57 protein-coding genes, 1 pseudogene and 1 riboswitch (1 of these 59 running past the window's edge) are annotated in these 56375 nt (G+C 59.8%); of the genes and pseudogenes, 31 read left to right on the top strand and 27 right to left on the bottom strand.

What is annotated here, in order from left to right:
• Positions 1-90: 90 nt before the first annotated feature.
• Positions 91-1461 carry an aspartate aminotransferase family protein gene (locus tag AC07O1_RS13015; protein WP_495089028.1) on the bottom strand — a complete coding sequence of 457 codons (1371 nt, stop codon included), beginning with the start codon at positions 1459-1461 and terminating at the stop codon, positions 91-93.
• Positions 1462-1483: 22 nt separating this feature from the next.
• Positions 1484-2974 carry an aldehyde dehydrogenase gene (locus AC07O1_RS13010; protein WP_495089027.1) on the bottom strand — a complete coding sequence of 497 codons (1491 nt, stop codon included), beginning with the start codon at positions 2972-2974 and terminating at the stop codon, positions 1484-1486.
• Positions 2975-3251: 277 nt separating this feature from the next.
• On the opposite strand from AC07O1_RS13010, the gene AC07O1_RS13005 reads away from it, so the two are divergent.
• Positions 3252-4172 (top strand): LysR substrate-binding domain-containing protein, encoded by a 921-nt coding sequence (locus AC07O1_RS13005; protein WP_494991835.1) that lies wholly within the window; start codon positions 3252-3254, stop codon positions 4170-4172.
• A gap of 143 nt (positions 4173-4315) precedes the next feature.
• Here the strand turns inward: AC07O1_RS13005 and argE are convergent, their stop codons facing one another.
• The 4 genes from argE to AC07O1_RS12985 form a co-directional block, all read right to left on the bottom strand.
• Entirely contained in the window at positions 4316-5479 is a 1164-nt protein-coding gene (gene argE / locus AC07O1_RS13000; RefSeq protein ID WP_495089026.1) for an acetylornithine deacetylase, read from the bottom strand.
• The gene (locus AC07O1_RS12995) at positions 5476-6153 is read right to left on the bottom strand and encodes a DUF1028 domain-containing protein (protein ID WP_494991833.1); all 678 of its coding nucleotides are present in this window, start codon (positions 6151-6153) and stop codon (positions 5476-5478) included. Before AC07O1_RS12995 ends, argE begins: the two co-directional genes overlap by 4 nt.
• Positions 6150-6581, bottom strand: a complete 432-nt coding sequence (locus tag AC07O1_RS12990) for a RidA family protein (RefSeq protein WP_489072351.1) — start codon at positions 6579-6581, stop codon at positions 6150-6152. Before AC07O1_RS12990 ends, AC07O1_RS12995 begins: the two co-directional genes overlap by 4 nt.
• A gap of 69 nt (positions 6582-6650) precedes the next feature.
• Positions 6651-7979: a flavin-containing monooxygenase gene (locus AC07O1_RS12985; protein WP_495089025.1), complete on the bottom strand. Its 1329-nt coding sequence runs from the start codon at positions 7977-7979 to the stop codon at positions 6651-6653.
• Positions 7980-8179: 200 nt separating this feature from the next.
• On the opposite strand from AC07O1_RS12985, the gene AC07O1_RS12980 reads away from it, so the two are divergent.
• Positions 8180-8401, top strand: coding sequence for a flavin reductase family protein (locus AC07O1_RS12980; protein ID WP_495089024.1), 222 nt, complete (start codon positions 8180-8182; stop codon positions 8399-8401).
• Between the two features lie 67 nt (positions 8402-8468).
• Here AC07O1_RS12980 and AC07O1_RS12975 read toward each other — a convergent pair whose 3' ends face one another.
• From AC07O1_RS12975 to AC07O1_RS12955, 5 genes are all read right to left on the bottom strand, one after another.
• On the bottom strand, positions 8469-11213 hold the full coding sequence (locus AC07O1_RS12975) for a winged helix-turn-helix domain-containing protein (RefSeq protein WP_495089023.1): 2745 nt from the start codon (positions 11211-11213) through the stop codon (positions 8469-8471).
• A 343-nt stretch (positions 11214-11556) separates the two neighbouring features.
• Complete coding sequence (locus AC07O1_RS12970) at positions 11557-12921, bottom strand: DUF1329 domain-containing protein (protein WP_495089022.1); 1365 nt, start codon at positions 12919-12921, stop codon at positions 11557-11559.
• A 28-nt stretch (positions 12922-12949) separates the two neighbouring features.
• The gene (locus tag AC07O1_RS12965) at positions 12950-14839 is read right to left on the bottom strand and encodes a DUF1302 domain-containing protein (RefSeq protein ID WP_495089021.1); all 1890 of its coding nucleotides are present in this window, start codon (positions 14837-14839) and stop codon (positions 12950-12952) included.
• Between the two features lie 335 nt (positions 14840-15174).
• Positions 15175-16857, bottom strand: coding sequence for a fatty acid--CoA ligase (locus tag AC07O1_RS12960; RefSeq protein ID WP_494991826.1), 1683 nt, complete (start codon positions 16855-16857; stop codon positions 15175-15177).
• A gap of 145 nt (positions 16858-17002) precedes the next feature.
• Positions 17003-17632: a LysE family translocator gene (locus AC07O1_RS12955; protein ID WP_495089020.1), complete on the bottom strand. Its 630-nt coding sequence runs from the start codon at positions 17630-17632 to the stop codon at positions 17003-17005.
• A 92-nt stretch (positions 17633-17724) separates the two neighbouring features.
• Here AC07O1_RS12955 and AC07O1_RS12950 point away from each other — a divergent pair, with 92 nt between their 5' ends.
• The 3 genes from AC07O1_RS12950 to AC07O1_RS12940 all read left to right on the top strand — a co-directional run bounded on the left by AC07O1_RS12950 (position 17725) and on the right by AC07O1_RS12940 (position 20566).
• Positions 17725-18690 carry a 2-hydroxyacid dehydrogenase gene (locus AC07O1_RS12950; RefSeq protein ID WP_495089019.1) on the top strand — a complete coding sequence of 322 codons (966 nt, stop codon included), beginning with the start codon at positions 17725-17727 and terminating at the stop codon, positions 18688-18690.
• A gap of 30 nt (positions 18691-18720) precedes the next feature.
• Positions 18721-19719, top strand: coding sequence for a methyltransferase (locus tag AC07O1_RS12945; RefSeq protein ID WP_494991823.1), 999 nt, complete (start codon positions 18721-18723; stop codon positions 19717-19719).
• Positions 19720-19771: 52 nt separating this feature from the next.
• A riboswitch (yybP-ykoY riboswitch) is annotated at positions 19772-19893 on the top strand.
• 88 nt (positions 19894-19981) lie between these two features.
• On the top strand, positions 19982-20566 hold the full coding sequence (locus AC07O1_RS12940) for a TMEM165/GDT1 family protein (protein ID WP_495011184.1): 585 nt from the start codon (positions 19982-19984) through the stop codon (positions 20564-20566).
• A 49-nt stretch (positions 20567-20615) separates the two neighbouring features.
• Here AC07O1_RS12940 and AC07O1_RS12935 read toward each other — a convergent pair whose 3' ends face one another.
• The 4 genes from AC07O1_RS12935 to AC07O1_RS12920 form a co-directional block, all read right to left on the bottom strand.
• A complete protein-coding gene (locus AC07O1_RS12935; RefSeq protein WP_495089018.1) occupies positions 20616-21434 on the bottom strand; it encodes a M48 family metallopeptidase in 819 nt (272 codons plus the stop codon).
• Between the two features lie 254 nt (positions 21435-21688).
• Complete coding sequence (locus AC07O1_RS12930; RefSeq protein ID WP_495011186.1) at positions 21689-22309, bottom strand: SOS response-associated peptidase; 621 nt, start codon at positions 22307-22309, stop codon at positions 21689-21691.
• A gap of 36 nt (positions 22310-22345) precedes the next feature.
• Positions 22346-22606: a putative signal transducing protein gene (locus tag AC07O1_RS12925; RefSeq protein ID WP_494991819.1), complete on the bottom strand. Its 261-nt coding sequence runs from the start codon at positions 22604-22606 to the stop codon at positions 22346-22348.
• 13 nt (positions 22607-22619) lie between these two features.
• On the bottom strand, positions 22620-22802 hold the full coding sequence (locus AC07O1_RS12920) for a CPXCG motif-containing cysteine-rich protein (RefSeq protein WP_489072338.1): 183 nt from the start codon (positions 22800-22802) through the stop codon (positions 22620-22622).
• 141 nt (positions 22803-22943) lie between these two features.
• Between AC07O1_RS12920 and AC07O1_RS12915 the strand changes: the two genes are divergently transcribed.
• Complete coding sequence (locus AC07O1_RS12915) at positions 22944-24107, top strand: 1-acyl-sn-glycerol-3-phosphate acyltransferase (RefSeq protein ID WP_495089017.1); 1164 nt, start codon at positions 22944-22946, stop codon at positions 24105-24107.
• A gap of 88 nt (positions 24108-24195) precedes the next feature.
• Here the strand turns inward: AC07O1_RS12915 and AC07O1_RS12910 are convergent, their stop codons facing one another.
• Positions 24196-24483 carry a hypothetical protein gene (locus AC07O1_RS12910; RefSeq protein WP_494991817.1) on the bottom strand — a complete coding sequence of 96 codons (288 nt, stop codon included), beginning with the start codon at positions 24481-24483 and terminating at the stop codon, positions 24196-24198.
• Positions 24484-24677: 194 nt separating this feature from the next.
• Between AC07O1_RS12910 and AC07O1_RS12905 the strand changes: the two genes are divergently transcribed.
• On the top strand, positions 24678-24884 hold the full coding sequence (locus AC07O1_RS12905) for a hypothetical protein (RefSeq protein WP_494991816.1): 207 nt from the start codon (positions 24678-24680) through the stop codon (positions 24882-24884).
• Between the two features lie 79 nt (positions 24885-24963).
• Here AC07O1_RS12905 and AC07O1_RS12900 read toward each other — a convergent pair whose 3' ends face one another.
• Positions 24964-25548 carry a YajG family lipoprotein gene (locus tag AC07O1_RS12900; RefSeq protein WP_495024458.1) on the bottom strand — a complete coding sequence of 195 codons (585 nt, stop codon included), beginning with the start codon at positions 25546-25548 and terminating at the stop codon, positions 24964-24966.
• A 200-nt stretch (positions 25549-25748) separates the two neighbouring features.
• On the opposite strand from AC07O1_RS12900, the gene AC07O1_RS12895 reads away from it, so the two are divergent.
• Both AC07O1_RS12895 and mqo read left to right on the top strand, forming a co-directional pair.
• Positions 25749-25964 carry a hypothetical protein gene (locus AC07O1_RS12895; protein WP_495089050.1) on the top strand — a complete coding sequence of 72 codons (216 nt, stop codon included), beginning with the start codon at positions 25749-25751 and terminating at the stop codon, positions 25962-25964.
• 743 nt (positions 25965-26707) lie between these two features.
• On the top strand, positions 26708-28216 hold the full coding sequence (gene mqo, locus AC07O1_RS12890; RefSeq protein ID WP_495089016.1) for a malate dehydrogenase (quinone): 1509 nt from the start codon (positions 26708-26710) through the stop codon (positions 28214-28216).
• Between the two features lie 108 nt (positions 28217-28324).
• Here mqo and AC07O1_RS12885 read toward each other — a convergent pair whose 3' ends face one another.
• Both AC07O1_RS12885 and AC07O1_RS12880 read right to left on the bottom strand, forming a co-directional pair.
• Positions 28325-28612, bottom strand: coding sequence for a PA4642 family protein (locus tag AC07O1_RS12885; protein ID WP_494991813.1), 288 nt, complete (start codon positions 28610-28612; stop codon positions 28325-28327).
• Between the two features lie 63 nt (positions 28613-28675).
• Positions 28676-29170: a hypothetical protein gene (locus tag AC07O1_RS12880; RefSeq protein WP_494991812.1), complete on the bottom strand. Its 495-nt coding sequence runs from the start codon at positions 29168-29170 to the stop codon at positions 28676-28678.
• A gap of 145 nt (positions 29171-29315) precedes the next feature.
• Here AC07O1_RS12880 and dauA point away from each other — a divergent pair, with 145 nt between their 5' ends.
• From dauA to AC07O1_RS12810, 14 genes are all read left to right on the top strand, one after another.
• Positions 29316-31046, top strand: coding sequence for a C4-dicarboxylic acid transporter DauA (dauA, locus tag AC07O1_RS12875; RefSeq protein ID WP_495089015.1), 1731 nt, complete (start codon positions 29316-29318; stop codon positions 31044-31046).
• 58 nt (positions 31047-31104) lie between these two features.
• Positions 31105-31785, top strand: a complete 681-nt coding sequence (locus AC07O1_RS12870) for a GntR family transcriptional regulator (RefSeq protein ID WP_494992136.1) — start codon at positions 31105-31107, stop codon at positions 31783-31785.
• A gap of 106 nt (positions 31786-31891) precedes the next feature.
• Entirely contained in the window at positions 31892-32827 is a 936-nt protein-coding gene (locus AC07O1_RS12865) for a 4-hydroxyproline epimerase (RefSeq protein ID WP_495089014.1), read from the top strand.
• Positions 32824-33939: an NAD(P)/FAD-dependent oxidoreductase gene (locus AC07O1_RS12860; RefSeq protein WP_495089013.1), complete on the top strand. Its 1116-nt coding sequence runs from the start codon at positions 32824-32826 to the stop codon at positions 33937-33939. Before AC07O1_RS12865 ends, AC07O1_RS12860 begins: the two co-directional genes overlap by 4 nt.
• A gap of 26 nt (positions 33940-33965) precedes the next feature.
• The gene (locus AC07O1_RS12855; protein ID WP_495011229.1) at positions 33966-34202 is read left to right on the top strand and encodes a (2Fe-2S)-binding protein; all 237 of its coding nucleotides are present in this window, start codon (positions 33966-33968) and stop codon (positions 34200-34202) included.
• Entirely contained in the window at positions 34199-35476 is a 1278-nt protein-coding gene (locus tag AC07O1_RS12850; protein ID WP_495089012.1) for an FAD-dependent oxidoreductase, read from the top strand. Before AC07O1_RS12855 ends, AC07O1_RS12850 begins: the two co-directional genes overlap by 4 nt.
• A 28-nt stretch (positions 35477-35504) precedes the next feature.
• Positions 35505-36251: a helix-turn-helix domain-containing protein gene (locus AC07O1_RS12845; RefSeq protein ID WP_495024456.1), complete on the top strand. Its 747-nt coding sequence runs from the start codon at positions 35505-35507 to the stop codon at positions 36249-36251.
• Positions 36252-36533: 282 nt separating this feature from the next.
• Entirely contained in the window at positions 36534-37352 is an 819-nt protein-coding gene (locus AC07O1_RS12840; protein WP_495011193.1) for an ABC transporter substrate-binding protein, read from the top strand.
• Positions 37353-37548: 196 nt separating this feature from the next.
• Positions 37549-38214, top strand: coding sequence for an amino acid ABC transporter permease (locus tag AC07O1_RS12835; RefSeq protein WP_494991805.1), 666 nt, complete (start codon positions 37549-37551; stop codon positions 38212-38214).
• Between the two features lie 10 nt (positions 38215-38224).
• Complete coding sequence (locus AC07O1_RS12830) at positions 38225-38875, top strand: amino acid ABC transporter permease (RefSeq protein ID WP_494991804.1); 651 nt, start codon at positions 38225-38227, stop codon at positions 38873-38875.
• A complete protein-coding gene (locus AC07O1_RS12825) occupies positions 38868-39590 on the top strand; it encodes an amino acid ABC transporter ATP-binding protein (RefSeq protein ID WP_494991803.1) in 723 nt (240 codons plus the stop codon). Before AC07O1_RS12830 ends, AC07O1_RS12825 begins: the two co-directional genes overlap by 8 nt.
• 27 nt (positions 39591-39617) lie before the next feature.
• Positions 39618-40655 carry a trans-3-hydroxy-L-proline dehydratase gene (locus AC07O1_RS12820; RefSeq protein WP_494991802.1) on the top strand — a complete coding sequence of 346 codons (1038 nt, stop codon included), beginning with the start codon at positions 39618-39620 and terminating at the stop codon, positions 40653-40655.
• Positions 40656-40752: 97 nt separating this feature from the next.
• Complete coding sequence (locus tag AC07O1_RS12815; protein WP_494991801.1) at positions 40753-41670, top strand: dihydrodipicolinate synthase family protein; 918 nt, start codon at positions 40753-40755, stop codon at positions 41668-41670.
• A gap of 119 nt (positions 41671-41789) precedes the next feature.
• Positions 41790-43376 carry an aldehyde dehydrogenase (NADP(+)) gene (locus tag AC07O1_RS12810; RefSeq protein ID WP_495089011.1) on the top strand — a complete coding sequence of 529 codons (1587 nt, stop codon included), beginning with the start codon at positions 41790-41792 and terminating at the stop codon, positions 43374-43376.
• A 119-nt stretch (positions 43377-43495) separates the two neighbouring features.
• Here AC07O1_RS12810 and AC07O1_RS12805 read toward each other — a convergent pair whose 3' ends face one another.
• Together AC07O1_RS12805 and AC07O1_RS12800 are read right to left on the bottom strand one after the other, a co-directional pair.
• A complete protein-coding gene (locus AC07O1_RS12805; protein WP_494991799.1) occupies positions 43496-43969 on the bottom strand; it encodes a WbuC family cupin fold metalloprotein in 474 nt (157 codons plus the stop codon).
• A 3-nt stretch (positions 43970-43972) separates the two neighbouring features.
• Complete coding sequence (locus AC07O1_RS12800) at positions 43973-44530, bottom strand: hypoxanthine-guanine phosphoribosyltransferase (protein ID WP_494991798.1); 558 nt, start codon at positions 44528-44530, stop codon at positions 43973-43975.
• Positions 44531-44695: 165 nt separating this feature from the next.
• Here AC07O1_RS12800 and upp point away from each other — a divergent pair, with 165 nt between their 5' ends.
• Both upp and AC07O1_RS12790 read left to right on the top strand, forming a co-directional pair.
• A complete protein-coding gene (gene upp / locus AC07O1_RS12795; protein WP_494991797.1) occupies positions 44696-45334 on the top strand; it encodes a uracil phosphoribosyltransferase in 639 nt (212 codons plus the stop codon).
• A gap of 2 nt (positions 45335-45336) precedes the next feature.
• Positions 45337-46611 (top strand): uracil-xanthine permease family protein, encoded by a 1275-nt coding sequence (locus AC07O1_RS12790; protein WP_494991796.1) that lies wholly within the window; start codon positions 45337-45339, stop codon positions 46609-46611.
• A gap of 123 nt (positions 46612-46734) precedes the next feature.
• Here the strand turns inward: AC07O1_RS12790 and hemH are convergent, their stop codons facing one another.
• Positions 46735-47757 (bottom strand): ferrochelatase, encoded by a 1023-nt coding sequence (gene hemH / locus AC07O1_RS12785; RefSeq protein ID WP_495089010.1) that lies wholly within the window; start codon positions 47755-47757, stop codon positions 46735-46737.
• 13 nt (positions 47758-47770) lie between these two features.
• On the bottom strand, positions 47771-48673 hold the full coding sequence (locus AC07O1_RS12780; RefSeq protein ID WP_494991794.1) for a TIGR01777 family oxidoreductase: 903 nt from the start codon (positions 48671-48673) through the stop codon (positions 47771-47773).
• A 210-nt stretch (positions 48674-48883) separates the two neighbouring features.
• Here AC07O1_RS12780 and AC07O1_RS12775 point away from each other — a divergent pair, with 210 nt between their 5' ends.
• From AC07O1_RS12775 to AC07O1_RS12750, 6 genes and pseudogenes are all read left to right on the top strand, one after another.
• Positions 48884-49870 (top strand): NAD(P)/FAD-dependent oxidoreductase, encoded by a 987-nt coding sequence (locus AC07O1_RS12775; protein ID WP_495089009.1) that lies wholly within the window; start codon positions 48884-48886, stop codon positions 49868-49870.
• 210 nt (positions 49871-50080) lie between these two features.
• Positions 50081-50275 (top strand): annotated as a pseudogene (locus AC07O1_RS12770) (DUF1722 domain-containing protein); the annotation flags it as partial.
• 3 nt (positions 50276-50278) lie between these two features.
• The gene (locus AC07O1_RS12765) at positions 50279-51217 is read left to right on the top strand and encodes a MerR family transcriptional regulator (RefSeq protein ID WP_495089008.1); all 939 of its coding nucleotides are present in this window, start codon (positions 50279-50281) and stop codon (positions 51215-51217) included.
• Positions 51218-51226: 9 nt separating this feature from the next.
• Positions 51227-52672, top strand: a complete 1446-nt coding sequence (phrB, locus tag AC07O1_RS12760; RefSeq protein ID WP_495089007.1) for a deoxyribodipyrimidine photo-lyase — start codon at positions 51227-51229, stop codon at positions 52670-52672.
• A gap of 159 nt (positions 52673-52831) precedes the next feature.
• Positions 52832-53608, top strand: coding sequence for an SDR family NAD(P)-dependent oxidoreductase (locus tag AC07O1_RS12755; RefSeq protein WP_495089006.1), 777 nt, complete (start codon positions 52832-52834; stop codon positions 53606-53608).
• Between the two features lie 118 nt (positions 53609-53726).
• Positions 53727-54032 (top strand): YkgJ family cysteine cluster protein, encoded by a 306-nt coding sequence (locus AC07O1_RS12750; RefSeq protein ID WP_494991788.1) that lies wholly within the window; start codon positions 53727-53729, stop codon positions 54030-54032.
• A 71-nt stretch (positions 54033-54103) separates the two neighbouring features.
• On the opposite strand, the gene AC07O1_RS12745 is transcribed toward AC07O1_RS12750, so the two are convergent.
• The 4 genes from AC07O1_RS12745 to prmC form a co-directional block, all read right to left on the bottom strand.
• Entirely contained in the window at positions 54104-54622 is a 519-nt protein-coding gene (locus AC07O1_RS12745) for an acyloxyacyl hydrolase (protein WP_495089005.1), read from the bottom strand.
• Positions 54623-54751: 129 nt separating this feature from the next.
• A complete protein-coding gene (gene murI / locus AC07O1_RS12740) occupies positions 54752-55543 on the bottom strand; it encodes a glutamate racemase (protein ID WP_494991786.1) in 792 nt (263 codons plus the stop codon).
• The gene (locus AC07O1_RS12735; RefSeq protein WP_494991785.1) at positions 55536-56291 is read right to left on the bottom strand and encodes a molybdopterin-synthase adenylyltransferase MoeB; all 756 of its coding nucleotides are present in this window, start codon (positions 56289-56291) and stop codon (positions 55536-55538) included. The genes murI and AC07O1_RS12735 overlap by 8 nt, the downstream gene beginning before the upstream one ends.
• Positions 56285-56375, bottom strand: the 3' portion of a protein-coding gene (prmC, locus tag AC07O1_RS12730; protein WP_495089004.1) for a peptide chain release factor N(5)-glutamine methyltransferase. Its footprint extends 740 nt past the window's final position; the window shows 91 of its 831 coding nt (coding positions 741-831); its start codon lies beyond the right edge, outside the window; it ends in the stop codon at positions 56285-56287. Before prmC ends, AC07O1_RS12735 begins: the two co-directional genes overlap by 7 nt.

The raw sequence follows: 56375 nt of genomic DNA, 5'->3' as shown, positions 1-56375 counted from the left end.
TTTGAGATGTGACGCAGAGCGTCACGGAATGCATTCCCACGCGGAGCGTGGGAACGATCAATCATAAGGTCCGCAGGACCTTCGGCAATATCAGAGTCGGCCAAACTCCTGCGCCGTGCGGTCCACTGCGCGCAAGGTTTTACCGACCAGTTCGTCCACTTCTTCGCGGCTGGCGATCAGCGCCGGGGCCATGATCATCCGGCCCAGGGTCGAACGGATGATCACACCTTCTTCGAAACCCAGAGTCCGGCAGCGCCAGGCGATGTCGCTCTCGTTGGCAAAGCGCTTGCGAGTGGTTTTGTCTTCGGCGAACTGCAAGGCGGCGACCATGCCGACACCTTGAATGTCACCCACCAACGGGTGCTTGCCGAACACCTCGCGCAAGCACTGCTGCAGGTACGGGCCGATATCATCTTTCACCCGTGTGACCACCCCCTCGTCGCGCAACGCCTTGAGGTTGGCGATGGCCACCGCCGCTGCCACCGGGTGACCGGAATAGGTCAGGCCGTGGGCGAACACCCCGCCCTGCTCCACCAGCACTTCGGCCATGCGCCTGGACAACACCAGCCCGCCCATGGGGATGTAACCCGAGGTCAGGCCCTTGGCGATGGCCAGCGTGTCCGGCTCGAAACCGAAGTGCTCGTGGGCGAACCATTCGCCGGTGCGACCGAAGCCGCCAATCACTTCGTCGGCGCACAGCAGCACGTCGTATTTATGGCAGATCCGCTGAATCTCCGGCCAGTAGCTTTCTGGCGGGAAAATCATTCCGCCGGCGCCCTGGAAGGGTTCGGCAACGAACGCCGCGACCTTGTCCGCGCCAAGTTCGAGGATCTTGTCTTCCAGTTGCCGCGCCGCCCGCAGACCGAACTCAGCCGGCGTCAGGTTGCCTTCATGGGCGAACCAATAGGGTTCGTCGATGTGCGCGATATCCGGAATCATCCCGCCCATTTCATGCATGAACTTCATGCCGCCCAGCGCCGTGGCCGCAAGCGTCGAGCCGTGGTAACCGTTCCAGCGGCCGATCATGATTTTCTTCTCGGGTTTGCCGAGGATGGTCCAGTAGCGGCGCACCGTGCGGATCAGTACTTCGTTGGCTTCGGAGCCTGAGTTGGTGTAGATCGCGTGGCTGTAGTGACCCGGCAGCAGACTGAACAGCAGTTCCGAGAGTTCGATCACCTGTGGGTGAGTGGTGTGGAAAAACATGTTGTAGTACGGCAACTGCTCCAGTTGCTGGCTCGCCGCAGCGGCCAGATCCTTGCGCCCGTAACCGAGGTTGGTGCACCAAAGACCCGACATGCCGTCCAGGTAACGCTGGCCATCGTTGTCCCACAAATGCAGGCGCTCGCCACGAACCATGACCCTCGGCCCTTCGTCATTGAGCGCTTTCTGATCAACAAATGCATGGATGTGGTGCGCGGCATCGGCGGCCTGGTAGTCGCGGGTTTCACGTAGGGTGGTCATCGCCAGTTCTCCGTTTTTATTGTCAGCGCAGTTGAAACCAGGTGGTCTTCAACTGGGTGTATTTATCGAATGAGTGCAGCGACAGGTCGCGGCCGAAGCCGGACTGCTTACCGCCACCGAACGGCACCGTCACGTCCAGCGCATCGACGCTATTGACCGAAACCGTGCCGGCACGCAATTGCCGCGCCACGCGGTGGGCGCGATTGAGATCGTCGGTCCACAGCGACGCGGCCAGACCGTAGACGCTGTCGTTAGCCAGTTGCAGGGCATGTGCTTCATCATCGAAGGCCGTGACTGCCAGCACCGGACCGAATACTTCATCGCGAAACAGCGGCATGTCCGGGCTCACGCCGGTAAAGATCGTCGGCTGGATAAAGTTATGGGACCCATTGAAGGTCAGTTGCTGACCACCGCAAACGCATTGCGCGCCTTGCCGTTCGGCGGCCTGGATAAACGTCATGATCCTCCCGGTCTGACGGCTGTCGACAATAGCACCGGCGGTGCTTGAAGGATCCAGTGGATCGCCCGGCTGCCAGCGTTCGACCTGAGCCTCGAGGCGCTCGACAAACTCATCATGAATCGAGCGCTCCACCAGCAACCGCGAGTTGGCCGAACAGACTTCGCCCTGATTGAAGAAGATCCCGAACGCGGCTTTCTGCGCCGCCAGCTCCAGGTCCTGGCAATCGGCGAACACCAGGTTGGCACTCTTGCCGCCGCATTCGAGCCAGACTTGCTTGAGGTTCGATTGCGCCGAGTACTGCATGAAATACTTGCCGACTTCGGTGGAGCCGGTGAACACCAGGCAATCGATGTCCGGGTGCAGACCCAGCGCCTTGCCCGCCTGTTCGCCAAGACCCGGCAGCACGTTCAGCACACCTTCCGGCAAACCGGCTTCCAGCGCCAGTTCACCCAGACGCAATGCAGAGAATGGTGATTGCTCGGCGGGTTTGAGAATCACCGAGTTGCCCGCGGCCAGGGCCGGCGCGAGTTTCCAGGCAGCCATGTCCAGCGGGAAATTCCACGGCACCACCGCCGCGACCACACCCAGGGCTTCACGGGTGATGGTCGCCAACACGTTCTGCGCACTTGGCGCGACCTGGTCATAGAGCTTGTCGAGGCTTTCGGCGTACCAGCGAAACACGCCGACGGCACCCGGCACGTCGATGTTGTAGGCGTCCATCACCGGTTTGCCCATGTTTAGCGAGTCGAGCAGCGCCAGTTCTTCGCGGTGGGTCATGATCAAGTCCGCCAGGCGCAGCAGCACCTGCTTGCGCTCACTGGGTGAACGCGCCGACCAACTGCCGGACTCGAACGCCTGACGCGCGCAGAGCACCGCCGCATCAACGTCTTCGCTGCCACAAGCGACGACCCGGGCCAGGCACTCGCCGGTGGCCGGGTTGATCGCGGCAAAGGTTTGCCCGGATTGCGCAGGCGCGCTTTTACCGCCGATCAGTGCCTGATCACGAAAGCGCAGCGTGGCTGCCCGGCGTTGCCAATATTCAAGCTCGAACACGTTCAGACTCCCCTGATGCTGACTATTGGAGTGGATGGTGGCGCAGGCCCTGGTCGAGGAAAAATAGTAAATATGTGTTCGCAGGCCATGAAAAAACTGGGCAGCTAAATACCCCAAGCGCACGCCTTGTGGTTATTGTTCTGGTACAAGAAAAGCGCTCGCCAAGCGGACGTGGCGGTGCGCAATTTGCTTAGGCTCTAAGCAACAGAAGTCGAGCCAGAAGATGTCTGGCTTCGAATTCACCCACCCCGCGACGGGGCATAGAACGAGGTTCGCTGTGGCTGCCTACAATCTGCGTCAACTGAAGTACTTCATCACCACCGTCGAATGCGGCAGCGTCGCCGAGGCTTCGCGCAAGCTGTACATCGCACAGCCATCGATCTCCACGGCGATCAAGGGACTGGAAGACAGCTTTGGCGTGCAACTGCTGATCCGCCATCATGCCCAGGGGGTTTCACTGACGCCCAGCGGCGCACGCTTTTATCGCAAGGCTCAGGAGCTGTTGCGCATGGCCAAGGAGTTCGAACAGAACGCCCTGGCCGACAACGATGTAGTGGCCGGGCAGATCGATATCGGTTGCTTCGAAACCGTGGCGCCGCTGTATTTGCCGCAGTTGATCGCAGGCTTTTCCGCGCTCTATCCGGGAGTGGAAATCCGTATCCGCGACGGCGAACAACAGGAGCTGGTGCAAGGCCTGACGTCAGGCACCTTTGACCTGGCGATCCTCTATGAACACGACCTGGACGGCACCATCCAGACCGAACCGCTGATGCCTGCGCAGCGACCTTATGCATTGCTGCCGGCCGACCATCGCTTTGCCCGGCAAGCGCAGGTTTCCCTGCGTGACTTGTGCCTGGAGCCGATGATTCTGCTGGACGTGCAGCCGAGCAGGACCTACTTCGTCAGTCTGTTTGAAGAGTTTGATTTGACACCCAGAATTGCCTTCAGCTCACCGTCGATCGAGATGGTTCGGGGGATGGTGGGCCAGGGTTTCGGCTTTTCGATTCTGGTGACCCGGCCGCATTCGGAATGCACCTATGACGGGCAGAAAGTGGTGTGCGTGGATATCGTCGAAGACGTCACCGGTTCAGGTCTGGTGGCAGCCTGGCTCAAGCGCGGGCAACTGACCAAACCGGCGCAGCTGTTTGCTGATTATTGTCGGGAGCAGCTCACAGCGAAGGCCGAAAGATCTCTGTGATCTCTAGGCCCTCATCGCGAGCAATCGAGCGTCGACCGGCTGCTCCTACAGGGTTGATGATCGTTCCCACGCTCTGCGGCCGCTCCTGGATGTGACGCAGAGCGTCACGGGCTGCATTCCCACGCGGAGCGTGGGAACGAGACTCAGGTGGGTTGACGCAACCACTGCACCAACCGCTCCAGCATCCGTTCACAGCCCTGCATCTGCTCGACGCTGACGAATTCATCCGGCTTGTGCCCTTGGTCCATGCTGCCCGGCCCGCACACCACGGTGGGAATCCCGGCCTGATTGAACAGCCCACCTTCAGTGCCAAAGGCCACGGTGCCGAATTCGCTGGAGCCACTGAGCCGGGCGATGAGCTCTGCCGCGAAACCTTCGGGGTCGGTCGCCAGTCCCGGATAACCGCTCAAGGGCTGAAAGCGAATTGCCGTTTCAGGCCGTACGACCTGCATCTTCGGCAGCAATTCCTGCTCGGCATAGGCTTGCAACGCGTCCGCGACCTGCGCCGGATCGAAGCTGGGCAAGGCCCGCACTTCAAAGTCGAACTCACACTGCGCCGGCACGATGTTCAGCGCCGTCCCGCCGCGAATCACCCCGGTCTGCACGGTTGAATAGGGCGGATCGAATCGCAGATCAAGGCCTTCGCTCTCCGCCAGCGCGTCGCCGATCTGCCCCAGCTTGCCGATAAGCCGTGCCGCATATTCGATGGCATTGACCCCTTGCGGTGCATAGGCCGAATGGCAGGCCGCGCCTTGCACGCAGCAGCGCATTGCCAGTTTGCCTTTGTGCCCGAGTACCGGGCGCAGCTCGGTGGGTTCGCCAATGATGCAGGCCAGCGGCTTGGGGTCGCGTTGCGCAAGCTCGGCCAGCAATGAGCGCACGCCGAGACAGCCGACTTCTTCATCGTAGGAAAACGCCAGATGTACCGGTACCTGCAACGCTGCAGCGACAAAATCCGGAACTGCCGCCAGCACGCAAGCCAGATAGCCTTTCATGTCTGCCGTGCCGCGACCGTACAGGCGCCCTTCCCGCTCGCTCAAGGTAAAGGGTTCGACGGTCCACGGCTGACCGTCCACTGGCACCACATCGGTATGCCCGGACAGCACGATGCCACGTCGATCCGTGGGGCCGATGCTGGCGTAGAGGTTGGCCTTGGTTCGTTCGGCATTGAAGAACATTTCGCTGACCACGCCAAAATCCGCGAGGTAGTCGCGGATAAATTCGATCATGGCCAGGTTGGACTCACGGCTGACGGTATTGAAGCCGATCAGCCGCTCCAGCAACGCACGACTTCTAAAGGCACTCATTCATCACCCGGCACACCGTAGCTGGGCGCGACCGTCGGGTTCAGCGCACGGATGACGTAGTCGTCCATTTGCGGGCGATAAGCCTGCCAGAGTTGATCAAGCTGACCGATCGGGTTTTGTTCAGCCCAGTCCACCCGCAGATCGACAATAGGCCAAAGCAGATCACTGACCACCGACAACGCCGCCGAATGCACCGGTCCAGCCTCACCGCCAGCCGCCATGGCCGCATGCATGGCCGCGAGCAAACGATCGGCCAATAACTCGCCGGCGGTGACTTCGAATGCGTCAACCATCGCCTGAATCACCCCTGGGTTCGCCAGCAGGTTACCGGCGGCCACGCATTGTTCACCCGCGACGGCGTTGTTCACGCCCAGCGCCTGGCTGCCGGTAAACAGCGCCGTGGCGCCGTGATGATCGATCACCGCGACCTGGCGGTATTGGCTGAAGCCGTGGCGGGTCAAGGCTTTGTCCAGCGCCGCGCTGGCGCTTTCCCCGGCGTCGAGCAGGTCAAGAATTTCCGGGCCGAGGGCCGGCAAGGTGATGTTCTGGGTCGCTACCGCGCCGACGCCCGCGCGCAACCAGGGGCAACGCGCACCAACGGCGATGCTCGACGAGCTGATGGCAATTCCCAGTTGCCCGGTTTCAGCGCAACGACCGACGATGGAAAAAGTCATCTGCTCGCCTCCTGGTCCGGGATCACTGCAATCACGTCGATTTCCATCAGCCACTCAGGCTGCCCGAGGCCGGCAACCACCAGCCCGGTGGAGATCGGAAACACGCCCTTGAGCCATTTGCCGATTTCCCGATAGACCGGCTCGCGAAAGCGCGGGTCGGTGATGTAGGTGGTGGTCTTGACGATATGGCTCAGGTCGCTGCCAGCCTCTTCCAGCAACTGCTTGAGGTTCTTCATCGCCTGCTCGGCCTGGGCCCGTGGATCACCCAGGCCGACAAGCTTGCCTTCGAAGTCGGTGCCAACCTGACCGCGTACGTACACCGTATTGCCGGCGACGACAGCCTGGCAAAGGTCATTGTCCAGGGTCTGGTTGGGGTAGGTCTCTTTGGTGTTGAACATGCGAATGCGGGTATGGGTTGGCTTGGACATCTGAAGCTCCTGGGGGAAGAAAGGCAAAATATGGCCCGGCGGTTCAACCGCCGGTGCGGATCTTGAGCATCAAGCGCTTACGGTTGTTTTATTGACGACCGGGGCGGCAGGGGCGGTTTCGCAGTCTTCTGCCTGACGTTGCGCGGCATCCCGGTAGGCGAGGTATTTACGCTGCGTGGCGATATGGTCAGCCACATGCTTGGCGTCGTGCCAAACGCCCCAGATGAACGAGGAGCCACGACGCGACTGCCACGGCAGGCCCAGGAAATACACGCCAGGCTCGCTCGAAACGCCCCGCTGATGCTGCGGCTTACCGTTGGCGTCGAAGGCGTCGACCTTCAGCCAGCTGTAATCAACGGCAAAACCGGTTGCCCAGATGATCGATGTCACGCCGGCCTCGGCCAGGTCGAGCTCAAGAATGGGCGTGGTCACACACTCCGGATCCGCGAAGGTATGACGTGCTTCAGGTTCTTCCGGCAGGTCCAGGCCATTGCGCTCAATGTAGGCGTCAGCCGCATTGAGCAGCGCCAGGTAGTTCTCATCGCCGCGAGCCAGGTTGTCGGCAAGATTCGCCTGGAAGGTCGCCACGGCGCCATTGAACGATTGCGTCAGGCCAACCAGCGTCATCCCGCGATGGGCGAGATCGCGGAAGTCCACCGTACGGCCGCCATGGGCACCGCTGACGGCAATGGTGACGTGTTCCCTGCCCGGCTTCATGGCCGCCGCATCCCATTCACCGAGAACGCCCAGCCACCAGCAGAAGTCACGGTTGCGATAGGCGCGGGGCGGGCGATCGTGTGCGCCAACCGAGAGGTAAACCTTCTTGCCGGCACGCTGCAACTCATCGGCAATTTGCACTCCCGACGACCCGGCACCCACGACCAATACAGCCCCTTCGGGAAGCTGCGCTGGATTGCGGTATTCGGCCGAATGGATCTGTGTGAACTGCTCATCTTTCGGAGCGATCGGCGGGATAACCGGACGCTGGAAAGGTCCGGTGGCGGCCACCACGCGGTTGGCCTCGATCACGCCCTCGGAGGTTTCAATGGTGAAGCCTGGCCGGCCAACATTGCGTTCCACCTTCTTCACTTCCACGCCGGTGCGGATGGGCGCATTGAACTTCCTGGCATAGGCTTCGAAGTAATCCGCAACCCGCTCTTTCGGGGCAAAGCCGTCGGGACTGAGATCGTCGAACTCAAGACCCGGAAAACGATCGTGCCAGGCCGGACCGTTGGCAACCAGCGAATCCCAGCGTCCGGTGCGCCAGCGTTCGGCGATACGATTGCGCTCCAGCACGAGGTGGGACACACCGAGTTTGCTCAGGTGTTCACTCATGGCCACCCCAGCCTGACCGGCGCCAACAACCAGCGTATCTATTTTTATTTTATCAATGGTCATCTCTACACCCTTCTAACAAGCAGTTGGATTCAGGTCGGACATGGCTTGTCATCTCTTGGCGCAAGACTAGGGATCACCCCTCTATTGGTAAAATATTATTAAGCTGGTAATTGAAGATAAATAACTGATGCAGAGCCTTTTGACCCGTTTAAATCGCGGGTCTGGATGAGGTGTAAAGATGCGTTTTACCCAGATATCGTTTGCCCGGCGAACACCTGGGCCACCGGCCCCCGCACACCACGGGCGCGCCACTACTGGACAATGCCCTGGCAAGTTTTGATTGCCACATCGAGCACCAAATGGACCTGGGCACCCACACGGTGTTTATTGGCAAGGTGGTGGCAGTGAAAAGCCGTGAAAGCGCGCCGCTGGCGTATTCGCAGAGGACATTTTGCGGGTTACAGGCGTTGGAGGCGGTTTAGCAATGCCGGTCTGGCGAGCACTTGTGGTGAGGGAGCTTGCCACAGGGTTCATGCCCGACATTCTGGATCACCCCAACACCCCCAATTCCTTCGCCCGGGCCACGGCCTGGGTCCGGCGCTCGACGCCGAGTTTGCTGTTGATGTGGCTGGCGTGGGTTTTTACGGTGTGCAGGGAGATGAACAGCCGATCGCTGATTTCCTGGTTCGAGCAGCCTTGGGCGATCAATTGCAGGACCGCCATTTCGCGGGCACTCAGACTTTCGGTGTGATGCTGCGGCTCGACCGGCTCCCGGGCCACGGTTACGGCCGCAGGCAAGCGCTCAAGCAAGCTTTGGCGCAGCGCAGGTTGCGAACTGAGCTGAAGTTGCTCCCTCAGCCAGTCGGGATGGCCACCCAGCAACCACTCGAAAGGTTGCAATACGCCCCCCGCCGCCGCTTCAAACGCCTGGGCCAAGGCTTGCCGTGCTTCAGGTTCGCACCCGCTACCGAGCAGCAACGTGACCTTCTGATTCAACGCCATCGCGCTGAGCATCTGCCGACCGGTTCGCTGCCCATGCTCGACCAGTGTATTCAACCGCTGCTCGGCCACTGCGGGCCGCCCCTGGATCACGTCCAGCAAGGCCTGTTGCAGTTCGATGTGCATCGGCAGTTGTGGATGGAATTCCGGAGGCGCTGCTGCCTTTTCACCGTTATAGGTCTGCCCTAGCCGCGCCAGCCACGCTTCGGCCAGATCGGTACGGCCCTGAGCCAGCCACAGCTCGCATTTGACCAGGGTGATCATCGCCAGGTAGTAGATCGGCGGCACGTCCCAGATGTGCATCAACCGCTCGGCTTCGGCCAGTTCGGCAAAGGCTTTGGCGAACTGGCCGTTACACCCTTCGAGCTTGGCGATCACACAATGACCGATCAGCACACTGATATCCCGACAGGCTCGAGCTTCGCCCAATCCGGCCTGTAATCGAGCGAGCCCGGCTTCGGGCTGCATGCGCAGGGTCAGCAAAAATCCTTCATACAGAGTCAGGCGAGCGCGAACTGCGTACAGCCGCTGCGGGGACAACTTCTGCAGGCGTTGCAAACCCTGGCGCACCTCATCGAGCGCGCGGAGGATTTCCCCCCGGGCTTGCAGCACCCGGGCCCGATCGTAATGGGCCAGGGCTTCGAAAAGCGGGTTGCCAACGCGTTGCGCCAACTCCAGCGAATCACGGTTCAAACCACGGGCGCGCCACAGGTCGGCGTCGGCAATTGCCAGATTGGAGAGCGTCGAAAGACACATCAAGCGCTGCCCGTAACGCTTGTGCGGCAGGCTCTCCAGCGCTTGCGTGCAATAAAGCAGGGTCAGCTCGCGGTTACCGCGACCACGGGCGATGATCCCGCTCAGCGCCAGCCATTGAGCCAGCATGGATTTCTGCGCGGTCGCCGAAGGTGCCGGCAGGAATCGACTCAAATGGCTCGCCAGCTCCTCGGCCGCGTCCAGCTGACAGGCGAGTCCAAGCGCCCAGCTATAGAGCACGATCAACCGCGGCGTGCTGATCAGCAGGCTGTCGGGAAGGTCCATTTTCCAGCGCAGCAGCATGCCAACGTTTTGCTCGGCCAGCAGCTGTTCTTCGGAAAGGTTCTGCACCAGATTCGCCGCCACATCCAGGTGTCCGGCACGCAACGCCTGTTCCACCGCTTCATCGAGCAAGCCCTGGGCATTGAACCAGCGGCAAGCCCGCAGGTGCAGACTGGCGGCCGGCAATACCGCATTGGTCGTGGGGCGGGTACGCAGCAGGTCGGAAAACAAATGGTGATAACGATACCAATGGCCTTGATCATCCAGTGGCACGAGAAAAACCTGATGGGCCTGCAAATACCGAAGAATTTCAGCGCTGTCGTGGGCTTCGCGAACAGCGTCGCACAACTCGCTGCAAAAACGCTCCTGCGGCGCGGTGTCATACAGGAATGACTGCACCTCGACGGGCAGACAATCGATGACTTCTTCGAGCAGGTAGTCGCGAATCAACCCTTCCCCGCCGTGTAACGCCTGAGGCAGAGCACCGCCATTGCCGGCTTCGGAGGCCGCCAGCAGCCAGAAGCGCAGCCCGGCAACCCAGCCCTCACTGCGCTGGATCAGGCTTTCCAGGGCTTCACCGCGCAGCGAACTGCTGTGCCTGTCGAGCAATGTCAGAGATTCGTCGTGAGTCAGGCGCAGGTCCTGCTCATGCAACTCAAGCAATTGCCGGGACAGCCGCAAACGCGCCAGGTGCCAGTCCGGACGCTGACGGCTGGTGACCAGCACCAACAAGCCATCGGGCAAATGATTGAGGAAAAATTGCAGGCAGCGATCGAGCACCGGTCCCTGGGCCAGATGGTAGTCATCCAGCACCAGCAATAACGGATTGCTCGCACTGAGGTGCTCGGCCAGTTCATCCAGCAGACCATCCAGCCATTCTTCGAAGGCAAACGGCTGGTGCCGCTGGCGCATTTTCAACAGACCAAGAGCCTGACTGCCCAGTTGCGGGAAATATTGTTGAAGACCGTCGAGCAGGCGCTCGAGGAAGCGGCCAGGGTCGTTGTCACGAGGACTCAGTCCCAACCAGAGGCTTTGCCAGTGAGCAGGCAGGCTCTGACAGAACTCCACCGCCAGGGAGCTTTTACCAAAACCGGCCGGCGCGCTGACCAACAGCAAACGCCCGCTCAAGCCCGCACTCAGGCGCTCGCACAAGCGAGGCCGCAGTACATAGCCGTCGGGCAAGGGTGGTCGGTAAAAACGCCCTTCCAGTGCTGGAATCGCCACACTGGAAGGCCCTTGTAAGCGGGACAGGTCAGTCATAGCCAACTCTTGTTGAAGTGCTGTTGTCGGCATTGCAGATGTCCGCAGACTAGCGGTAAAAGGCCTCGTTTTGTAGATTTCCGCTACAAATTGATAGAAAAAGAATACAACCAAAATTGTCAGCGCCGGTTTGCCGTTACCACCGGCCAGCCAGAGAAAACCGCATAGCTCTTCGTAGGAGCCGGGCTTGCCCGCGAATGGGACGACGCGGTTTACCTGAAACCCCTCGGCGCCTGTGCCGATGCCTCGCGGGCAAGCCTCGCTCCTACCTTGATGAGCCCAATAGAAAACGCCCCGATCCAGTCGGGGCGTTCAGAGGATGCGGCCTCTGTTTTACAACGTATTAGCGAACACCATCCTGACGCAGTGCAGCAGGGGTGAAATCGCTGGTGGTCGCGGTGAAGCCGAAGTCATACGCCTGTTTCTCTTCGTTCTTCATGCCCAGTGCCAGGTAGCGACCCGATTGCAGGTCGTAGAGGGTTTCCAGGGCGTACCACGGCACTTGCTTGTCGTAATAGTTTTCAGCATGGGCTTCGGCCACACGCCAGAGTTGATTGCGACCATCGTAGTGATCGATCACCGCCGCTTGCCAGGTGTCTTCGTCAATGTAGAAGTCACGCTTGGCGTAGATGTGACGCTGGCCTTCCTTGAGGGTAGCAACCACATGCCAGACCCGACGCAGCTCGTAACGCGCCAGGTCCTGGTTGATGTGACCGGCCTTGATGATGTCGGTGTACTTGAGCTGCGGTGAATCGAGCTTGTAGCTGTCGGAGGCGATGTACATCTCCTTCTTGCCTTCAAGTTTCCAGTCATAACGATCTGGCGCGCCGTTGTACATGTCCAGGTTGTCAGAGGTGCGCAGGCCGTCAGCCGCGGTACCCGGACCGTCATAGGACACTTGTGGAGCCCGACGCACGCGACGCTGACCGGCGTTGTAGACCCACGCCGAACGCGGTTCCTTCACCTGGTCGAGGGTTTCGTGCACCAGCAGCACACCACCGGCCAGTCGTGCCGGAGCGGTCACTTTCTGCTTGAAGTAGAACAGGATGTTGCCCGGGCTTTTCGGGTCGTAGTCCTTCATCTTGTCGCGGAACACGAACTGGTCCTGGAAGTACACCATGCTGTACGAGCCGTTTGCCTGTGGCGTGGCCTGGGTCACCAGACGGGTCACGCTGCCGCCACGATAGCGGGTGATGTGGTTCCAGATAACCTCAACGCCACTTTTTGGAATCGGGAAAGGCACTGCGGTCTCGAAGTTCTCCAGACCGTTGCCGCCGGAGACCAGATTGGTGTTGGTGGCATTCCTTTTGATGGCGGCGAGTACGTCATCCGGCACAGTGGCGCCGCGATGGGACGGGTAAACCGGCATCTTGAAGGTTTCCGGGTAGCGCTTGAACATCGCGTACTGCCCTGGAGCCAGCTTCTCTTTGTACTTATCGACGTTCTGCGCGGTGATGGTGAACAGCGGCTTTTCACTGCCATAAGGGTCGGACAGGAAGCCTTTGCTGTCGATGCTACCGGCGTTCCTGGCCATCGGTTTCCAGGCCGGGATCGAGCCATCGGCATTACCGGCCATCTCGGCGCCCATTGGTGTCAGGCTTTTGCCCAGTTTGTCCGCTTCAGCCGCGGGAACCGCTGCCATGACGCTGCTCGCCAGCAGCGAAAGCCCAAGGACACCGACGTGCAACAGACTCTTGGTTATTTTCATATTTTTGTTCGTCCTGAAGATGCAGTGCTTAGAAGTTCACGCCGACGCTGAGCGCAACGAAGTCGCGGTCATCCACGGTGCTGTACTTACCGCCAAAGAAGTTGGTGTATGCCAGGCTTGCGGTGTAGGTGTTCTGGTATTCAGCATCGACCCCAAGGCTCACGGCCTTGCGACCTTCTTCGAAGTTACCGCCAGGGCCAGGGGAATAGCCGCTGACGTCATGGGACCAGGCCACATTCGGCTTGAGGTTCACACCGGCGAACACGTCGGGGTACTCCCAGATGGCGCGGCCGCGATAACCCCACGAGTTGGCCGTGGTGAAACCATTGTTGTTGCAGTTGCTGCTACGGTTATTGGCCGAAGCACCCGGACCGGCACCGTTGATGGTGGAGGTGTTGAGGATCTGCGAGCAGGTGTCCAGACCACCCGTGGCTGGCAGTTCGCCTGGGCCGAAGACCGGATCGCGGCCGTAACGGACGTCGGACGTGCTTTCCAGGCCACCGACGTGAGTCAGGCCGACTTCACCCACCAGGGTCAGACGCTGGGCACCCATGACCTGATCGAAGAAGTGCGTCAGGGTGGTCTGGATCTGGGTGATTTCCTTGCGGCGATAGCCGTGCAGGTCTTCACCCGGAACGCCAGTGAGCAAGGAGGCGTTGGTCAGCGCACCGCCCAGTGGGCGAACCCCAGCGAACAGAATGTCAGTGGAGTTCAACTGCACCGGGGCATTCGGACGGTAGCTGATCTCACCGCTCCACGCGGTACCGGTAGGCAGGGTGGTGGAGAAGCTCAGACCATAGAGGCGGATGTCTTCAGGGTACTCGACGAAATACTGCGAGTTACCCGCGACCACCAGCGGCCCCAAGGCCTGGAATGGACCCGGCAAGGCCTTGACGCCGTTGAAAACCGACTGCGGAGCCCCGGTGGCACTGAAGATCGGCGCCCGGCTGTGGTAGTTCATGAAGTACGCACCGAACTCGGTGTCCAGCGGGTCGAACATGTACTTGAAGGACGCGCCCCACTGGCCGCTGTTACGGGCTTCGCGATCATCACCACGACGAACCAGCACCCCTTCTTCGTTGACATCAACGCCGGCGGCGGCCAATGGCCCCAATGCGACTGCCGGGATGGTGGAGCGCTTGTTCAGTACACGCAGGTTGTCGGTGCAACCGTTGGCAATGATGTCTGGCTGGGAGAAAAAGGTGCCGCAGTTATCGACAACGGTCTGGTCCCATCCGATCTGGTAGAACGCCTCGGCCGACAGGCTCTCGGTCAGGCTTTGCGAGATGTAGAACATGTTGACCGGGATCAGGCCTTCCTTGATCTCGGCACCAGGACGACGGAACGCGGAAACATCGATCGGGTTGATCGAGTTGATACCGCCGCCAATGAAGGTACTTTCGCCCCAGCTTACGACCTGTTTGCCCAGACGCACGGAACCCGGCTCGTCGCCAATGGAGTAGTTGTGATAGACAAAGGCGTCGAGGATTTCCCCACCCGACGACTTGGCGCCTTCCTTACGTCCGTCGTTGCTGACGTTCTTGAATTCCAGATCCTGGTTTTGCAGCGCGAAGTCGTACCAGTATTTACCGCGTACGAAGACGCCGGTATCGCCGTATTTCAGTTCAAGGTCATGGATGCCCTTGAAGATCTTCGAAAAGGCTTGCCCGCTCTTGAAGTTCAAGTGACCGTCATCGGAGGTCTGGGACAGGCCTTTCCCACCGTTGTTGACGCCGATCAGGTTCTTGTTCGGCTGCTGGGTTGACACACTCATACCCAGGGAGAGAGACGAGTCGAACTGACCTTCGATTTCACCGATGTTGAAACTGACGCCGAATGCGGGCCCGGCAAGCGTAGAGGCGAGACTGACCGCCAGGGGCAGTTTCGCCCGGCGCCAGAACTGGTTTACTGATGTCATCGACGCTACTCCATGTGCTTTATTTTTATGGCTGTGAGCACTTCTAAAAACGCTCTGAGTGACAGGAAACCAGGTTGTCCCAAAGTCAGTCAGAGTTGCATCGCCCCGTTTTGTGCGTTTGCCCCGTTCTTAAAAATCCTTGAGCGGACTATAGCCAGCAGGTAGTACTGCTTGATCCCTCTAAAGTGTGATTTGCAGCGCAGCCCACTCTGCAACACTCCTTTCGCCAAACCGGCAGATGCCGGCACGACAAGGATGACTGAAAATAACGTTTTGACAAGCCAAGCGCTTGCTTGGTGGGCTTGCCGTGCCCTTTCGGGCACTGCAAAGGACGCTTAAAGCGTCGAGAGGAAGGTGCTGTTGTTGGTCTGCCACTCAGTGATGTCGAGGCGGATGCGCTTCTTGTCGAGTTTGCCGACACTGGTCTTGGGAATTTCAGTAACAAGGGCGATCTGGCTAGGAATTGCCCATTTGCTGAGATGGCCCAACTCAACGAACGGCTTGAGATGTTCCTTGAGCTCCCTGGCTTCAATCGCGTGCCCTTCGCGCACTACCAGCAGTGCAAACGGCCGCTCGCCCCATTGCGGATCCGGAATGCCGACCACTGCTACTTCGCGTACCGCCGGATGGCGGCTGATCAGGTCTTCCAACGCCAGGGACGACACCCATTCGCCACCTGTCTTGATCACATCCTTGATCCGGTCACGAATATCGATCACGCCCATACTGTCCAGGGTGGCCACGTCGCCGGTGTGCAACCAACCGCCGGCCCATAGTTCAGCCCCCTTCTGCGGTTCGCGGAAATAACCCTCGGTCAGCCATGGCGCACGTAACACCAATTCGCCCTGGGACTCGCCATCAGCCGGCAGGAAGTTGCCATCGTCATCGACAATCGCCGCTTCCACCAGTGGCCCTGGCACACCGGCCTTGATTCGATAGGTGGTGCGTTCGTCTTCAGTACCGGCCATCAGTTCGTCATTGAGATGAGCGCAAGACACCAGCGGGCCGGTCTCCGACATGCCGTAAGCGGCGGTCAGTTGAATACCCTTGGCCTTGGACGCTTCGTACAGCGCACGGTTGAGGGCGCTGCCACCGATAACGATTTTCCAGCCGCCGAAGTCTGTGTCCCTGGCCGCCTTGGCATTGAGCAGCATCTGCAGGATGGTCGGGACGCAATGGGAGAAGGTGACCTTTTCCTTGCGCCACAACTGCACCAGATACTCCGGATCGTAACGACCGGGATAAACCTGCTTGAGCCCGAGCATGGTCGCCACATACGGTAGGCCCCAGGCATGTACGTGGAACATCGGCGTGATGGGCATGTACACATCGTTTGTGCCCAACAGTCGCACACTGTCGATGCTGCCCATGATCGTCGACACGCCCATGGTGTGCAGTACCAATTGCCGATGGGTGAAATACACCCCTTTTGGATTACCCGTGGTGCCGGTGGTGTAGAAAGTGGTCGCGACCGAGTTCTCGTCGAAGTCTTCGAAGTTGTACTGCGGGCTGGCCGCGGCCAGCAGTTGCTCATACTCGCCAACCAGATTCGGCAAATCAGCGGTTTTTTCCGCCCCGTCGGTCAGCAGCAGGGTTTTCTCGACTGTGGTCAGCTGCCCGGCAATTGCCTGGTAGAGCCCCGTGAACTCACTGTAGACCAGCACGAAGCGGTCCTGGGCGTGGTTCATGGTGTAGAGAATCTGCTCAGGCGACAGACGCACGTTGATGGTGTGGATCACCGCGCCAATCATCGGAATGGCGAACATGCACTCCAGATAGCGATGGCTGTCCCAGTCCATCACCGCCACGGTATCACCGGCCTTGACCCCGGCTGCCGTCAGTACGTTGGCCAACCGCGCGACACGCTCAATGAGGGTCGGGTAGCTATAGCGCAGTTGATCACGGTAGACGATCTCGCGGGTTTTCTCGTAACGGCTGCCGGACATCAGCAGCCGCTTGATCAACAGCGGGTATTGATAAGCGCCTTCGGCTGGCGGGATAACGCGAGTCTGCAACATAAGAATCCCTTTTGTGACTGCACGGTCTTGGCTGTAAAGATCTGCACTTTAGAACCCCTTTATGACAGCCAAATCAGCCAAAGGAATGATTTGCAGAGCCGTACAAATGCCGGCCTTGAGCCAGCATTCATTTCCGGTCGTACAATCAATGCATCTCGGTGAATGCCAGCTTCACGCCAATGGCGATCAGCACCGCGCCCATGGTCCGGTCGAACCAGTGGCCCATGCGGGCGAAACCGGCGCGTACCCGCTGCTGGCTGAACAGCATGGCCACCAGGCAGAACCAGAAACCGGTTGCCACGGCCAGGTAAACCCCATAACCCGCCTGAATCGCCAGCGGTGTTTGCGGGTTGATGACTACGGTGAACAACGACAGGAAGAACAATGTCGCCTTGGGGTTCAGGCCATTGGTCACGAAACCTGCGGTAAAAGCGCCGCGAGCCGTGCGTTCTCCGGCTTCCTTGCGCAGGTCTTCAGTCGCCGGCCTGGCCGGCTGGGCGCGCAGGGCCTTGAAACCGATGTACAGCAGATAGGCGGCCGCCAGCCATTTCAGGGCATTGAACAGGACGATCGACTGCGACACGATCAGGCCGATACCCAGTAATGAATAGCCCACATGCAGGAAGATCGCCATACCGACGCCCAAGGCCGTCCAGGTACCCGCACGGCGACCGTGAGTCACGCTTTCGCGCACCACCACGGCAAAGTCCGGGCCGGGGCTTGCAACAGCGAGCAGGTGAATAAGGGCGACGGTCAAGAACTCTGTCCAGTACATGGGGGCTCCTTTTTGGCAGGGAGTATCAAATTGTTTCATCTGTTAGGCTCGCCACATTACGCCTTCAGTTAACCGCACAAAAGGTACAGTTGATGAGTAACAATCGCCGCGCCGTGTTCCTTGACCACACTTCCCTGGACCTGGGCGACCTTGACCTCAGTGCGCTGCGAAACAGTTTCAGCGATCTGCAGCTGTGCGCACAAACCACGCAGGATCAAGTGATCGAACGCCTGCAAGGTGCCAACGTCGCCATCAGCAACAAAATCATGCTCAACGCCGAAACGTTAGCCGCCTGCCCCGAACTGAAGCTGATCCTGATTGCCGCCACCGGCACCAATAACGTCGACCTCGCCGCCGCTCGCGCCCACGGCATCACCGTCAGCAATTGCCAGGGTTACGGCACACCGTCAGTTGCCCAGCACACGATCATGCTGCTACTGGCCCTGGCCACGCGCCTGAGTGACTATCAGAAAGCGGTCGGCGAAGGCCGCTGGCAACAGGCCAGGCAGTTTTGCCTGCTGGACTTCCCCATTGTCGAGCTGGAAGGCAAGACCCTCGGCCTGTTGGGCCATGGCGAACTGGGCGGCGCCGTCGCGCGGCTGGCCGAAGCCTTCGGCATGCGCGTACTGCTCGGCCAACTACCCGGACGCCCTGCCCGCGCCGATCGTTTACCGCTGGAGGAGCTGTTGCCGCAAGTCGACGCGCTGACCCTGCACTGCCCGCTCAATGAACACACGCGCAACTTCATCAGCTCCCGCGAGCTGGCGTTGCTTAAACCCGGCGCCTTCATCGTCAACACCGCTCGCGGCGGCTTGATCGACGAACAAGCTCTGGCCGACGCCTTGCGCAGCGGTCACCTCGGCGGCGCGGCCACCGACGTGCTGAGCGTCGAGCCGCCGACTGCCGGCAATCCCTTGCTGACCAACGACATTCCACGCCTGATAGTTACCCCGCACAACGCCTGGGGCAGTCGCGAGGCTCGGCAGCGGATCGTCGGTCAGTTGACGGAAAACGCCCAGGCGTTTTTCAACGGTACAGCGCTGCGGGTCGTCAATTGATAAACTGCGCCACTTTTTCAGGAGCAGACCATGGATCCGCGCAGTGAAGTACTGCTTCGTCAGGCTGAGTTATTCCAGGGCTCGCTGCTGCTGGCCGGTTTACCCGCCGATGATTTGCTGGGCAAATTGCCCAACGCCCATGGCTGGTGCTGGCATGCCGGTGATCAGGCGGCGCTGGGCGCACGCTTTGCCGAGCGCAGCCATTTTGGTGTGAACGCGCCGCAGCAACCGTTCGAGACAGCGGTGGTGTTCCTGCCCAAATCCAAAGACCTGACCGACTACGTGCTCAATGCCCTGGCCTCGCGCCTGGCCGGCCGCGAGTTGTACCTGGTCGGTGAAAAGCGCAGCGGTATCGAAGGCGCAGCCAAGCAACTGAACCCCTTCGGCAAACCTCGCAAACTCGACAGCGCACGGCATTGCCAGCTCTGGCAGGTCACCGTGGCCAATGCGCCGCAAGCCGTGACGCTGGAAAGCCTTGCGCAAGAGTACGAACTGCCGCTGGCCGAGGGACCGCTAAAAGTCATCAGCCTGCCCGGTGTATTCAGCCACGGTCGCCTGGATCGCGGCAGCGCCTTGCTGCTTGAGCATCTGGACAAACTGCCCAGCGGCCATTTGCTGGACTTCGGCTGCGGCGCGGGCGTGTTGGGCGCCGCGGTCAAACGTCGGTATCCGCACAACACCGTCACGCTTTTGGACGTCGATGCATTTGCAGCCGCCAGCAGTCGCCTGACTCTGGCCGCCAATGGCCTGGAAGCCGAGGTTCTGACCGGCGATGGAATCGACGCAGCACCCATGGGTCTAAGTGCGATCTTGAGCAATCCGCCGTTCCATGTCGGGGTTCATACCGATTATCACGCAACGGAAAACCTGCTACGAAAAGCGGTAAAACATCTGAAAACAGGTGGCGAACTGCGCCTTGTTGCCAACAGCTTCCTGCGTTATCAACCACTGATAGAAGAGCATCTGGGGCAGTGTTCGATCAAGGCCGAAGGACAAGGCTTTCGCATCTATCGGGCCAAGCGCGGCTGAAACCTCTTTTAGAAAAGAAGGCTTGCCGAATGGATTTTGCCTAGGCAGAATTCGCTCCGTCCTAGGGGAGTAGTCTCCCACGAGCACCATGCTCGTCCGGCATACGTCAACATACTTGGTCCTCAGACCATGGCGTATGCGACCCAGAGTCCGCACAGACGGACCGCAGGGTTTGACAAGACCTATGACACGAACACCTTACCCGGGGCGGGAAGGCTGTACGTGTCATAGCCGTGTCGACCCGCCCCTTAGGAAATACCTGATGCTGGATTCTCTACTCGTTCCTACCGCAATCGTTGCCTTGGCCGAAATCGGCGACAAGACGCAGCTGCTTGCCCTGATTCTCGCCGCTCGCTTCCGCAAACCCTGGCCAATCATCGCCGGTATCGTTGCCGCGACCCTGGCCAACCATGCCGCAGCCGGTGCGGTCGGCGCCTGGTTCGGGAGCTTCTTCTCGGACGCCACCCTGCACTGGATCCTCGCCGCGAGCTTTACCGCAACGGCGCTGTGGACCCTGGTGCCAGACAAAATGGATGACGACGAAGCCAGCACTGCCCGCAAATTCGGGCCATTCCTGACGACGCTGATTGCGTTCTTCCTCGCAGAAATCGGCGACAAAACCCAAATCGCCACGGTGATGCTCGCCGCTCAATACCCTGAACTGTGGCTGGTGATCATCGGCACCACCCTCGGCATGTTGATTGCCAACGTACCGGTGGTGCTGGCGGGTAACTTCGCGGCAGACAAACTGCCCCTGACCCTGATCCGTCGCCTGGCGGCCACCGCGTTCTTCATCCTTGCCATTGTCGCGGTGTACAAGGCGATGCAAATGAGCGGGTGGGTCTGATTACATACACCGATCGTTCCCACGCGGGAGCGTGGGAACGATCATTGACTCAGGGCTTCCTGGCCTTCAGGTAAAGCGGCATGACCTTCGGAATCGCCGCCTGCAACGAAGCCATCCGGCTGCTTGAAGACGGGTGGGTACTCATGAATTCAGGCGGCGAACCTTCCGACGCCTTGCTCATTTTATTCCACAGAGTGATCGCTGCATTCGGGTCAAAACCGGCGCGGGCGGCCAGTTCCAGGCCAATCAGATCCGCTTCGTTTTCATTGTTGCGGCTGTTGGGCAAGGTCATGCCGTAATTGGCCACGGTGTCCGCCAGGGCCAGGCTGTCCTGCCCCAGACCGAGTAGCGCCCCGGCCCCCTGCTTCGCCATTTCAATGCCATAGGCCTTGGACATCGCTTCACGACCATGCTCGCGCAGAGCGTGGGCAATTTCATGACCCATGACCGCCGCGATTTCATCGTCGGTGAGTTTCAGGCTATCGATCAGCCCACTGTAGAAAATGATCTTGCCGCCAGGACCGCAATTGGCGTTGAGTTCGTCACTCCTGATCAGGTTGACATCCCACTGCCACTGGGCCGAATCCGGACGAAAAACCGGCGCCTGGGCGATCAGTCGATCGGCAATAGCCCGGACTCGTCTGGCCTCGGTACTGGTCTTGTCCAGCACTCCCTTCGTGGTCGCCTCCCCCACCGTCTTCTGGTAGGACTGCGCATACATCTGGTTGACCTCGTCGGTCGACAGCATGCTGAACATGTACTGCTTGCGCTCAACGCCCACCGCGCCGCCGTTGGTGGTGTTGACAGACTCGCAACCGCTGAGCAGCAGAGCCGCGCTCAGCGCACACAAAACCAATGACTTATTCATCAATACGCTCCCTGAAAACATGGCGCGTATCCTAGGCGGTGAAAGGTATCGGCGCCAGATACAACGGACGTGTAACACGTACATTTCAGATACATCTCTGCTCCCACTCGTGCTTCTGATCGTTCCCACGCTCTGCGTGGGAATGCATCCCGTGACGCTCTGCGTCACAGCGTCAGAAGCGGACGCAGAGCGTCCATGGCGGCATTCCCACGCGGAGCGTGGGAACGATCAATGCACCACGGTCTGAAGCTGAATCAACCCGGTGTCAAACACTCCGGTGCATTGAGCTTCGGATCATTCACCAGGTTGGCCAGCACCCGCTCGCGCAAAGGCGCCGGCTCGCTGGCTAATAAAGCCTGCAAGGTGTGCAGTGGCGTTTCGGGGTTCAGCCAGGCTTCCTGGCCCGCGGCATCGAGAATCAGCGGGCGGCGCTGACTCGAAGCGGCCTGAGTGACCACCGCAGTGCTCAACCAGACCTGCTCCTGCACCGGATAAGCCTCCCAGATAGCCGCGAAGTACAGTGCCGAGCCCTCCCCCGGTGTCAGCCAGTACGGGCGCTTGCGGCTGGTCCCTCGCCACTCGTAGAAACCATTGGCCGGCAACAGGCAGCGGCGTAAACGAAACGCTTCGCGAAACATCGGCTGCTCGGCCAGGGTTTCGGCTCGAGCATGGGCCGGAGTACGCGACATATCGGTTAACCACGGCGGTGTCAGGCCCCAACGGGCGCGGGCCAGATCACGCTGACCGTCGGTCGCGCGCAGGATCAGCACCGAATCGTTGGGCGAAATATTCCATTGCGCCTGCTGATCCGCAGGGAATCCTGGCAAGGCCGCGAAAGCGGGGTTCCAGCGAAACAGGGCATAACGTCCACACATGGGGCAACACGACTCCAGGACAAAACAAACGTCAGCCTAACAGACCAGAACGCCAGGGAAGCTTTCCGGCTCATCGCCCGACAGCGGCTGTGCGGCATTGTACGCGGCGATCAGTTCTCGTGCGTATTGCGCCTGATCGTTATCCACCGACAACCCCAGCAGACCGAACACCGGCAGCTCACCGGCACCGCCCAGCAGATCCCGCCCCACCAGATGGGATTCCACGCCTTCGCTGGCCAGCATGCCCTGAAGCAACTCGCCCTCCATCAGGTTTTCCGGTTCATAGACTCGCTGCATACAGGCTCACCCTTCACTCGTTCTCAGTGTGAACGTCGAGCATCCATTCCTGACCGTCGGTTTGCAGCGTGAAAACAATCGGCCGGCAGCACACCGGACAATCCTCAATGTACTGCTGATCGCCCCCGGAAAGATCGAGAACCGCCTCAACCGTTTCACCGCAATAAGGGCAGTCGTAGTGCGCAGTTTCCAGCATCGCGGTCTCCAAGTGACTTGTGCGTATAATCGCCGGTCTATTTGCAGGGCCATTTTTGTTAGAGCTTGATTTTCAAACCGTGCCCCGCCAGTTTCGATCAATTCCTTTACTTACCCTAGCCGTTTCCAACAAGAGAGCATGATGGGCGAATTCGATACCATCCGACCTTACGACGACAGCGAAGTCCCAGCGGTGCTGGCACGACTGCTCGGTGACAAGGCGCTTCTAGATATCCTCACCCACTTCCGCTTCCCGCGCTTTGCCGGCTTGCTCGGCTGGTTGCTCAAACCACTTATAGCTCATCAGCTGCGCCGTGAGTTCGCCGGGATCACTTCGGTGGCCACCTTGCAGGACAAGGTCGAGTTTTATGTCGACCACACGATCGAGCGTGCGACCGACGGTGTGACCTACACCGGCGTCGAGCAGTTCAAGTCCGGCAGTGCTTACCTGTTCCTGGCCAACCACCGGGACATCGTCATGGACCCGGCTTTCGTCAACTACGCGATCTACCACGCCGGCCTGCCGACACCGCGCATCGCCATTGGCGATAACCTGCTGCAAAAGCCCTTTGTCAGCGACCTGATGCGCCTGAACAAGAGCTTTATCGTGCACCGTTCGATCAACGGCCGACGCGAGAAGATGGCCGCCTACCAGCTACTTTCGGCCTACATCAACCATTCGATCCTCAACGATTGCCAATCGATCTGGATCGCCCAGGCCGAAGGCCGCGCCAAGGACGGGGATGACCGCACCGAGTCGGCGATCCTCAAAATGTTCCACATGAGCCGCAAGGACGAGCCGTTCGCCGAGGTCATCCGTTCGCTGAACCTGACCCCTGTGTCGATCAGCTACGAATACGACCCGTGCGACCAGGCCAAGGCCCGCGAACTGTACATCCGCACCACCACTGGTTCTTACAGCAAGGTGCCGGGCGAGGACGATGCCAGCATCGCCAAAGGTATCACCGGCTACAAAGGTCGCGTGCATGTGAATTTTGCCGCACCGATCACCGAGCTCTTCGAGGACACCAAGCAACTGGCGATCGAAATGGACCGGCAGATTCTCGGCGGCTATCGCTTGTTCCCGGTTCACTACCTCGCTTACGCGCAATGGAGCGACGCCGACCCGCAATTGCAGGTGCCGGCCGCAGCCGATGTGTTCCCGGCCGAGGAGTTGGCCGTGGCCCAGGAGGAATGGCAACGCCGCCTGGACGCCTGCCCGACGGAGCACCGTCCGTTTCTGGTGCTGCAATACGCAACGCCGGTACGCAATCAGTATCGGGTCAAGGCGGGTTTGCTGCTGTAAGGCTTTTGCTGAATACGACAACGGCGCCCTCGGGCGCCGTTGTTTTTTCTGGAGCGGGCGGCCAACTGCTACGGGGTTCAGCCGGCCCTTAGATCCGGGTGCTGACCCACGATACCAGCAGCGCCAACGCCAGGCAGGCGAAGCCGAAGCGGTAGAAAAAACGGTTCATGCGCAAGGTTGCAACGTCTGGCAGCAACACCGGTTGGTCGAGCCTGCGGTTCTGGCTTTGCGCTTCCAGACTGGCCAGCGTGCGTTGTTCACGGCGACGGGTCGCATGCAGCAGCCAGGCGCCTGGGCAGGCAAACAGAAGGGCAAGGACATTGATCAGTTTGGCGGGGTGGGCGTTGAACATGGACCAAATCAGTTGCAGCGACATCATGAACCTCGAGTAAAACATGCCTTAGGGGCCGTCGAACAAGCACCCGCGGCGCGGATTCTACCGGAAGCCCTGACTCATGCCCGCCCTTTTCCGACAAATAACAAACCATTGCCTGATTAACTTATGTCGTCACAGGTTCGTCATCTAAACAAGCCAGTCTGTTGCCCCTCGATACCGACACGGAGCTTGTCATGCTGCACGCAGAAAACCAGGATCGCCTTTATTTGATCTCCCCCAGCGATGAGCAACAAGCGCTGGTCGGCAGCCTGGCCTTCAACGTCCAGGACCGCCATTGGCTGGTGTATTGCGCCCTGGGCGGCCATCAGCATGCCGACCTGCCGGAAACCGACCTGCTGACCGGCGTGAGCATTCTCGACTTTTATGTCGAAGCAGCCTGAATTCATACAGCCATGAAAAAGCCCGGTTTCAGTGATGAAACCGGGCTTTTTCGTAGCCGGCATATCGCCTGGATGAGCTTTACTGGCTCAGCATCTGGCCGACGGTCGGGTCCTTGAACACTCGAGTCAGGGCATCGCTCAGGACGTCACTGACCAGCTTGGTGTTGGTTTCCTGGTTCGGTGCCATACCGAAACGCTGGTCCAGAGATGAACCATAACGGCCGCTATAGCGACGGTTGGCGTTCGACACATCGGAGCGGAAGATCGCACCGATAGTCGCTTCGGTTACATACATGCCTTCTTTAGGCGACTGATACTTGAGTTCGGTCAGGGTCACGGTCAACTGCGGAGCATTCAGGGCGTTCGGGTTCGGGGTGAACCCCAGCAGACGCACGGCGGCTTCGGCCTGGGCTTGCAGTTTAGGCACGATGTCGGCGCTGGCAACGGTGATGGCGCTGGTTTCAGGGTACAGACCGCCGCGTGTCCCCAGGGTTTGCGACGCACGACCGTCAACCACTTTCACCACCACCGGCTGCCCCTGACCCACAGGTGCGAGCTGGGTCGTGAGTTTCGGTTGCGGGCTGAGTTGTTGCGGGCTGTTGGCGCAGCCAACCAGCGTCAAACTGGTCACAGTGATCAAACCGAACAACAGGCGTTGCAACATGCTCATCTCTCCAGAATCAGGCACACACAGACCCGCAGTATAGCGGTGGGCACGCGTAGCAAACCAGCAACCCTGAACACTTGCTGAAGAGATCTGCAAAGTTATGCCTGGTGGCCCCCCGTAACATCAACGTCATGCAAGACTGGCAAGCTTCAAAGCAGCAAGACATCAGGTACGTTGCCATGCAATTCCTTTGATCACTGTTCACCCCAAGACGCAAATACCGCTATTTCGCTCTGCTCGACTGCGATGGGTGCTGCCAGGCTTTCAAGCATTGCAGCCTGCCGCCAATGTGTGATGATTGGGTTGAAATCGAAGAAATTCGCCTCAACTGGCTGCATCAACCACTACCCGCCAGCGCCTGTATCAGCCCGCGCACTCCTCGCTCACGGCTACAACAGGTGTTGACCACCTGACCGAACGGCTAATAAAAGTCATTTAACAGGACCATTTCTCCACGTTTCTTCGCTACAATCTCCCCCCGATTATAAGGACGTCTCCTGATCGGGCCTCGCAGCATCGCTAATGCGCTTGCATTAGCTCCCCGCACCGCCCACAGAGAGCCGCCCACACAGATCGAGTGAAGCTGGCGGCGCTTGCTGTTTACCCTGCAATCCACCACTTTTCGCGAATCTGCCAGAGCTGCCATTGCGCTCGGTCACTGAGTTGTTTGCCCGTTTTGCCTGTCATGTATTGCATGTCGGCATTTACTCCTCGGGCTCGGTGCCAGGCTGAGGCAGCCCTTTTTTGAGGTTCACGTCTTCAAAAGAGCGTGAAAAAACGGGTTTTCACAACTTCACAAGAGTGTGGCGAGCAAATGAAAAGCTTTGCGTCTGAAAATGCACTATTAGCGTCTACAACAGCCCAACCACACAGGACCGAGCACTCCTCTAGAACTGGAGACTGAAGCCTGTCCGCTACGGATTTGGTTGCACAAACGGACGCCTTGACCATAAGTCGAATTGCCTCCGGCGCACTGAAGTGAGTTCATATGAACCTCAGGCCCGGTTGGTAGCGTCCGTCGAAGTTGCAAAAAATTGCGAAGATTCGGACATGGCGATCCTGGCCATGGGTGACCTGGGGCTCAATTTGAAGCATGCCCCGTAACTCCTGGCAGCTATGCCGTCAATTTGGTGCTGCAGATTTTGGAGACGCGTTAATGGCGCATAACGAAGCAGTCGACGTAGTATTGGTTGGGGCGGGCATCATGAGTGCCACCCTCGCCGTACTGCTCAAAGAACTCGACCCCGCGATCAAGCTGGAAGTCGTCGAGTTGATGGATTCGGGTGCAGCGGAGAGTTCCAACCCATGGAACAACGCCGGTACCGGCCACGCCGGGCTGTGTGAGCTGAACTACACCCCTCAGGCCGCCGACGGCACCGTCGATGTCAAAAAAGCCGTGCATATCAACACCCAGTTCGAGGTGTCGAAGCAATTTTGGTCTTATCTGACCAGTAAAAGCACGTTCGGCTCGTCAAAAACCTTCATCAGCCCGGTGCCGCACCTGAGCTTCGTGCAGGGTGACAGTGGCGTTTCGTTCCTGAAAAAACGCTTCGAAAAGATGCACAAGCATCACGCTTTCGCGGACATGGAATATACCGAAGACAAGGCGAAAATGGCTGAGTGGATGCCATTGATGATGCCTGGTCGTCCGGCTGACGAAGTCGTTGCCGCAACCCGCGTGATGAACGGCACCGACGTCAACTTCGGCGCCCTGACCAACCAATTGCTCAAGCACCTGACCAGTGCAGCCGATGCCCAGGTCAAGTACTGCAAGCGTGTCACCGGCCTCAAGCGTAGCAACGGCGGCTGGACCGTCAGCATCAAGGACGTGAATACTGGCAACTCCCGTGATGTCGACGCCAAATTCGTCTTCCTCGGTGCTGGCGGCGCGGCATTGCCGTTGTTGCAGGCTTCGGGCATCGAAGAAAGCAAAGGTTTCGGCGGTTTCCCGATCAGTGGCCAATGGCTGCGTTGCGACAACCCGGAAGTGGTCAAACATCACCAGGCCAAGGTCTACAGCCAGGCAGCGGTAGGTTCGCCGCCGATGTCCGTGCCGCACCTGGATACCCGCGTAGTGGATGGCAATAAGTCCCTGCTGTTCGGACCTTACGCCGGGTTCACCACCAAGTTCCTCAAGCACGGTTCGTTCATGGACCTGCCGATGTCGGTTCGCGTCGGCAACATCGGCCCAATGCTGGCTGTGGCCAAAAACAACATGGACCTGACCAGGTATCTGGTCAGCGAAGTGATGCAGTCGATGGAACAACGTCTGGATTCGCTGCGTCGCTTCTACCCCGAAGCCAAGGCTGAAGACTGGCGCCTGGAAGTGGCCGGTCAGCGCGTGCAGATCATCAAGAAAGACCCGAAGAAAGGCGGCGTTCTGCAGTTCGGTACCGAACTGGTTGCAGCCAAGGACGGCTCACTGGCCGCTCTGCTCGGTGCCTCACCTGGTGCGTCGGTCACCGTTTCGATCATGCTTGAGCTGATCGAACGTTGCTTCCCGAGCAAGACCAAAGGCGAATGGGCAGCCAAGCTCAAGGAAATCTTCCCGGCCCGTGAAAAGGTACTGGAAACCGACGCTGCGCTGTATCGCAAGATCAACGCGCAGAACAACCTCAGCCTGGAACTGGTTGAACAAAGCAGCGAGACCGAAAGCTACGCTTAAAGTCTTCGCCCACAAAAAACGCCCCGCTCTTCTTCAAGAACGGGGCGTTTTTTTGTCACCGGCAATACCGAAGTGTCGAGCCGCCTGCTTCGCGAGCAAGCCTGGCTCCTACACGCGAGCTTTCTGGATCAGTTCGATGTAGTCGGCGGCGTTACGCTGATCCTGGATCAGCGCGACGAAATCCTTGCCGTGCTCGTCTTTGCCATCCAGATCAAAACCGGCTTCGATGAAGAACACCAGGAAGCGCTCGAAATCGTCGATACGCAGGCCACGGTAGGCCTTGATCAGTTTGTGCAAGGACGGTGAAGTCGCGTCGACCGGTTCAAAATCGAGGAACAATTTGATCTGCGCATCGCCGATCTCGTCACCAATCACCTGTTTCTTATCTTTACGCATTGCCGACTCCAGCTCGCGGACTTTTCACGGGGCTGGCAGTTTACCCCTCGCCAGCCCTCGCGCTCAACGCGCGCGTACGGCCCCGGTGTGCAAGTCAGCCCAGACATGCCCGTTGGCATAGCTCAGGAACTGGCAATAGACCGTGTCGTTGCGCAGCAGATCGAGCACTGCGCGGTATTGGACCAGCGGGTAATACAGGGTAAGGGTCTTGGTCTTGTCGTCGAATACCGGCTTTTTCAGGCTTTTGCTTTCGCCATCGAAATTGACCAGAACCTGATTGATAGCCGCGCCCTTGTTCAGCGGTTTGCCCTTCAAGCGGATCAATAACGGTGACGTCACCGGAATCGGCTGCTGACTGGACTGGCGCTGACTGCCGACCACCACCGAGTAATCGGTAACTTGCAGCAGTTGCTGTTGCTCAGGCTGAGCGTCACGCAGGGTCAGATCGTCTGGCGGCAGGAACTGCGCGTGCATCGGCGCACTCAACGCTTGAGCAGCTGCCAGTGGCAGGCCAAGTAGCAGCACACAAGTGACCACCTTGCGAATCAAAAGGCTCATATAAGGTTCCGAACACGGGGCCAGACACTCTACACGAGGCCTGATCACACCCGCCACCGACCTGGATCAATACGCTGACTTGACGATCCGCGCATACACTGCAAGCAACCGACTGGCGGTGAAGCTCATTTCTCGCGGAGCACCTATGGCGTTCTCCTTTCCACCGTTATTTGCAGCCTGGCGCCAAACCTGGCGCGCAAATTACTCCTTCAAAGCCCTGCGCGGAGACCTCAGCGCAGGGGTGACGGTAGGTATCATCGCCATTCCGCTGGCCATGGCGTTAGCGATTGCCGTCGGCGTGGCGCCTCAGCAAGGTTTGTATACGGTGCTTGTTGCGGCGCCGCTGATTGCGCTGACCGGTGGCTCCCGCTTCAACGTTTGCGGCCCGACAGCAGCTTTCGTGGTGATACTGCTGCCCATCACCCAACAATACGGGCTTGGCGGCTTGTTGCTTTGCACAATGCTAGCCGGCGTAATTCTGATCACCCTCGGCCTTATTCGCGCCGGACACCTGATTCAGTACATCCCCTATCCGGTCACACTGGGGTTCACCGCAGGGATCGGTATTGTCATTGCCACATTGCAATTGAAAGACTTTCTGGGTCTTAGCCTCTCCAGCCACCCGCAACACTACGTAGAACAGCTTGGTGCGCTGCTTGCGGCATTACCCAGCGCACACCTTGGAGATGGGCTGACTGGCGTCACTTGCCTGGCCATTCTGATTGCCTGGCCACGGGTAGTCCCAAAGATCCCCGGGCATCTGGTTGCCCTGGCCGTCGGCGCATTGCTGGGCGCGTTGCTGGAAAAAAATGGCCTGCCAGTGGCCACCCTTGGCGAACGCTTCAGTTATCTGGTCGACGGCGTCAACCATGCTGGCATTCCGCCGTTCCTGCCAGGTTTTGACTGGCCCTGGAACTTGCCTGGGGCCGATGGCCAGTCGCTGCCGCTGTCCTATGATTTGATCCGCCAACTGATGGCCCCGGCGTTTGCCATCGCCATGCTCGGTGCAATTGAGTCGTTGCTCTGCGCCGTTGTGGCAGATGGTATGACCGGCAGTAAACACGACCCCAATGCCGAACTGCTTGGCCAGGGCCTGGGCAATTTGATTGCACCGCTGTTCGGCGGTATTACCGCCACCGCCGCTATTGCCCGTACGGCGACCAATGTGCGCGCCGGAGCCTTTTCGCCCCTTGCCGCCATCATTCACAGCGGCGTTGTATTAGCCGCGATTCTGGTGCTCGCGCCCTTGTTCAGTTATCTGCCGATGGCAGCATTGGCGGCACTGTTGATGATGGTAGCGTGGAACATGAGCGAAGCCAGGCACGTCATTCATACGCTGCGCATCGCACCGCGCAGCGACGTGCTGGTACTGCTGACTTGCCTGAGCCTGACGGTAATGTTCGATATGGTGCTGGCCGTGGCTGTTGGCCTGCTGCTTGCGGCAGGACTGTTCATCAAGCGCATGAGCGAGCTGACCGATACCGCCGAACTTCCCCGTGACTTCCATCAGGCACTGCTCAACTTGCCCGAGCACGTTCGCTGCTATGCAATACGTGGCCCGCTGTTCTTTGGCGCCGCCGAAAAGGCCTTCAGCGTACTGCGCAAATTCAGCCCGGAAGTCAAAGTCGTGATCGTCGAAATGAGCGCTGTCCCCATGCTGGACATGACCGCACTGTCAGTCTTCGACACTATTCTCAAGGATTACCGCGCCGATGGCATCGGCCTGATTCTGGTGGCAACCCACCCACGTGTCCGTCTGAAGCTGCGCCGTGCCGGGATTCACCGAGAGCAACGTCGGTTGGTCTATGTGCAAACCCTTGAACAAGCCAGGCGTAAAAGCGAGCAATGGCTGACGCAGGATGCACTGATTCGCTGAGTCGAGCCCTGCGGTGTTCGTATACAATATTCGTCCACGCCTGCCGGGACTCACTCAATTGCCTTTGCCGAGCTTCAATGCGCCCAATCTTGGCATTGCGCCTTCCGCCTCGGAAGTCATCGCCAAACACTTACGTGAAGCGATCATCGGCGGGCACTTCGCCGAAGACGAGCCGATCCGGCAGGACGATATCGCGCGCCTGTTCAACGTCAGCAAAATTCCCGTGCGCGAAGCACTCAAACGCCTTGAGGCTGAAGGCCTGGTGCAGTTCCAGCGCAACAAGGGTGCGGTGGTGACGAAGATTTCCGAGCCTGAGCTGGCGCAGATCTTTGAAGTCCGGGTGCTGCTGGAGGTCCAGGCTATTCGCCTGGCCGTACCGAACATGACCGAAGCCACTTTCGCCCGCGCCGAAAGCATCTGTGCCGAGTTCATCGATGAAAATAATATCGGTCGCTGGGCCGAATTGAACTGGGCCTTGCATGCCTGTCTGTACGAACCCGCGCAACGACCCTTTCTGATCAACCTGATTCGCTCGATTCACGACAAGGTCGAGCGCTACCTGCGTATGCAGATGAGTCTCTCCGAAGGCAAGGAGCGCGCCGACCATGAGCACCGCGACATTCTCGCGGCCTGCCGTGCCGGCGACGCCGACAAGGCTGCCGAACTGATCGAACAACACATCATCGGCGTCTGCCGCACGCTCTATGAACATCTGCCGAATGCACCTGCGCGAACCTGACTCACTGTGCTGATTTCGTCATCGTCACCGAGTAAATCCCTCAAGCCGCAAGCCGCCTCAAAGGCCAGTCTTGCACAGACATTTCCTGTGCAAGGTGGCGCCTCTCGTGAAACGCATCCATGTCCTCGACTCCCACACCGGCGGTGAACCGACCCGCCTGGTGATCGCCGGTTTCCCGGAACTCGGCAACGGCTCCATGGCCGAACGCAAACAACGCCTGGCTGAGCGATACGATGACTGGCGCGCTGCTACGGTACTGGAGCCGCGTGGCAGTGACGTGCTGGTCGGCGCCCTGCTCTGCGAGCCCCAGGATCCGAGCGCCTGCGCCGGGGTGATCTTTTTCAACAACAGCGGTTACCTCGGCATGTGTGGCCACGGCACCATCGGCCTGGTGGCGTCACTGGCGTATCTCAAACGCATTGAGCCCGGAATGCACCGGATCGAAACCCCGGTCGGCACGGTCGAGGCGACCTTGCACGAGGACCGCTCGGTCAGCGTGCGCAATGTTCCGGCCTACCGTTATCGCAAAGCCGTGAAGCTGAGCCTGCCGGGCTATGGCGCGGTCAGTGGTGACATCGCCTGGGGCGGCAACTGGTTCTTCCTGATCGCCGAGCATGGCCAACATATCGCCAGTGACAATCTCGACGCCCTCACCGCCTACAGTCGGGCGGTCCGCGAAGCCCTGGAAAACCAGGGTATTCGGGGTGAGGACGGGGGCGAGATCGATCATATCGAGCTGTTCACCGACGACCCGCAGGCCGATAGCCGCAACTTTGTCCTTTGCCCCGGCAAAGCCTACGACCGCTCACCCTGCGGCACCGGTACCAGCGCCAAACTGGCCTGCCTGGCGGCGGACGGCAAGTTACAGCCGGGCGAAGTCTGGCGCCAGGCCAGCGTCATCGGCAGCCAGTTCGAAGCCAGCTATGAGCGACTCGATGAGCAGCGCATCATCCCGACCATTCGCGGCCGCGCCCACATGAGCGGTGAGAACCACTTGTTGCTGGAAGAGGACGATCCGTTCGCCTGGGGCATTCGTCCATGAATGCCGACGTCATCGTCATCGGCGCCGGTATTGTCGGCAGCGCCTGTGCCCATGAACTGGCACAACGCGGCCTCGACGTGCTGGTGCTCGACAGCCAGCGCGGCGGCGCCACGGCGGTCGGCATGGGCCACCTGGTGGCGATGGATGACAATCCGGCGGAGCTGGCCCTGAGCCGCTACTCCATTGACCTGTGGCGCCAATGGGCGCCGCGACTGGACGACGGTTGCGCCTACAGCAATTGCGGCACCCTGTGGCTGGCGGCCAATGAGCAGGAGTTGGCCGCCGCCGAGATCAAGCATCAGACCCTCAGCGCTCAAGGTATCGCCTGCCGGATGCTCGATAGCCGAGCGCTGTACAACGCCGAGCCGATGTTGCGCCCGGGCTTGAGTGGCGCGCTGAAAGTCAGCGGTGACAGCATTCTTTACGCACCCAATGCGGCGCAATGGTTGCTGACACAAGGAGCAAAACGCCTCACACGTCGCACGGCAGAAGTCGCCGAGGTCTGTGGCAATCAGCTGCGCTTGACCACCGGCGAACGCCTGCGCGCCGAAGCCGTGGTACTGGCCAACGGGATTCAGGCCACCGACCTCTGCCCGGAACTGCCGATCCGCCCCAAGAAGGGCCACCTACTGATCACTGACCGTTATCCCGGCAAGATCCACCATCAACTGGTGGAACTGGGATATGTCACCAGTGCCCACGCCAGCGAGGGCACTTCGGTTGCGTTCAACGCTCAACCGCGGCCCACCGGACAGATTTTCCTCGGCTCCTCCCGTCAGTTCGATACCACCGATCTGCAGGTCGAAGGTGCTGTGCTGGCGCGTATGTTGCGCCGTGCCCTCGACTATCTGCCGGAGCTGGCCGGGATGAACGCCATCCGCAGCTGGACCGGCCTGCGCGCAGCGACGCCCGATGGCCTGCCCTTGCTCGGCGAACACCCGCAACAGCCGGGCTTGTGGCTGGCGGTCGGCCATGAAGGTCTGGGCGTCACCACCGCCCCTGGCAGCGCGCACGTGCTGGCGGCGCTGCTGTGCAAAAGCGTCGCGGCTATCGACCCGGCACCGTATCTGCCGGGGCGGTTCTTATCCACAGCACGAGGGCTACGCGCATGATTGAACCCCTCATGATTGAACCCCTCATGATTGAACTAAGGCTCGACGGCCGGGCGGTTACGGTCGACGTAGGCAGCACTGTCGCTGCCGCGCTTTATCTCGGTGGCGATGGCAACAGTCGGACGTCGGTCAGCGGCCAGCGCCGCGCGCCGTTTTGCGGGATGGGTGTATGCCAGGAGTGTCGGGTGATGATCGACGGCCAGCGCCGCCTCGCCTGCCAGACAGTGTGCCGCAACGGTATGTGCGTGGAGACCCGGGCATGAAGGTTGATCTGCTGATCATCGGCGCCGGACCGGCCGGCATGGCTGCTGCACTAGCGGCCGCCCCCAGTGGCGCACACATTGTCATCATCGACGACAACCCGGCACCCGGCGGGCAGATTTGGCGCGATGGGCTGAAAGCGCAATTACCGGTCAATGCACGGCGCCATCGCCAGGCACTGGCCGCAGCGAGCAATGTGCAGGTGTTCAACTCGACACGAGTGGTAGCGCTTGCCGGCCCTAAGCAACTGTTGCTGGAAGGCCCCGAACACGGCTGGCGAATTCATTACCGGAAACTGATTCTCTGCACCGGCGCCCGCGAATTGTTGCTGCCGTTTCCCGGCTGGACCTTGCCCGGTGTCACCGGGGCCGGTGGCCTGCAAGCCTTGATCAAGGGCGGGATGCCGGTGGCAGGCGAACGCCTGGTGATTGGCGGCAGCGGTCCGCTGTTACTGGCCAGCGCCGCCACCGCGAAAAAAGCCGGCGCCCGGGTGCTGCAAATCACCGAGCAAGCGCCATTGCGCGCCGTCGCCGGGTTCGCCCGGCATCTGCCGAAGTGGCCAGGCAAACTGCTGCAAGCCGCTCGGCTGTTTGATCGCCATTACCATTGCGCAAGCCATGTGCTGGCCGCCCTTGGCGACGAACACGTTGAAGCCGTCAGGCTGAAACGTAATGGTCGGGTGCTGGAAATCCCTTGCGAACGATTGGCCTGCGGCTTCGGCCTGATCCCCAACACCCAGCTCGCTCAAGCGCTGGGCTGTGACTTGAAGAACCAGGCCATTGCCGTTGACGCCACCCAGACCACCAGCCTGATCGATCACTTTGCCGCCGGTGAATGCACCGGGTTCGGCGGCAGTGAACTGGCGTTGGTGGAAGGTACCATCGCCGGTTTGAACGCAATCGGCGAAACCCGAAAAGCCAGCGCCCTTTGGCCTCAGCGTCAACGCTGGCAGTCTTTTGCCGATCAATTGAACAGTGCCTTCGCCTTGAGCGATGAGCTCAAGCACCTGACCGAACCCGACACCCTGATTTGTCGTTGTGAAGACGTAGCGTTTTCCACCCTCAAGGATTGCACGGGCTGGAACCAGGCCAAACTCCAAAGCCGTTGCGGCATGGGCGCCTGCCAGGGACGGATCTGCGGTGCGGCAACGGGATTTCTGTTCGACTGGCCGACACCTGCGCCACGTCCGCCTTTTTCTCCGACGCGGATCGACACTTTGCTGCAACTCGCCGACAGCACCGAGCTTCCCAAGCCGGATCCGCTCGCCGTAGAGTAAGGCCCTCCATCACCAGGGCCGCTGCTTGATGACGTTCCCCCTGTCGTTGCCCTCCCCGCGAGATCTGCCCGAGTTACTGGGCAGTCTGCAATTGATCGCGCCCCTGCTCGACGCCATGCCCGGCGTGGTGTTCTTCATCAAGGATACCGCCGCGCGCTACATGCTGATCAATCAAACCCTGGCCCAGCGCTGCGGTGTCAGGGATGGCCGCGAGTTGCTCGGCAAGACGGCCGAGCAGGTATTCCCCTCACGCTTTGGCCCGCATTACACCGAACAGGATCGCCGGGTGCTGAACGACGGTAGCCCACTCAGTGATCAGCTGGAACTGCATCTATACCCCGGCCGCGAGCCCGGTTGGTGCCTGACCCACAAGCTGGCGTTGCACAATGCCCAAGGCACCATCATCGGTATGGCGGGAATTTCCTATGACCTGCTGGCGCCACAGTCCAATCATCCGGCCTATCAAAAACTCGCCGCCGTCGACGGGCATATCCGCGAGCACTACGCGCAAAATATCGCGCTGAGCGATCTGACCGCCCTCACCGGGTTTTCCGTGGCGCAACTGGAGCGGCACTGCAAACGCATCTTCCAGTTGACGCCCCGGCAGATGATCCACAAGGCCCGGCTGGGCGCCGCCTCACAGTTACTGTCGGGCGACCTGCCGATCACCGAGATTGCCCTGCGATGCGGTTACACCGACCACAGCGCTTTCAGCCGTCAGTTCAAGGCACTCACCGGCCTTTCCCCGACCCAATACCGCGACAGCCATCGTTGACTGTTACCCGTTACGAAGCACCCCGATCAAACCTGCTCCCTTTTGTGACATGAGTAGCCGCATCACCCAGTCCATTCACCGATTGCCTGACCGGGCCCGGTAATCCCTTTCTTTCTCTCTTGCCGTCTGTTTCGGGCTTCGTAGCCAACCCGGGATTCAGTCCCGGGGTTTCGCTGTGTTTTTGGCACACGCAGTGCATATCAAATATCGTATACGAAATTCTAAATACCAATTTGATAAGAACTGCCCACTGCTCGACACCATCCGACAACGAGGCCCCTTATGAAAAACCCTGCATCCGCCGTCCTCTTCACCGCCGTTCTGAGCACTGCGTTCATTGGCCAGGCCCAGGCCGACAAACTTGATGACATCATTGAGTCCGGCAGCCTGCGTTGCGCCGTCACGCTCGACTTCCCTCCCATGGGCTTTCGCGATGAGAAGAACACCCCGGCCGGATTCGACGTCGACTATTGCAACGACCTGGCAAAAACCCTCGGGGTCAAAGCCGAGATCGTCGAAACACCTTTCCCTGACCGCATTCCGGCGCTGGTCTCCGGCCGCGCCGATGTGATCGTGGCATCGACCTCCGACACCCTGGAGCGCGCCAAAACCGTAGGCATGACCATTCCCTACTTCGCCTTCCAGATGGTGGTGCTGACCCGCACCGATGCCGGGATCAAAACCTACGACGACCTCAAGGGCCGCTCGGTCGGCGGTCCGGCCGGTACGTTCGAAGCGATCTCACTGGAAAACGACGTGAAGAAATGGGCCAACGGCAAAGGCGCCTTCCATGCCTATCAATCGTTGGCTGATGCCGTACTTGCCTTGAGCCAGGGGCAGATTGATGCCACCACCGTGACCTCCACCGTCGCCTCATCACTGATCAAGTCCGGCAAGTACAAAAGCCTCAGCGTCGCGGGCACCGCACCCTATGACATCGACTACGTGTCCCTGGGCGCCAAGCGCAGCGAGTACGGTCTGCTCAACTACCTCAACCTGTTTGTGAACCATCAAGTGCGCTCCGGTCGCTATCAGGCGTTGTTCGCCCAGTGGGTCGGCGGGACTGCGCCGGAGCTGACGGCGAATGGGGTGTATCGCTAAGCACCGAATACCTGTGGGATTGGGTTTGTCCTCGTGTAGGAGCGAGCTTGCTCGCGATGGACTCATGGGCGGCGCGTCGATTCAGAGAATACGCGTCATCGTTAACGCCCATCGCGAGCAAGCTCGCTCCTACATAGGGACCTCATTTCTTTAACTGACAACGCCCAAACCAGTTGAAACCCAAGGAACTCCTTTGATGTTCGACTACACCTTCCATTGGCGCGCGGCCTTTCAGGCGCTGCCGGACATGCTCGACGGCGCCCGGATCACCCTGGAAATCGCCGTGCTGTCGATGCTCGGCGGCACCCTGATCGCGATGTTTCTCGCCCTCGGCCAGCAGTCCCACCGACGTCTGTTTCGGGCGATTGCCGCCAGCTGGGTATCCGTAGCGCGCAATACCCCGGCGCTGTTCCAGGTCTACGTCCTGTATTTCGGCCTCGGTGCCTTTGGCATTCATATGGGCTCGTGGCTGGCGCTGCTGATCGGTATCACCTTCAACAACGCCGGCTACCTGGCGGAAACCTTTCGCGGTGGCCTCAACGCGGTGCCCGACACCCAACTGCGCTCTGCTCGTTCGCTGGGCATGAGTGCACCGCAAGCTTATCGCCTGGTGGTACTGCCGCAGCTGTTGCGCGTGGTGTTTTACCCGCTGACCAATCAAATGGTCTGGGCGCTGCTGATGACCTCGCTCGGGGTGGTGGTCGGTCTGACCAGCGACCTCACCGGGGTCACCCAGGCGTTGAACGTGAAGACGTTCCGCACGTTCGAGTTCTTCGCCATCGCCGCCGTTCTCTACTTCGTCCTGGCCAAACTGGTGGTGCTGATCGCCCGCCTGCTGGCCTGGCGTTTGTTCCGGTACTGAGGAGCCCACCATGTACACATCGAGTTTGACCTGGGGCGATGTTCAGTACCTGCTGCAAGGTGCTGGCACCACCCTGCTGCTGACCTTCTGGGCAATGTTTATCGGCACACTGCTGGGGGTTGTTTGCGGCTTGTTTCGTGCTCTGTTACCACGTCTGAGCCTGCCGCTGGCGTGGGTGCTGGATGTGTTTCGCAGCGTGCCGTTGCTGATCCAGTTCGTTCTGCTCAACTCGTTCAAGTCCATCATCGGCCTGAACTGGAGCGCCTTCAGCGTAGCCTGCGTAATCCTCGGCACCTACGCCACCGCCTACTGCGCGGAGATTGTCCGTGGCGGCGTGCTTTCGGTGCCGTCGACCACCCGCCGCGCCGCGCGCTCGCTGGGCATGAGCCACACCCAGGACTTGCTGCACATCGTCCTGCCGATGGCGACCCGAGTGGCGTTTCCCGGCTGGATCAACCTCACCCTGGCGGTCATGAAAGACACCTCGCTGGTGCTCTGGATCGGCATCGTCGAACTGTTGCGTGCCTCGCAAACCATTGTCACCCGGCTACAGGAGCCGCTGTTCGTGCTCGCCCTGGCCGGCCTTATCTACTACGTCATGAGCCTGGTGATCGCCCGTCTGGGTGCGCGGCTCGAACAGAGGTGGCAGGAAAATGATTGAGATCGAGAACGTCCATAAGTCCTTTGGCAATCTGGCAGTGGTCAAGGGTGTCGACCTGACGGTGAACAAAGGCGAAGTGGTGTCGATCATCGGCGGCTCGGGATCGGGTAAATCGACCCTGCTGATGTGCATCAACGGCCTGGAAGCGATTCAGGGTGGACAGATCCGCGTCGACGGCACACCGGTGCATGCCACCGGGACCGACCTGAACAAATTGCGCCAGAAGATCGGCATCGTCTTCCAGCAATGGAACGCCTTCCCGCACCTGACGGTCATGGAAAACGTCATGCTCGCACCGCGCAAAGTCCTCGGTAAAAGCCGTCAGGAAGCCGAAGAGATCGCCGTGCGCCAGCTCACCCACGTCGGGCTCGGCGACAAGCTCAAGGTCTTCCCGAGCAAGCTCTCCGGCGGCCAGCAACAACGCATGGCGATTGCCCGGGCGCTGGCCATGTCGCCGGACTACATGCTCTTCGACGAAGCCACCTCGGCCCTCGACCCGCAACTGGTGGGCGAGGTGCTGGACACCATGCGCCTGCTGGCCGAGGAAGGCATGACCATGGTGCTGGTGACCCACGAGATTCGCTTCGCCCGGGACGTCTCGGACCGCGTGGCATTTTTCCGCAACGGCAAGATCCATGAGATCGGCCCGCCAGACCAGGTGATCGGCCAGCCGCAACGGCCGGAAACCGCCGACTTTCTCAAATCGGTCGTGTAACCCACAGAGACTTCAAAGGAGACCAGCATGCGCTCAAGCAAGATCATTCATGTGGTGAGTTGCCACGCCGAAGGGGAAGTCGGCGATGTGATCGTCGGCGGTGTCGCACCGCCGCCCGGTGCCACCCTGTGGGATCAATCGCGCTGGATTGCGCAAGACCAGACCCTGCGCAATTTCGTCCTCAACGAACCGCGCGGCGGTGTATTCCGCCACGTCAATCTGCTGGTTCCGGCCAAAGACCCGCGAGCCGACATGGCCTGGATCATCATGGAACCGGCCGATACACCACCGATGTCCGGCTCCAACTCCCTGTGCGTGGCCACGGTGCTGCTCGACAGCGGGATTTTGCCGATGACCGGGCCGGTGACCCGATTGGTGCTGGAGGCGCCCGGCGGGCTGATCGAAGTCACCGCTCAATGCCGTGACGGCAAGGCCGAGCGGGTCGAAGTGCGCAATGTGGTGTCGTTTGCCGACAAACTGGACGCGTGGATCGAAGTCCCCGGGCTAGGCTCCGTACAGGTCGATACCGCTTATGGCGGCGACAGTTTCGCGATCGTCGATGCTCAGCGCCTGGGCTTCTCGCTGACCGCCGATGAAGCTGCGGATCTGGTGGCCACAGGGCTGAAAATCACCCAGGCCGCCAACGAACAATTGGGCTTCGTCCATCCGCTGAATCCGGACTGGAAGCACATTTCCTTCTGCCAGATCGCCGCACCGGTCAATCGTGCCAATGGCGTAGCCAACGCTGCCAACGCGGTAGTGATTCGCCCCGGAAAGATTGATCGTTCGCCTTGTGGGACGGGCTGTTCGGCGCGCATGGCGGTGTTGCATGCCAAAGGTCAACTTGAGGTTGGCGAAGCCTTTATCGGGCGCTCGATCATCGGCTCAGAGTTTCATTGCCGAATCGACGCCATCACCGAAATTGCCGGGCGTCCGGCGATTGTCCCTTGCCTGTCCGGGCGCGCCTGGATCACCGGCATTCACCAGCACCTGCTTGACCCAAGTGACCCTTGGCCCGGCGGTTATCGACTGTCCGATACCTGGCCGGTCGAACTGAACATTTGAAGCACGCTAATCTGACAAAGACTTTTGAACCACACGGCACTTTCAGTGCTCAACACTAACGTATACGAAATACTAAAATTCCATCAGCGGAGGCAACATGAGCAAGCACGTTAACTGGAGCGGCGTTTTCCCAGCGGTCACGACCCAATTCAACAGTGACTTTTCCATCGATTACGAGGGCACGCACAAAGTCATCAGCGGTCTGGTTCGCGACGGTGTTTCAGGTCTGGTGATCTGCGGCACCGTCGGCGAAAACACCTCGCTGAGCACTGAAGAAAAAATCAGCCTGGTAGAACTCGCCAAGGACGCCGCGGCCGGTCGGGTGCCGGTGATCTCCGGCGTCGCCGAGTTCACCAGCGCCAACGCCAGCAAGGTCGCCAAGGAAATCCAGCGGGTTGGTGCCGACGGCATCATGCTCATGCCTGCGCTGGTCTACTCTTCGAAACCCTTCGAGACCGCCACGCATTTTCGCAGCGTGGCCGCCAGCATCGACCTGCCGGTGATGGTCTACAACAACCCACCGATCTATAAGAATGACGTCACGCCGGACATCCTGATTTCTCTGGCCGACTGCGACAACGTCGTCTGCTTCAAGGACTCCTCGGGCGATACCCGACGCTTCATTGACGTGCGCAACGAGGTCGGCGACCGCTTCGTGCTGTTCGCCGGGCTCGATGACGTGGTGCTCGAAAGCATCGCCGTCGGCGCGGTGGGTTGGGTCTCCGGGATGTCCAACGCGTTCCCGAAAGAAGGCGAGACGTTGTTCCGACTGGCCCGCGATGGCCGCTTCAAGGAAGCGATGCCGATCTACGAATGGTTCATGCCGCTGCTGCACCTCGATGCCCGTCCGGATCTGGTGCAGTGCATCAAACTCTGCGAAGAGTTGATGGGCCGTGGCTCGGCACTGACCCGCCCTCCACGCCTGGGCTTGCTCGACCACGAACGCAGCGAAGTCCAGGCGCTGATCAAGACCGCCCTCGCCAACCGCCCAACGCTGCCGGACGTTGGTCTGTAAGACGCCACCTGTGGGAGCAGCCGGTCGACGCTCCCACAGGTTCTGCGCCTTGGCTTACCGACATCCGTCCTGACCGCCGCGCGCCTCACCGGGCGCGGCCCCGCCGAGAATTTCTGCTTATGTTTATCATTACCGGCCACAACTTCATCGGCTTCGGCCGCAGCGCGTTGGGCGATCAGCAACTGCAAAGCCTTGACGCCAGCACCGGCGAAGCCCTGCCCTATCGCTTCAGCCAGGCCAACGCCGAAGAGGTCGACAACGCTGCGCAATTCGCCGCCAGGGCCTACCCGAGCTATCGCAACCTGCGGGCCACCGCTCGCGCCGGATTTCTTGAAACCATCGCCGAGGAAATCGATGCCCTGGGCGATGACTTTATCGCCATCGTCTGTCGTGAGACCGCCCTGCCCGCCACCCGCATTCTGGGTGAACGAGCGCGAACCAGCGGTCAATTGCGCTTGTTTGCACAGGTTTTGCGCCGAGGCGATTTTCTCGGTGCGCGCATCGACCGCGCGCTGCCTGAACGTCAGCCACTGCCTCGAGTCGACCTGCGCCAATGGCGCATCGGTCTCGGACCGGTTGCGGTGTTTGGCGCCAGCAACTTTCCGCTGGCGTTTTCCACGGCCGGCGGCGATACCGCCGCCGCGTTGGCCGCCGGTTGCCCGGTGGTGTTCAAGGCCCACAGCGGGCACATGGCAACCGCCGACTATGTTGCATCGGCAATCATCCGCGCCGCCCAACGCTGTGGCATGCCCGAAGGCGTGTTCAACATGATTTATGGAGCTGGCGTTGGCGAGGCGCTGGTCAAGCACCCGGCGATCCAGGCAGTTGGCTTCACCGGCTCTCTGAAAGGTGGCCGCGCACTGTGCGACATGGCGGCAGCCAGAGCGCAACCCATTCCGGTATTCGCCGAGATGTCGAGCGTCAACCCGGTACTGGTGCTACCGGCGGCTCTCCACGCACGGGGTGAATCGATCGCCAGCGAGCTGAGTACGTCGATCGTGCTGGGCTGCGGTCAGTTCTGTACCAATCCGGGACTGATTATCGGTCTGCGTTCGTCGGCGTTCAGCGCTTTCGGCGAACAGCTCGCGGCGAACATGCGTGAAAAACCGCCACAGGCCATGCTCAACAGCGGCACGCTGCGCAGCTTCCAGCAAGGTGTTCAACGGTTGCTGCAGCATCCACGGGTCAGCCGGCTGAGCGGTGAAGACCCGCAAGGCAACCACGCCCACCCACAGCTGTTCAAAGCCGATGTCGGCCTCTTGCTCGAGGGCGATGAATTGCTACAAGAGGAAGTCTTCGGACCTGCCAGCATCCTGATCGAAGTGGCCGATGAAACAGAGCTGAGACAGGCACTGCACGCGCTACAAGGACAATTGACCGCCAGCCTGATCGCCGAACCGGCGGACCTTGAGTTGTGCTCAAGCCTGCTGCCGATCCTCGAACAAAAAGCCGGACGCCTGCTGCTCAATGGCTACCCGACCGGTGTTGAAGTCTGCGATGCCATGGTTCACGGCGGCCCATACCCGGCCACCTCGGATGCACGAGGGACATCGGTCGGTAGCCTGGCGATCGATCGATTCTTGCGGCCCGTGTGCTATCAGAACTGCCCGGACGAGCTATTACCGGATGCACTGAAGAACGCCAATCCGTTGAGAATTTTACGGTTGGTGGATGGGGTGAATACGCGGGAGGGGCTTGGAGACTGACAGGTCTGGTCTGTCGGTCAAGACGACTCTGAGGCGGACACAAACCCCGTGGCGAGGGAGCTTGCTCCTTCGCCACGGGCCCGCGCTTTATTCGAGAAGCTCAATCAACAAAAACGCCGTCAATCAAACTGCGCACGCATCCAGGCCAGATACCCGGCCACGCCCGCCTCACCTTCGCGGGGCGCCCAAACAGCGTATTCACCTTCACCCACGGGTTGATAAGGTCCAGCCTTGCATTCGAACATCAGCGTATCGGCCTCCAGCACCACAAAGCTGTGGAACACGCCCGGCGGCAGGTCGACACCCAGGCAATCGCCGCCGGCCTGCATGACACGCTTGCTCAGCAGTTCGCCCGAGTCGCTGAACACCAGCAAACCAAGGCAACCTTTGAGCACCAGGATGGTTTCGGCTTTGTCGATACCCAGGTGCCGGTGCGGCGGGACGTAGGTACCCGGCTGCATCCCAATGGCCATGCGGTGACAGGGTTCTTGCATCTGGTGGAAGTTGTGGTGATGGCGACCGCGCGGGCTGGCCGCGGCTTTTTCGGCCAGCTCGGCGAACAATGACTGATCGAAAAAACCCGTTGTTGCCATGTCTTACATACCTTTGACGGCGTAGATACCCGCAGCGTTGCGCCAGTAGCCTTTGTAGTCCATGCCGTAACCGAAGATGTAGCGGTCGATGCACGGCAAGCCGACGTAATCTGCTTTCAGATCAGGGCGAGCCTTGCGGTCGTGATCCTTGTCGATCAGCACGGCGGTGTGCACCGCACGGGCACCGGCGTGTTTACAGAAGTCGATGATCGCGCCCAGGGTATGACCTTCGTCGAGGATATCGTCGATGATCAGAACGTCACGGTCGATGAACGAAACTTCTGGCTTGGCTTTCCAGAACAGGTCGCCGCCGCTGGTTTCGTTGCGGTAGCGGGTCGCGTGCAGGTAGGACGCTTCCAGTGGGAAATTCAGATGGGGGAGCAGTTTGCCGGAGAAAATCAGACCACCGTTCATCACACAGAAAACCACTGGATTACGCTCAGCCAGCTCGAAGTTGATTTGCGCACCGACTCGGGCGATGGCCGCCTCGACTTCAGCTTCGGTGTACAGGCAGTCAGCCTCTCGCATGATTTGACGGATATGCTCGAGATCAGCGGACATGGCGTTCTCCAAGGGGGTGGCTGTTTCGGAAAAGCGGGCAAAGGTACGCATCCTGCGAAGTCAGATCAAGCGTTTCTGGACTAACGTACAGCATGTCTATAGGACAACACCCTCGGATAGATTAACCTAGGCCGGTTTTTTTGCCCGCCGCCGGAGCCTTTCCCCATGCCCATCCGTGAGATCCGCCATCCGCTGATCCGCCACAAGCTCGGCCTTATGCGCCGCGCTGACATTAGCACGAAGAACTTCCGTGAGCTTGCTCAGGAAGTCGGTGCCCTGCTCACCTACGAGGCCACCAAAGACCTGCCACTGGAGAGTTACGAAATCGAAGGCTGGTGCGGCGCCGTTGAAGTCGAAAAAATCGCCGGCAAGAAAATTACCGTGGTGCCGATCCTGCGCGCCGGTATCGGCATGCTCGAAGGCGTCCTCAGCCTGATCCCGGGCGCCAAGGTCAGCGCCGTGGGTGTGGCCCGCAACGAGGAAACCCTCGAAGCGCATACCTATCTGGAAAAACTGGTTCCGGAAATCGACGAACGCCTGGCCATGATCATCGACCCGATGCTCGCCACCGGCGGTTCGATGGTCGCGACCATCGACTTGCTGAAAAAGGCCGGCTGCAAGGACATTCGCGCCATGGTCCTGGTCGCCGCTCCCGAAGGCATCGCCGCCGTGGAGAAGGCTCACCCCGACGTGACCATCTACACCGCGTCCATCGATGAGCGCCTGAACGAACACGGCTACATCATTCCGGGCCTGGGTGATGCCGGCGACAAGATTTTCGGTACCAAGCAGAAGGACGCTTGAGCATGCAGGACGAGTTCAACGACCCGCTCTGGCGCCAGATTCTGTCGGGTGCACAGATGTTGTTCGTGGCGTTTGGCGCGTTGGTGTTGATGCCGCTGATTACCGGCCTCGACCCCAACGTCGCGCTGTTCACGGCGGGCCTGGGGACTTTGCTGTTTCAGCTAGCCACCGGGCGCCAGGTGCCGGTGTTCCTGGCTTCGAGCTTTGCCTTTATCACGCCGATCATTCTCGCCAAGGGCCAGTTTGGCCTCGCCGCGACCATGGGCGGGGTGATGGCGGCCGGTTTCGTTTATACCTTTCTGGGCATTGCGGTGAAAATCAAGGGCACCGGTTTTATCGACCGACTGTTGCCACCCGTGGTCATCGGCCCGGTGATTATTTCCATCGGTCTGGCCATGGCACCGATTGCCGCCAACATGGCGATGGGCAAGGCCGGCGACGGGACTGAGCTGATCCACTACCAGACGGCAATGATGATCTCGATGCCGGCACTGCTGACTACGTTGATCGTGGCGGTGTTCGGCAGGGGGATTTTCCGCCTGGTGCCGATCATTTCCGGCGTATTGGTGGGGTTCGCCATGGCGTTCTTTTTCGGCGTGGTCGATACCGCAAAGATTGCCGCAGCACCGTGGTTCGCGCTGCCGCACTTCACCGCACCCGAGTTCAACTGGCAGGCGATTCTGTTTATCGTTCCAGTCGCGCTGGCGCCAGCCATCGAGCATATCGGCGGGGTTATTGCGGTCGGTAGTGTTACAGGCCGTGATTACCTGAAGAAGCCCGGTCTGCATCGCACGCTGTTTGGTGATGGCATCGCCACCACCGCCGCTGGACTGCTGGGTGGCCCACCCAACACCACCTACGCCGAAGTGACCGGCGCGATAATGCTGACCAGGAACTACAACCCGAAAATCATGACCTGGGCGGCGATCTTCGCCATCAGCCTGGCGTTTATCGGTAAATTCGGCGCGTTGTTGCAGAGCATTCCGGTGCCGGTGATGGGTGGGATTCTCTGCCTGTTGTTCGGCTCGATCGCCGCAGTGGGGATGAACACGATGATTCGCCACAAAATCGATCTGAGCGAAGCGCGCAATCTGGTGATTGTGTCGGTGACCCTGGTGTTCGGGATTGGCGGCGTGCTGATCGGTACCGGGACAGGCCCGAACGACTTCGGCCTCAAAGGCATCGCCTTGTGCGCCGTGGTGGCGATTGCACTGAACCTGATCCTGCCGGGTAACGATAGCTGGAAGCACAAGAAGGCGGATGAGTCGTTGCTCTAAACCTTGATCGTTCCCACGCTCTGCGTGGGAATGCAGCCCGTGACGCTCCGCGTCACAGTAAGAGCGGACGCAGAGCGTCCAGTGAGGCATTCCCACGCGGGAGCGTGGGAACGATCATTGCTCCTACATCGCCAACGGCGCCCGCTCGCAAAGCGCATTCAACGCATGCGCCCACTGCGGGTTGTCATTCAGACACGGCACCAGCACCAGCTCCTCACCACCCGCTTCGCGGAATTGTTCTCGCCCACGATCACCGATCTCTTCCAGCGTCTCTATGCAATCGGCGACGAATGCCGGGCACATCACCAGAATTTTTTTCACGCCCTGCTGCGCCAGCGCCTCAAGACGTGCTTCGGTGTAGGGTTCGATCCATTTGGCGCGGCCCAGCCTGGACTGGAACGACACCGACCACTTGCCCTCCGGCAATCCCATGCGCTGCGCAAAGGCCTGTGCGGTGCGCAGACACTGGCCGCGATAACAGGTCGCCACGACTTCCGGCGGCGCATCACGGCAGCAATCCCCGCCCCCTTCGAAGCTATGACCAGGGTTAAGCTTCTTCAAATGCCGCTCTGGCAAGCCATGAAAACTCAGCAGCAGGTGATCGAAATCCTGCTCTAAATGCGGCTTGGCACTGGCCACCAAGGCGTCGAGGTATTCCGGCTGATCATAGAACGGCTGCAAGATCGAGAACTGCACCGCCAGTTTCTTAGCCAGCACCACGCGTTTGGCTTCCTCGATCACCGTGGTCACGGTGCTGTCGGCGAATTGCGGATAGAGCGGTGCAAGCGTCACGCGCTTCACGCCTTGGGCAGCCATGCGGGTCAGCACCGTTTCAATCGACGGCTCGCCGTAACGCATCGCCAATTCCACCGGCCCCTGCTTCCATTGCTCGGTCATCGCCTGTTGCAGGCGGCGGCTGAGCACCACCAGCGGGGAGCCTTCATCCCACCAGATCGACGCATAGGCATGGGCAGACTGCTCAGGGCGCTTGATCAGAATCAGCGAGACCAACAAACGCCGCACCGGCCAGGGTAAGTCGATGACGTAAGGGTCCATCAGAAATTGATTGAGGTAGCTGCGCACATCTGCCACAGAAGTGGAAGCTGGCGAACCCAGGTTGACCAGGAGCAACGCGTGATCGGTCATGCAACGTCCTATTTCAAAGGCGGCTGGATAAATCGTCCAGGGCCGCGCGCAAATCAGTGAACTGGAAAGTGAAACCCGCCGCCACCAAACGCGTCGGCATGGCCCTCTGGCCACCCAGCAGCAACAGTGACAACTCACCCAGGCCAACTCGCAAAGCGAAGGCCGGCATCGGCAGTATCGCCGGTCGGTGCAACACGCTGCCAAGGGTCTTGGCAAACTCGCGATTGCGCACAGGCTCAGGCGCACAGGCATTATAAGGACCGCGTGCATCATTCTGATTCAGAAGAAAATCAATCAGGGCGATTTGATCGTTGATATGGATCCATGGCATCCACTGCCGACCACTGCCGATCGGCCCGCCCAGCGCCAGTTTGAACGGCAACAACAGGCGCGACAAAAAGCCGCCCTCGGCGGCCAGCACCAGCCCGGTGCGGATCAGTACCACGCGAATGCCCATGGCCTCGGCACGTTGTGCCGTCTCCTCCCAGGCAATACACAACTGGCTGGCGAAGTCTTCACTGACCGGAGGCGAGTCCTCGTTCAACACACGCTCACCGCCATCGCCGTACCAACCCACCGCCGAACCGGAAATCAGCACACGGGGTTTCTGCTCGCGACTTTCCAGCCAGGCGAGCAAGGTTTCGGTCAGGCTGATCCGGCTGCTCCACAGCTTTGCCTTGCGCCTGTGGGTCCAGGGCCGATCAACAATGGGCGCACCGGCGAGGTTGATCACCGCATCGACCGGATCCGGACCGATTTCCTCGAGCCGACCTATTCCACGTACCTGGACTCCGCAGAGTTTGGTCACCTTGTCGGGTCGACGACTCCACACAGTCAAACGATGGCCCCGGGTCAACCAGTGTCGACAGAGTTGACGTCCTATCAAACCAGTACCGCCGGTCAGCAATATGTGCATGACATCTTCCTCGCGTGGCGTTTTACCCGGATCACTAGTCTATTTTTATAAGCAGGGATCTTTTCAATCGGATAGGCCCTATGGTTAACAATAGGACAACCTATCTAGAACAGCTTGTAAGACCGAGAACGCCAAAAGTTATACCGAAAAACAATATTGTATAGGTTTAAACGACGGCGTAGTCTGTACTGAAAGGTAAGCGAGGCCCCTATGACTGTACCCATCGCAATCATCGGTACCGGTATCGCCGGACTCTCAGCTGCCCAGGCACTTCGCGATACCGGGTATGAAGTGCAGCTTTTCGATAAAAGCCGTGGCAGCGGCGGACGCATGTCGAGCAAGCGCAGTGACGCTGGCGCGCTGGACATGGGTGCGCAGTATTTCACCGCCCGCGACCGCCGCTTCGTCATCGAAGTCCAGCGCTGGCAAGCCAATGGCTGGGTCGCCGTATGGTCGCCGCAACTCTATAACTTCCACGGCGGCCAGCTCAGCCCCTCGCCGGACGAACAGATACGCTGGGTCGGTACGCCACGCATGAGCGCCATCACCCGTGCCCTGATCGGCGATATGGAAGTGCATTTTTCCTGCCGCATCACTGAGGTCTACCGTGGCGAACAACATTGGCATCTGCAAGATGCCGAAGGCTTCACCCATGGCCCTTTCAGTCATGTGGTGATTGCCACTCCAGCGCCTCAGGCCACCGCCCTGCTGGCTTCCGCGCCGAAACTGGCCGGTGTCGCTGCCGGGGTGAAGATGGATCCGACCTGGGCCATTGCCCTGGCATTCGAAACACCGCTGGACACCCCGATGGAAGGCTGCTTCATACAGGACAGCCCGGTCGACTGGCTGGCTCGCAACCGCAGTAAACCGGGGCGCGACAACACGCTCGATACCTGGGTACTGCACGCCACGAGTAGCTGGAGCCGGCAGCATATCGATCTGCCAAAAGAGGCGGTGATCGAGCAACTGCATGGCGCTTTCGCCGAACTGCTGCACAGCGCCATGCCCGCTCCGACCTTCAGTCTCGCCCACCGCTGGCTCTATGCCCGGCCGGCCAGCAGTCATGAATGGGGGGCGCTGGCCGACGCCGATCTGGGTCTGTATGTGTGTGGCGACTGGTGCCTTTCCGGGCGGGTCGAAGGGGCCTGGCTCAGCGGTCAGGAAGCCGCCCGACGCTTGCACGAACACCTGCAGTAAACCGCATCAAAGCGCGCAAATTGCTGCTGTCGAAATGGACAGCAGCCCACCGCGACCTCTCCCGGCAAACCTCCACAAAATACCTATACAGACAATTTGACTTGTAGACCTTTGAATCTATGATGAACAAAAGCTGTACAGATACAATGATTTGTACAACTATAGATCCGAGGTTCTCCAATGCCCAGCGACCTTGCTGCAACCAGACCTAAAATTGCTGTCAGCGCTGCAGACAAGCAGGAACTGCAGCATGTCATCGGCCAGTACCGCCACGGCATCGTGCCGCTGGTGGTGCCGCTAACGCTGCTCAAGCATCACTTGCGCCAGCATCCCGATCCGTATGTGGCGCAGCAGGTGTATCTGCAACCGCACCCGGAAAACCTCAGCCTGCGAAATGCGATTTAGACCATGGTCAAGTCCGACACCACAACCAATGATGATCCTGCCCCCGACTACCAACAGGCGCTGGACGAAGGCTGGCTACCGATTCGCGAAGTCGCCCGCCAGACCGGCGTCAACGCGGTCACGCTACGGGCATGGGAGCGGCGTTACGGCTTGATCGTGCCCCAGCGCACACCCAAAGGTCACCGGCTGTTCTCGGCCGAGCATGTGCAGCGCATTCTGACGATTCTGACCTGGCTCAATCGCGGTGTTGCCGTCAGTCAGGTCAAGCAGTTGCTCGACACCCCACAGGCTTTCGCCCAGCCAGCCGACAACGATTGGCACGCCCTGCGTCAGAGCATGATGCACGCCATCAGCCAGTTGGCCGAACGCCAGGTCGACGATACCTTCAATCAGGCCATGTCGCTGTATCCCCCGCGAACGTTGTGTGAACAACTGCTCATACCGCTACTGGCAGAACTTGATCAGCGTTGGCAGGGCCAGTTCGGTACACGGATGGAGCGGGTGTTTTTCTATTCCTGGCTGCGCAGCAAGTTCGGCGCGAGGATCTACCACAACAACCGCCAGTTGCGCGGGGCACCGCTGCTGCTGATCAACCACTCGGACCTGCCGCTGGAGCCCCATCTGTGGCTCACCGCCTGGTTGGTGAGCAGCGCCGATTGCCCCGTGGAAGTCTTCGATTGGCCACTGCCCGCTGGCGAACTGGCAATGGCAGTCGATCATCTGCAAGCCCGTGGTGTACTGCTGTATTCGAGCAAAGCCATGAATGTGAGCCAACTGCCGAAAATTTTGAACGGTATCAGTTGCCCAAAAATCATTGCAGGAGCAACGGTGTGCATCCACCACGCCGAGTTGTCCGTAAGCACCGCTGAAATTGCTGATTTATTCCTGGCCGAAGATCCTTTGTCGACTCACCTGGGACTGGTTCAGTGCGGGCTAATTTAAGGAACGACCATGCAATTGATCTGGCTGCGCAGCGACCTGCGCCTACATGACAACACTGCCCTTACGGCCGCCGCAGTGTGCGGCCCGACCGTAGCCGTGTACTTTCTGAGCCCGAAGCAATGGCAGGCCCACGACGACGCTCCGTGCAAAGTCGACTTCTGGCTGCGCAATCTACGCGAGCTAAGCAAAGCCCTGGGCGAACTGAATATCCCCTTGCTGATCCGCCATTCCCCTACTTGGGCACAAATACCCCATGTGCTACTTGAGTTATGCCAACAACTCGGTATCGACGCGGTTCACGCCAACGAGGAATACGGCACTCATGAAAGCCAGCGTGATGCGGCGGTCGCCAAAGCGCTGCAAACTCATGGCGTCACCTTTCACAGCTACCTCGATCAATTGCTGTTCAAGCCCGGCAGCGTGTTGACCAGAATGGGCACTTATTTCCAGGTCTTCAGCCAGTTTCGCAAAGTCTGCTATTCCCGCCTGCACGGCGCACTGCCACGACTGATCGCAGCCCCCAAAGCTCAGTTGCCGATGACCACTACCAGCGATCCGGTTCCGTCACAGATCGATGGCTTCGCGACACCCAGCGAGACGCTATGTGGGCTCTGGCCTGCCGGTGAAGCCGAAGCATGGCGGCGTCTGGAGAATTTTACCGGGCAACAGATCGACCACTACAAAACCGAACGGGATTTTCCAGCCAGGCCTGGCACCAGCCAATTGTCCGCTTACCTGGCCGCGGGGGTGATTTCGCCACGGCAATGCCTGCACGCCGCGTTGCAATGCAATCAGGGAGAGTTTGAAAGCGGCAATGTCGGTGCCGTGACCTGGATCAACGAGCTGCTGTGGCGCGAGTTTTACAAACATATCCTGGTGGGCTACCCACGCGTTTCCCGGTACCGCGCATTTCGCCCGGAAACCGAAGCCCTGGCCTGGCGCAACGCCCCCGAAGAACTGGCCGCCTGGCAGCAGGCGCGGACGGGTTTACCCATCATCGACGCAGCCATGCGCCAATTGCTGGAAACCGGATGGATGCACAACCGCCTGCGGATGGTCGTGGCGATGTTTCTGACCAAAAACCTGCTGATCGACTGGCGTGAAGGCGAGCGCTTTTTCATGCGTCATCTGATCGATGGCGATCTGGCAGCGAATAACGGCGGCTGGCAATGGAGTTCGTCAACCGGTACTGATTCAGCGCCCTACTTCCGGATCTTCAATCCGCTGAGCCAGTCGGAAAAGTTCGACGCGCAAGGGCTGTTCATCAAGCATTGGTTGCCGGAACTGGCGGCACTGAACAAGAAAGATATCCACAACCCGGCCGCCATGGGCAGGCTATTCAGCGCGGCCGACTACCCGCAGCCGATAGTAAATCTGAATAAATCTCGAGAGCGAGCTCTGGCCGCGTTCAACAGCCTACCCTCCCGTCAAAATGCCGGAGGTGGCTATGAGTGACTTACCCGGCGGCCGGTTGATTCGGCTTGACGATTACTTGCACCCGCTTTGGCGCGACAAGGTTTACCGGCAGCGGAATTATTTCGATGCCAGGGCCCTGCGTTATGAAACTTTGTCTGCGGTTAGCCAAGCCATCGCATGGCTAAAAAGGAGAATGGGATGAGTCGCACACCTTCACGTCGTATCTGGCTGACCGGGGCCAGCAGCGGAATCGGTGCCGCGTTGGCCGAAGAACTGCTCAGGTCCGGTGTGTATCTGGCTGTCAGTTCGCGAACTGTCGCGCCGCTGGAAGCACTGTCCACGCGCTTCCCGGGGCAAGTGCTGCTGGTGCCCGCCGATCTCACCAACAGCCAGCAAGTCCGGGAAGTCGGCGAGCACATCGCAGAGGTTTGGGGGGCTCTCGACACGGTGATCCTCAACGCCGGGACCTGTGAATACGTCGACGCCAGGCAGTTAGACGCATCGATCATCGAGCATGTAATACGCACCAATCTGCTTGCCAGCAGTTATTGCATCGAAGCTGCGCTCCCCCTGCTGCGCGCCGGGAACTTACCGCACCTGGTGGGCATCGCCAGCTCGGTGACCTACCTGCCGTTGCCGCGATCCGAAGCCTTTGGCGCGTCCAAAGCCGGCTTGCGCTATCTGTTCGAGTCCCTGCGCGTCGATTTGGCACCGCAAAGCATCGCCGTCACCGTGGTCAGCCCTGGCTTCGTCGACGCCCCACTGACCGAGAAAAACGACGTCCCCATGCCGACGAGCTGGCCGGCGGACAAAGCCGCGCGGCATATCCTGGAGAAAATCCAGGATCGCCCCCTGGAGGTCGCTTTTCCGGCCTTGTTCATGGCGCAGTTCTGGCCGCTGTCAACGCTTCCCAACCAGACGAAACCGGCGAACGACCAGCTCATGGTCCGAAACGGACCGACGACCGAGGACTAGCCGTAGTGTCGACATCGTCGGCAGTGGACACTCGACCGCTGCCCGGCAAGCGTTAGCTCACCGGGCGTCCGTCAGGCCTTTCACACAGCACGGGCCCACTGCCTTACACTGCGCGTCTATGACCAACATCCCCCTCACCGAAATTGCCGAACCGGCGATTACCTGCTCCACCTGCGCAGCCTGCTGCTGCCAACTGGAAGTCATGCTGATCACCGACACCGGCGTGCCTGAACGCTTTATCGACACTGACGATTGGGGCGGGGAAGTCATGCTGCGTCTGGATGATGGCTGGTGCGCCGCGCTGGACCGCAACAGCATGATGTGCACCATCTACGAGAAGCGCCCGCTGATCTGCCGGGAGTTCGAGATGGGTGAAGCGGATTGCATCAACGAACGCCAAGGGATTGCTACCGCGTATCGTTGAATTTCAAACGTAAGCATTTGTGGCGAGCAGGCAAGCCCCTCGCCACAATAGTTCCCTGGTCAGTGTTCAGATCAAAGCGGCATCGTGTAATGCAGCGCGTAGCTCTCTATACCGTCGTTATGGCTGCTGATGCTGGCGTTGGAATAGTGAGTCGCGCGAATACCGACTTCATGTCCACCGCTAAAGCGCAGGCCTAAACCGATGCGATCTTCGAACTGAAACGCCGACCCCAACTTGTTGTCTTCCACCTCGGTGTGGGCGAACAATGACACACCAATCCCTGCCTCGACATAAGGTTTGACGGTTTCGCCGGCGAACTCATAAACCAGTACCGGCGAGAATGACAGGCTGTGGTTGCTCGGCTTTTTGTCGCCGTTCCAGAAGGTGTAGGCGCCGCTCCAATAGCCGGTTAGACGACCGACATTACTCTGTAGCCAGCTCTTGTCCCAATCCAGTTGCATACCCAGGCGGTAGGTCTGGGTCGAGTCGCTGGTCTCGCCAATCGCGAACTCCACTCCAGCAGCCTGTGCCGAAAAACTTTGCCCCAACAGTGCGGCCGCAAGCGCAGCCAAACAGAATAGTCGCTTCATTAGAAACATCCTTTTCCGAACGATTTCGTATGGTTTTCGTATGGTTTTCGTACTACTCAACAGACTAGCTATAGAACTCGGTGCTGACGTAGAAGCTCAGCTCTTTTGAATCGTTTTTTTTAATTTTTTTTACAAAGGGAAGCTTTGCACAGCGCCAGACTTATTCCATAGCAACGGCAAGATATTTCTCAGGTGCTCAGGGCTGGCACTGGTCCAGAATTTCGCTTCGTGTGCGGGGCCTTCGGCGAGCATTTCACGCTCGGCGAGCAAGCGTTGAAGTTGCCGGGCCACGGCGGCGCCGGTATCGATCAGGCTGATCTCGTCCGCGAGCATCTGCTTGAGCAATGGCTTGAGAAAGGGATAGTGGGTGCAGCCGAGAATGATTGTGTCGCAACCTGCCGCCAACAGGGGCTCAAGGTAACCGAGCAGTAGCTGGCGAAGCACGGCACTGTGCAGATCACCCGCTTCAATCAGCTCTACCAGCCCGGGGCAAGGTTGGGTAATGACCCGCACATCGGTGGCGAAACGGTCGAGCAACGCTGCAAACTTGGCGCTCTGCAAGGTCCCGGTAGTTGCCAGCACGCCGACCACACCGCTGCGGGTCGCTGCCGCCGCCGGCTTCACCGCTGGCTCCATACCGACGATCGGCCAGTCCGGGTAATCGCGACGCAAGTCCGCAACACCGGCCACCGTCGCCGTGTTACAGGCCAGCACCAACGCCTTGGCACCCTGCCGGGCAAAGAATTCAGCCATCACGCTGCAGCGCTGCTGAATGAACTCCGGAGTCTTCTCGCCATAGGGAATGTTGCCGCAGTCGCCGAAGTACAGCAGCGACTCGTTGGGCAGCAGGCGCTGGATTTCACCCAGCACCGACAGACCGCCGACACCGGAGTCGAACACACCAATCGGCGCTTCACGCATGTTTTGGCCCGCAGACACCGCAGCCTGGATCACGCTTGACCCGCAGTTCGCGAAAGCGCGTACCCAAGGCATCGATCAACAGCAAGCGCCCCACCAGCGGTTCGCCAAAGCCGACCAGCAATTTCAGCGCCTCAAGGGCTTGCAGGCTACCGACCAGCCCCACCAGCGGACCGAGCACGCCGGCTTCACTGCAGGTCAATTCGGCTTCGCTGCCGTGCCCATACAAGCAGTGGTAACAAGGGCTCTCGGGCCGACGCGGATCGAACACCGAAAGCTGCCCCTCCAGGCGAATCGCCGCGCCGCTGACCAAGGGTTTGCGCGCCGCAACACAGGCCGCATTGACGGCTTCGCGGGTAGAGAAATTATCGGAGCAATCAAGAACCAGATCGACAGCAGCGACAGCGGCTGCCAGCGAGTCTTCGTCCAGCGCCGAGCGATGGGCGATCAACTGAATCTCTGGATTGATCGCGGTAAGGCGACGAATCGCCGAGTCGACCTTACTCAGGCCAACGCTGTCCGTGTCATGAATGATCTGCCGTTGCAGGTTGGTCAGATCGACCGTATCGAAGTCCGCCAGATGCAGCTCGCCAACCCCGGCCGCCGCCAGGTACAAGGCCACCGGCGCACCGAGACCGCCGAGGCCGACGATCAATATGCGGCTGTTCTTGAGGCGCAACTGACCGTCGATGTCGACATGCTGCAACAAAATCTGCCGGCTATAGCGCAACAGCTCCTGATCATTCAGCACGGTAGACGCCCCAGACTGATACGTTCGTGGTCGCCCAGATCTTTACGACTGTGTACTTCTTCAAAGCCGCGAGTCAGCAGCAAA

The sequence above is a fragment of the Pseudomonas sp. GW821-FHT07G10 genome, from assembly GCF_059418545.1.
The sequence above is the reverse complement of the archived record's forward strand: the minus strand, read 5'-3'. Positions and strand labels throughout refer to the sequence as shown.

Coding starts and splice junctions, on each gene's coding strand:
- AC07O1_RS13015 (WP_495089028.1), bottom strand. CDS start 1,461: ATGACCACCCTACGTGAAACCCGCGACTACCAGGCCGCCGATGCCGCG.
- argE (WP_495089026.1), bottom strand. CDS start 5,479: ATGAGTGCCTTTAGAAGTCGTGCGTTGCTGGAGCGGCTGATCGGCTTC.
- AC07O1_RS12995 (WP_494991833.1), bottom strand. CDS start 6,153: ATGACTTTTTCCATCGTCGGTCGTTGCGCTGAAACCGGGCAACTGGGA.
- AC07O1_RS12990 (WP_489072351.1), bottom strand. CDS start 6,581: ATGTCCAAGCCAACCCATACCCGCATTCGCATGTTCAACACCAAAGAG.
- AC07O1_RS12985 (WP_495089025.1), bottom strand. CDS start 7,979: ATGACCATTGATAAAATAAAAATAGATACGCTGGTTGTTGGCGCCGGT.
- AC07O1_RS12975 (WP_495089023.1), bottom strand. CDS start 11,213: ATGACTGACCTGTCCCGCTTACAAGGGCCTTCCAGTGTGGCGATTCCA.
- AC07O1_RS12970 (WP_495089022.1), bottom strand. CDS start 12,921: ATGAAAATAACCAAGAGTCTGTTGCACGTCGGTGTCCTTGGGCTTTCG.
- AC07O1_RS12965 (WP_495089021.1), bottom strand. CDS start 14,839: ATGACATCAGTAAACCAGTTCTGGCGCCGGGCGAAACTGCCCCTGGCG.
- AC07O1_RS12960 (WP_494991826.1), bottom strand. CDS start 16,857: ATGTTGCAGACTCGCGTTATCCCGCCAGCCGAAGGCGCTTATCAATAC.
- AC07O1_RS12955 (WP_495089020.1), bottom strand. CDS start 17,632: ATGTACTGGACAGAGTTCTTGACCGTCGCCCTTATTCACCTGCTCGCT.
- AC07O1_RS12950 (WP_495089019.1), top strand. CDS start 17,725: ATGAGTAACAATCGCCGCGCCGTGTTCCTTGACCACACTTCCCTGGAC.
- AC07O1_RS12945 (WP_494991823.1), top strand. CDS start 18,721: ATGGATCCGCGCAGTGAAGTACTGCTTCGTCAGGCTGAGTTATTCCAG.
- AC07O1_RS12940 (WP_495011184.1), top strand. CDS start 19,982: ATGCTGGATTCTCTACTCGTTCCTACCGCAATCGTTGCCTTGGCCGAA.
- AC07O1_RS12935 (WP_495089018.1), bottom strand. CDS start 21,434: ATGAATAAGTCATTGGTTTTGTGTGCGCTGAGCGCGGCTCTGCTGCTC.
- AC07O1_RS12930 (WP_495011186.1), bottom strand. CDS start 22,309: ATGTGTGGACGTTATGCCCTGTTTCGCTGGAACCCCGCTTTCGCGGCC.
- AC07O1_RS12925 (WP_494991819.1), bottom strand. CDS start 22,606: ATGCAGCGAGTCTATGAACCGGAAAACCTGATGGAGGGCGAGTTGCTT.
- AC07O1_RS12920 (WP_489072338.1), bottom strand. CDS start 22,802: ATGCTGGAAACTGCGCACTACGACTGCCCTTATTGCGGTGAAACGGTT.
- AC07O1_RS12915 (WP_495089017.1), top strand. CDS start 22,944: ATGGGCGAATTCGATACCATCCGACCTTACGACGACAGCGAAGTCCCA.
- AC07O1_RS12910 (WP_494991817.1), bottom strand. CDS start 24,483: ATGTCGCTGCAACTGATTTGGTCCATGTTCAACGCCCACCCCGCCAAA.
- AC07O1_RS12905 (WP_494991816.1), top strand. CDS start 24,678: ATGCTGCACGCAGAAAACCAGGATCGCCTTTATTTGATCTCCCCCAGC.
- AC07O1_RS12900 (WP_495024458.1), bottom strand. CDS start 25,548: ATGTTGCAACGCCTGTTGTTCGGTTTGATCACTGTGACCAGTTTGACG.
- mqo (WP_495089016.1), top strand. CDS start 26,708: ATGGCGCATAACGAAGCAGTCGACGTAGTATTGGTTGGGGCGGGCATC.
- AC07O1_RS12885 (WP_494991813.1), bottom strand. CDS start 28,612: ATGCGTAAAGATAAGAAACAGGTGATTGGTGACGAGATCGGCGATGCG.
- AC07O1_RS12880 (WP_494991812.1), bottom strand. CDS start 29,170: ATGAGCCTTTTGATTCGCAAGGTGGTCACTTGTGTGCTGCTACTTGGC.
- dauA (WP_495089015.1), top strand. CDS start 29,316: ATGGCGTTCTCCTTTCCACCGTTATTTGCAGCCTGGCGCCAAACCTGG.
- AC07O1_RS12860 (WP_495089013.1), top strand. CDS start 32,824: ATGAATGCCGACGTCATCGTCATCGGCGCCGGTATTGTCGGCAGCGCC.
- AC07O1_RS12855 (WP_495011229.1), top strand. CDS start 33,966: ATGATTGAACTAAGGCTCGACGGCCGGGCGGTTACGGTCGACGTAGGC.
- AC07O1_RS12850 (WP_495089012.1), top strand. CDS start 34,199: ATGAAGGTTGATCTGCTGATCATCGGCGCCGGACCGGCCGGCATGGCT.
- AC07O1_RS12845 (WP_495024456.1), top strand. CDS start 35,505: ATGACGTTCCCCCTGTCGTTGCCCTCCCCGCGAGATCTGCCCGAGTTA.
- AC07O1_RS12840 (WP_495011193.1), top strand. CDS start 36,534: ATGAAAAACCCTGCATCCGCCGTCCTCTTCACCGCCGTTCTGAGCACT.
- AC07O1_RS12835 (WP_494991805.1), top strand. CDS start 37,549: ATGTTCGACTACACCTTCCATTGGCGCGCGGCCTTTCAGGCGCTGCCG.
- AC07O1_RS12830 (WP_494991804.1), top strand. CDS start 38,225: ATGTACACATCGAGTTTGACCTGGGGCGATGTTCAGTACCTGCTGCAA.
- AC07O1_RS12825 (WP_494991803.1), top strand. CDS start 38,868: ATGATTGAGATCGAGAACGTCCATAAGTCCTTTGGCAATCTGGCAGTG.
- AC07O1_RS12820 (WP_494991802.1), top strand. CDS start 39,618: ATGCGCTCAAGCAAGATCATTCATGTGGTGAGTTGCCACGCCGAAGGG.
- AC07O1_RS12815 (WP_494991801.1), top strand. CDS start 40,753: ATGAGCAAGCACGTTAACTGGAGCGGCGTTTTCCCAGCGGTCACGACC.
- AC07O1_RS12810 (WP_495089011.1), top strand. CDS start 41,790: ATGTTTATCATTACCGGCCACAACTTCATCGGCTTCGGCCGCAGCGCG.
- AC07O1_RS12805 (WP_494991799.1), bottom strand. CDS start 43,969: ATGGCAACAACGGGTTTTTTCGATCAGTCATTGTTCGCCGAGCTGGCC.
- AC07O1_RS12800 (WP_494991798.1), bottom strand. CDS start 44,530: ATGTCCGCTGATCTCGAGCATATCCGTCAAATCATGCGAGAGGCTGAC.
- upp (WP_494991797.1), top strand. CDS start 44,696: ATGCCCATCCGTGAGATCCGCCATCCGCTGATCCGCCACAAGCTCGGC.
- AC07O1_RS12790 (WP_494991796.1), top strand. CDS start 45,337: ATGCAGGACGAGTTCAACGACCCGCTCTGGCGCCAGATTCTGTCGGGT.
- hemH (WP_495089010.1), bottom strand. CDS start 47,757: ATGACCGATCACGCGTTGCTCCTGGTCAACCTGGGTTCGCCAGCTTCC.
- AC07O1_RS12780 (WP_494991794.1), bottom strand. CDS start 48,673: ATGCACATATTGCTGACCGGCGGTACTGGTTTGATAGGACGTCAACTC.
- AC07O1_RS12775 (WP_495089009.1), top strand. CDS start 48,884: ATGACTGTACCCATCGCAATCATCGGTACCGGTATCGCCGGACTCTCA.
- AC07O1_RS12765 (WP_495089008.1), top strand. CDS start 50,279: ATGGTCAAGTCCGACACCACAACCAATGATGATCCTGCCCCCGACTAC.
- phrB (WP_495089007.1), top strand. CDS start 51,227: ATGCAATTGATCTGGCTGCGCAGCGACCTGCGCCTACATGACAACACT.
- AC07O1_RS12755 (WP_495089006.1), top strand. CDS start 52,832: ATGAGTCGCACACCTTCACGTCGTATCTGGCTGACCGGGGCCAGCAGC.
- AC07O1_RS12750 (WP_494991788.1), top strand. CDS start 53,727: ATGACCAACATCCCCCTCACCGAAATTGCCGAACCGGCGATTACCTGC.
- AC07O1_RS12745 (WP_495089005.1), bottom strand. CDS start 54,622: ATGAAGCGACTATTCTGTTTGGCTGCGCTTGCGGCCGCACTGTTGGGG.
- murI (WP_494991786.1), bottom strand. CDS start 55,543: ATGCGTGAAGCGCCGATTGGTGTGTTCGACTCCGGTGTCGGCGGTCTG.